We start from the raw sequence: 55,290 nt of genomic DNA on the forward strand, positions 1-55,290 counted from the left end.
GGCGAACAGATCCAGCGCCGGAACCCCGGAGTCGATGCGCTCTGGCCAGGCCAGGGCATTGGCGATCGGCGTGCGCATGTCGGGATTGCCCAGCTGGGCCAGGACCGAACCGTCGACATAATCGACCAGGGAGTGAATCACACTTTGCGGATGCACCACCACCTCGACCCGCGATGGTGGCGCATCGAACAGCCAGCACGCCTCGATCAGCTCGAGGCCCTTGTTCATCATGCTCGCGGAATCGACCGAGATCTTGCGACCCATGGACCAGTTGGGATGGGCACAGGCCTGCTCAGGGGTGACACGCTCGAGTTCAGCGGACGGCGTCTGACGGAACGGACCGCCGGACGCGGTCAGCAGGATCCGTCGCACCCCGACCCGGTCAAGGCCGCGTGCATAGTCGCCAGGCAGGCACTGGAAGATGGCGTTGTGCTCGCTATCGATGGGCAGCAGTACCGCGTTGTTGCGCCGTACGGCCTGCATGAACAGGGCGCCGGACATCACCAGCGCCTCCTTGTTGGCCAGCAGGACCTTCTTGCCCGCCTCTACCGCCGCCAGGGTCGGGCGCAGGCCTGCCGCACCGACGATGGCCGCCATCACCGCATCGACCTGCGGGTCCGACGCCACGGCACACAGGCCACGTTCGCCGGTCAGGACTTCGGTACGCGAGCCCGCGGCATCGAGCCCTGCACGCAGGGTTGCAGCTGCGGCTTCATCCGGTACCACGGCGAACACCGGAGCGTGCTTCAGGCACAGCGCCAGCAACTCGTCCAGCCGCGAGTAGCCGCTCAGGGCAAAGGTTTCGTAGCGATCCGGATGCCGGGCAATGACATCCAGCGTGCTCAGGCCGATGGAGCCGGTAGCTCCCAGCACGGTAATGCGCTGCACGCGACTCACATCACGCCCCAGTCGGCAGCCCAAAGCAGCACGGCGAACAACGGGATGGCAGCGGTCAGGCTGTCGATGCGATCGAGGATGCCACCATGCCCCGGCAGCAGGTTGCTGCTGTCCTTGATACCGGAGCGGCGCTTGAACATGCTTTCGGTCAGATCGCCAACCACCGAGCCCATGACGATCAACGCAGCGCCGAACAGGCCCAGCAGCAGCTCGCCAACGCTCCAATGTCGCACCAGGCCGACGCCCAGGGTGATGGCCAGGCTCAAGGCCAGGCCACCATAGACGCCTTCCCAGCTCTTGCCGGGACTGACCTGCGGCGCCAGCTTGCGCTTGCCAAAGGCCCGACCGGAGAAGTAGGCACCGATGTCGGCTCCCCACACCATGACCATGACCGCAAGGATCAGCCAGTTGCCCATGGACCAGTGCTTCAGCAGCACCAGCCCCTGCCAGGCAGGCAGCAGGATAAGCGCGCCGATCAGCAGCCGGCAGGCCGCACTGGCCCACAGTTCGCTGCTGCGTGGATAGGTCATCACCAGCCAGGTCGCCAACCCCCACCACAACACCGAAGCGCCCAGCACCCAGGGCGCCAGGTCCGGCATCAGGTAGAGCAGCATCAGCAAGCCGGCGATCACCGCGGCATAGGCCACCCGCAGCACCTGTGCCTCAAGGCCGGCAAGCCGGGCCCACTCCCAGGCGCCCAGCGTGACCACCAGGCCGATGAACAGGGCGAAATCCGCCCCATCGAGCAGGAAGAAGCCACCGAGGGCGATCGGCAACAGGACAAGGGCAGTAATGATGCGTTGTTTGAGCATTAAGCACGGGCTCCGGCTTCGACCTGCTCGCTGGTTTTACCGAAGCGGCGCTGGCGCGAAGCGAAATCAGCCAATGCACTACGCATGGCCTCGTGTTTGAAGTCCGGCCAGAACAGGTCGGAGAAGTACAGCTCGGCGTACGCCAACTGCCATAGCAGGAAATTGCTGATGCGGTGCTCGCCGCCAGTGCGGATGCACAGGTCCGGCAGTGGCAGGTCACCGGTAGCCAGGCAGGTCTGCAACAGTTCGGGAGTGATGTCCTCCGGGCGCAGATGGCCAGCCTGGACTTCGCGCGCCAGACGCTGGGCGGCCTGGGCGATATCCCACTGACCGCCGTAGTTGGCGGCGATCTGCAGGATGAAGCGATTGTTGCCGGCAGTCAGCGCTTCGGCTTCGCGCATGGCTGCCTGCAACTCGGGATGGAAACGCGAACGATCGCCGATGATGCGCAAACTGATGTTGTTCTCGTTGAGGCGCCTGGCTTCCCGGCGCAAGGCCGAGAAGAACAGCTCCATCAACGCACCGACCTCATCGGCCGGGCGCTGCCAGTTTTCGCTGGAGAAGGCGAACAGGGTCAGCACCTCGACCCTGGCTTCGGCGCAGACCTCGATCACGGCCCGCACCGCATCCACGCCGGCCTTGTGCCCGGCGACGCCGGGCAGCAGGCGCTTCTTCGCCCAGCGATTGTTCCCGTCCATGATGATCGCGACATGGCGCGGCACCGAGGACGGCACACCTTGCTTGCTCTTTTCCATTGAAAAAACCCCGACCTTAGACGGCCATCAGGTCCTTTTCCTTGGCTTCCAGAGCCTTGTCGACTTCAGCGACGAACTTGTCGGTGAGCTTTTGCAGCTCGTCGGAGGCGCGACGCTCTTCGTCTTCGCTGATTTCCTTGTCCTTGGCCAGCTTCTTCAGGTCAGCCAGGGCATCGCGACGCACGTTGCGCACGGCAACCTTGGCTTCTTCGGCAACGCCACGGGCCTGCTTGGTGTAGCCCTTGCGGGTTTCCTCGGTCAGGGCCGGCATCGGCACGCGAATGGTGGTCCCGGCGCTGCTCGGGTTCAGCCCCAGGTCGGAGGTCAGGATGGCCTTCTCGATCGCGGCGCTCAGGTTCTTGTCGTGAGCGACGATCTTCAGGGTGCGGGCGTCCTCGACGGAAACCGCAGCGACCTGGTTCAGCGGCATCTCGCTGCCCCAGGCTGGCACCTTGACGCTGTCCAGGATGCTCGGGTGGGCGCGACCGGTACGGATCGCCGCCAGGTTGCGACCCAGGGCCTCGATGGACTTGCCCATGCGGTCCTGGGCATCTTTCTTGATATCGTTGATCATTGTTCGCCTTCCTCGATCAGAGTTCCTTCAGCGCCGCCCACTACGATGTTCAGCAAGGCGCCAGGCTTGTTCATGTTGAAAACCCGCAATGGCATCTTGTGGTCACGGCACAGGCAGATTGCGGTCAGGTCCATCACACCCAGTTTGCGGTCGAGTACTTCATCGTACGTCAGATGGTCGAACTTCTCGGCATGCGGATCCTTGAACGGATCGGCAGTGTACACGCCGTCGACCTTGGTTGCCTTCAGCACGACGTCGGCATCGATCTCGATCGCCCGCAGGCAGGCAGCGGAGTCGGTGGTGAAGAACGGGTTGCCGGTACCGGCGGAGAAGATCACCACATCACCGGAGTTCAGGTGGCGGATGCCCTTGCGGCGATCATAGTGATCGGTGACACCGACCATGGAAATGGCCGACATGACGATAGCGGGGATATTCGAGCGCTCCAGGGCATCGCGCATGGCCAGGGCGTTCATGACGGTGGCCAGCATGCCCATGTGGTCGCCGGTGACGCGATCCATGCCCGCTGCACTCAGGGCCGCACCCCGGAACAGGTTGCCGCCGCCGATCACCAGGCCGACCTGGACGCCGATACCGACCAACTGGCCGACTTCCAGGGCCATCCGGTCCAGCACCTTCGGGTCGATCCCGAAGTCTTCCGAGCCCATCAGGGCCTCGCCGCTAAGTTTGAGCAAAATGCGTTTATAGCGAGGTTGACGACCACTCACCTGCTGAGCCATTGCGAATCTCTCCTGCGGCGTTTGTATAAATTCCGGGCGGGCTGTTTTCAGCCTGCGCCAACTGTAGCTTGGCACCCACGGGGCGCCAGCGCGCTGGCGAATCTCGGCTTGTGGCTCGAAAAGCGCCTGCGCTTTGACAAAGAGGCTGCGCGCGTGAGCGGGCAGCCTCTTTGGGGCGACAGATGTGAATCCGTCTTATTGCTTCTGGGCAGCAGCCACTTGAGCGGCAACTTCGTCAGCGAAGTTGTCGACTGGCTTCTCGATGCCTTCACCTACCGCGAAGCGGGTGAACGAAACGATTTCAGCGCCGCCTTTCTTGGCCAGAGCACCAACGGTGATGTCCGGATCCTTGACGAAGGCTTGCTCGACCAGGCTGGCTTCCGACAGGAACTTGGTGATACGGCCGCTGATCATCTTCTCGACGATTTCAGCAGGCTTGCCTTTCATCTTGTCTTCGTTGAGGCTCAGGAACACGCCTTTCTCGCGCTCGATCGCTTCAGCGGAAACTTCCGATGGCAGCAGGAACTCAGGGTTGCTGGCAGCCACGTGCATGGCGATGTCCCTGGCCAGCTCGACGCTGCCGCCCTTCAGGGAAACAACGACACCGATCTTGTTGCCGTGCAGGTACGAACCCAGAACGTCGCCTTCAACACGCGCCAGACGGCGGATGTTGACGTTTTCGCCAGTCTTGGCAACCAGGGCGAGGCGAGCCTCTTCCTGAGCTTCGATCAGCGGAGCGACTTCGGTCAGCTTGTCGTTGAAGGCTTTTTCGACGCTGGCAGCAACGAATGCCTTGAAGTCGTCTTGCAGGGCCAGGAAGTCGGTCTGCGAGTTGACTTCGATCAGAACGGCGGTCTTGCCGTCGTCCTTGATGGCGATGGCGCCTTCGGCGGCAACGTTGCCAGCCTTTTTGGCAGCCTTGATGGCGCCCGAAGCGCGCATGTCGTCGATGGCTTTTTCGATGTCGCCGCCGGCCTTGGTGAGGGCTTTCTTGCAGTCCATCATGCCTTCGCCAGTACGCTCACGCAGTTCCTTGACCAACGCTGCAGTAATTTCTGCCATTTCAAAATCCTCTTGGATAGGTTTTCAACCATTCCACCCGCGATTAACGGGGGCTCAATTCTGGAAATCAACAACCTGTCTCAAAGGCGAAGCGTCGATGATGCGGACACTTGGCGACAGGAGGATTTCAAGGTGGCAAAAAGGGGGCCTAGCCCCCTTTTTGCGTGCCAAGTCGACGCGAGCGTCGCTTACTCGGCAGCTGGCGCTTCTTCAGCGTAAACTTCGGTGCCGCCGGCAACGTTGTTGCGACCACGGATGACGGCATCAGCCATCGAACCCATGTACAGCTGGATTGCGCGGATGGCGTCGTCGTTACCTGGGATAACGTAGTCAACGCCTTCCGGGCTGCTGTTGGTATCGACAACGCCGATGACCGGAATGCCCAGTTTGTTTGCTTCGGTGATGGCGATGCGTTCGTGCTCGACGTCGATCACGAACAGTGCGTCCGGCAGGCCGCCCATGTCCTTGATACCACCCAGGCTGCGATCCAGTTTTTCCAGATCACGGGAGCGCATCAGGGCTTCTTTCTTGGTCAGCTTGGCGAAGGTACCGTCTTCAGCCTGGGTTTCCAGCTCGCGCAGACGCTTGATCGAAGCGCGGATGGTCTTGTAGTTGGTCAGCATGCCGCCCAACCAGCGGTGATCGACGTACGGCGAACCGCAACGTGCTGCTTCTTCAGCAACGATCTTGCCAGCGGAACGCTTGGTGCCGACGAACAGGATCTTGTTCTTGCCCTGGGCCAGACGCTCTACGAAGGTCAGAGCCTCGTTGAACATTGGCAGGGTTTTTTCCAGGTTGATGATGTGGATCTTGTTGCGCGCGCCGAAAATGAACTTGCCCATTTTCGGGTTCCAGTAACGGGTCTGGTGGCCGAAGTGCACACCGGCCTTCAGCATATCGCGCATGTTGACTTGGGACATGATAGTTCCTTGATAAGTCGGGTTGGGCCTCCACGCATCCCAATGACCAACCCGCGGATCCAGAGGATCGGGGCACCCAGGTCACCGTGTCGATACGTGTGTGGGTTTATGCTTTGGGGGCCATCCCCACAAAGCGGCGCACTTTATACCACACTCGGATGACCAACGAAACCTGATTTGCCAATCGTGTTGCGGCCTGTGCATCACCCCGACTACCACACCAGAATGCCATCATCTATATAGGCAGCCATGCGCCGCACAACACCCAGAACGCCGGCGCGCTCTGTTAGAATCGCCACTTTCCTGTTCGCCCGCGCCACCAAGGCGCCGTAGAGAGCCTGCAATGACCGTCACCATCAAAACCGCCGAAGACATCGAAAAGATGCGCATCGCCGGCCGCCTTGCCGCCGAAGTCCTGGAAATGATCGAGGAACACGTCAAGCCCGGCGTGACCACCGAGGAACTGGACCGCATCTGCCACGACTATATCGTCAACGTCCAGCAGGCCATTCCCGCGCCGCTCAACTACAAGGGCTTCCCCAAGTCGATCTGCACCTCGATCAACCACGTGGTGTGCCACGGCATTCCCAACGAGAAGCCGCTCAAGGCCGGTGACACCCTGAACATCGACGTCACCGTGATCAAGGACGGCTACCACGGCGACACCAGCCGCATGTTCCACGTCGGCACCGTGCCGGTCTGGGCCGAGCGCCTGTCGAAGGTCACCCAGGAGTGCCTGTACAAGGCCATCGAGATCATCAAGCCGGGTACCCGCCTGGGCGATATCGGCGAAGTGATCCAGAAACACGCGGAAAAGAACGGTTTCTCGGTGGTTCGCGAATTCTGCGGCCACGGTATCGGCAAGGTCTTCCACGAGGAGCCGCAGATCCTCCACTACGGCCGCGCCGGCACCGGCATGGAGCTGCAGGAAGGCATGACCTTCACCATCGAGCCGATGATCAACCAGGGCAAGGCCGACACCAAGGTCCTGGGCGACGGCTGGACCGCCATCACCAAGGACCGCAAGCTTTCCGCCCAGTGGGAACACACCCTGGTGGTGACCGCCACCGGTTATGAAATCTTCACCTTGCGCAAAGACGACACCATTCCCCGTACTTCAGCCTGACCAGACAGGACGATTCGATGCCCCAGGTGGATCCCGAGCTGTTCGATCGCGGTCAGTTCCAGGCGGAACTGGCCCTCAAGTCAAGCCCCGTCGCGGCGTTCAAGAAAGCCATCCGCCGCGCCGGCGAGGTGCTTGACCAGCGTTTCCGCAAAGGCCGCGATATCCGCCGCCTGATCGAGGACCGCGCCTGGTTCGTCGATAACATCCTGCAACAGGCCTGGAACCACTTCGATTGGAGCGACGAAGCCGATATCGCCCTGGTCGCGGTGGGTGGCTACGGTCGTGGCGAGCTGCATCCGCATTCGGACATCGACCTGCTGATCCTGCTGGACCACGCCGACCATGAGATTTTTCGCGACTCGATCGAGCGTTTTCTTACGCTTTTGTGGGACATCGGCCTGGAAGTGGGCCAAAGCGTCCGTTCGGTGGAGGAATGCGCCGAACAGGCCCGCGCCGATCTCACGGTGATCACCAACCTGATGGAAAGCCGCACCATCGCCGGCCCCGAGCGCCTGCGCCAGCGCATGCTGGAGGTCACCAGCACCGCGCATATGTGGCCGAGCAAGGAGTTTTTCCTGGCCAAGCGCGCCGAGCAGAAGGCCCGCCACCACAAGTACAACGACACCGAATACAACCTGGAACCCAACGTAAAGGGTTCCCCTGGCGGCCTGCGCGACATCCAGACCGTGCTCTGGGTCGCCCGGCGCCAGTTCGGTACCCTCAACCTGCACGCCCTGGCGGGCGAAGGCTTCCTGCTGGAAGACGAGAACAAGCTGCTGGCGTCGTCCCAGGAATTCCTCTGGAAAGTCCGCTATGCCCTGCACATGCTAGCCGGGCGCGCCGAAGACCGCCTGCTGTTCGACCACCAGCGCAGCATCGCCGCCCTGCTCGGCTTCGTGGATGAAAACCCGAAGCGCGCCATCGAGCAGTTCATGCAGCAGTATTACCGGGTGGTCATGAGCATCGCCGAGCTCAGCGACCTGATCATCCAGCATTTCGAGGAAGTCATCCTCGCCGACGACAGCAGCGCCAGCACCCAGCCGTTGAATGCGCGCTTCCAGTTGCATGATGGCTATATCGAGGCGGTACGCCCGAACGTGTTCAAGCGCACACCGTTCGCCATGCTGGAGATCTTCGTGCTGATGGCCCAGCACCCGGAAATCAAGGGCGTGCGTGCCGACACCATCCGCCTGCTGCGGGAAAACCGTCACCTGATCGACGACAGGTTCCGCAACGACATCCGCAATACCAGCCTGTTCATCGAGCTGTTCAAGTGCGAGATCGGAATCCACCGCAACCTGCGAAGGATGAACCGCTACGGCATCCTCGGCCGCTACCTGCCGGAGTTCGGCCTGATCGTCGGGCAGATGCAGCATGACCTGTTCCACATCTATACGGTGGACGCCCACACCCTCAACCTGATCAAGCACCTGCGCAAGCTGCAGTACACGCCGGTGTCGGAAAAATTCCCGCTGGCCAGCAAGCTCATGGGCCGCCTGCCCAAGCCGGAGCTGATCTACATGGCCGGGCTCTACCATGACATCGGCAAGGGCCGCCAGGGCGACCACTCCGATCTGGGCGCGGTGGACGCCCGGGCCTTCTGCGAGCGCCATCAATTGCCGGCGTGGGACAGCCGCCTGATCGTCTGGCTGGTGCAAAACCACCTGGTGATGTCGACCACCGCCCAGCGCAAGGACCTTTCCGACCCGCAGGTGATCCACGACTTCGCCCAGCATGTCGGCAACCAGGTCAATCTCGACTACCTCTATGTGCTGACCGTCGCCGATATCAATGCGACCAACCCCAGCCTGTGGAACTCCTGGCGCGCCAGCCTGCTGCGCCAGCTCTACACCGAGACCAAGCGCGCCCTGCGCCGCGGCCTGGAAAACCCGCTGGACCGCGAGGAGCAGATCCGCCAGACGCAAAGCGCGGCGCTGGACATCCTGGTTCGCGAAGGCAACGACCAGGACGACGTCGAACAACTCTGGTCGCAACTGGGCGACGACTATTTCCTGCGTCACACCGCCGCCGACGTGGCCTGGCACTCCGACGCGATTCTCCAGCAGCCGGCCGACAGCGGCCCGCTGGTGCTGATCAAGGAAACCACCCAACGCGAGTTCGAGGGCGGTACGCAGATCTTCATCTACGCCCCGGACCAGCACGACTTCTTCGCCGTGACCGTGGCCGCCATGGACCAGTTGAACCTCAACATCCACGATGCGCGGATCATCACCTCGAGCAGCCAGTTCACCCTCGACACCTATATCGTGCTGGACAACGACGGCGGCTCGATCGGCAACAACCCGCAGCGGGTCAAGCAGATCCGCGACGGCTTGAGCGATGCCCTGCGCAACCCGGACGACTACCCGAGCATCATCCATCGCCGGGTACCACGCCAGCTCAAGCACTTCGCCTTCCCGCCGCAGGTCACCATCCTCAACGACGCCCAGCGCCCGGTGACCATCCTCGAACTGATCGCTCCCGACCGCCCGGGCCTGCTGGCGCGTATCGGCAAGATCTTCCTGGACTTCGACCTGTCGCTGCAGAACGCCAAGATCGCCACCCTCGGCGAGCGCGTGGAAGACGTGTTCTTCATTACCGATGCCGACAACCAGCCACTTTCCGACCCACAACTGTGCAGCCGCCTGCAGGACGCCATCGTCGAGCAGTTGCGGGTCGACCAGGCCAGCGGAACCGAATCCTTTCGCCTGACCATTTGATGCCTTGACGAGACCTTGCGCCGATGAACAACGCTTTGAACCAGCTTCAGCCCTACCCGTTCGAGAAGCTCCGCGCCCTGCTGGGCGGCGTTACCCCTGCGGCGGACAAGCGCGCCATCGCCCTGTCGATCGGCGAGCCGAAGCACACCTCGCCGGCCTTCGTGGCCAAGGCGCTGGCCGACAACCTCGACCAGATGGCCGTCTACCCGACCACCCTCGGCCTGCCGGCCCTGCGCGAGTCCATCGCCCACTGGTGCGAACGGCGTTTCGGCGTGCCGGCCGGCTGGCTGGACGCCGCGCGCCATGTGCTGCCGGTCAACGGCACCCGCGAGGCGTTGTTCTCCTTCACCCAGGCAGTGGTCAACCGCAGCGATGACGGCCTGATCATCAGCCCGAACCCGTTCTACCAGATCTACGAAGGCGCGGCGCTGCTGGCCGGGGCCAAGCCGCATTACCTGGCCTGCCTCGACCGCAACGGCTTCAACCCGGACTTCGACGCGGTGCCGGCGGACGTCTGGCAGCGCTGCCAGATCCTCTTCCTGTGCTCGCCGGGCAACCCGACCGGCGCACTTGTGCCACTGGAAACCCTGAAGAAGCTGATCGCCCTGGCCGACCAGTACGACTTCGTCATCGCTGCCGACGAATGCTACAGCGAACTGTACTTCGACGAACAAAGCCCGCCACCAGGCCTGCTTACCGCCTGCGCCGAACTGGGCCGCAGCGACTTCAAGCGCTGCGTGGTGTTCCACAGCCTGTCCAAGCGCTCCAACCTGCCAGGCCTGCGCTCCGGCTTCGTCGCCGGCGACGCCGAGATCCTCAAGGGTTTCCTGCTGTACCGCACCTACCACGGCTGCGCGATGCCGGTGCAGACCCAACTGGCGAGCATCGCCGCCTGGAACGACGAAGCCCACGTGCGCGACAACCGCGACCTATACCGCGAGAAGTTCGACGCCGTGCTGGAAATCCTCGGCCCGGTGCTGGACGTGCAAAAGCCGGACGGCGGCTTCTATTTGTGGGCCAAGGTTCCGGGCAACGACGACGCGGCGTTCTGCCGTGGCCTGTTCGAGCAACAGCATGTAACCGTGGTGCCGGGTTCCTACCTGTCCCGTGAAGTCGACGGCGTCAATCCGGGCGCTGGCCGGGTGCGCATGGCGCTCGTTGCCCCGCTGGCCGAGTGCGTCGAGGCAGCCAAACGGATTCGGGCGTTTATCGAAGGCTGATCGCTTTTTCGCAACCGCTGCGGTTCGGCAGCCCGACAAGCCAGCTCTCACAGGGTTTTGCAGTGACCCGGTCCCTGTGGGAGCTGGCTTGCCAGCGATGAGGCCTTCAGCAACAACGAAGATCTCACTTCACCTGCCCAAGATTGGCCTCGCTCATATCCAGCTCGCCCAGCACCTTGCGCACCACGTCATCGCCGACCTCGTGATGCCGGTGCATGCGGTACAGCTCAAGCCGCTGCGCCCGCAGCGCGCGCAGGCGCAGGCGGCGTTCGAGCTGGTCCATCTGCTCGGCCAGGGACCGTGCCTCGGCGCTGTCGTTGTAGGCGTCCAGTTGCTGGCGGTATTCGGCCATCAGGCGGGCCTTGAGCTCTGCCGCCAATGCCGCCTGCGAGGCATCCTGGGCGGCGCCCGGTTCGGCGGTTTCCTCCGCTTCGAGCGCGTGGATCGCGGCAACCGCGGTTCGCCGCCAGGTTTCGTCGGCCTCCTGTTGCAAGGCGTCGTCCGGACTTTTCTCGACGCCGCGAAGCAACAACGGCAGCGCAATGCAGGCGGCAACCAGCGACAGCAGGATCACCCCGGCCGCAATGAAGATCAGCAGATCCCGTTCCGGGAAGCCGGTGCCAGCACTGATCAGCAAAGGCACCGACATGACGCCCGCCAGGGTCACCGCCCCCCTCACACCGCCGATGGTCAGCAACCAGCAGGAGCGCGCGTCCGGCAGCAGCACCAGCTCCGATTTGCCACGCCAGCGCCGCACCACGCCAATCAGGCGCCAGATGCTCTGCACCCAGACGAAACGCAGGACCACCAGCACGGCGAAGATCGCCACCACATCCAGGCAGCGCCAGGCCAGGGTCGGCCACAACGAAGCCTCGTGACTGGTCACCGCCTTGATGATGTCCGGCAGTTGCAGGCCCAGCAGCAGGAAGATCAGACCGTTGAAAGCGAACTCCAGCAACGACCAGACACTGCGGTTGAGCAGGCGCGTGCTGGTCTGGCGCGGCAGCAGGTCGAGCCAGCTCTGCATCATCCCTGCCGCCACCGCCGAGAGGATCCCGGAAGCGCCAAGACGTTCGGCCAGCACATAGGCGGCGAACGGCAGCAACAGCATGAACACCACATGGGTGGCCGGATCATCCCAGCTGCGGGCGATCATCCAGGCGCGCAGGCGCCCTACCAGCCAGCTCAGGGCCACGCCGATGGCCAGGCCGCCGAGGGCGACAAGGACGAAGGTCAGGCTGGCTTCGGTGAGGGAGAATACCCCGGTGATCGCAGCGGCCAGGGCGAACTTGAAGGTCACCAGGCCAGAGGCGTCGTTCATCAGGGCCTCGCCCTGGAGCATATGCATCAACGGCGTGGGCAGGCGGTCCTGGGCGATCGCCGACACCGCCACCGCGTCGGTCGGCGAGAGCACGGCGGCCAGGGCGAACGCCACCGGCAGCGGGATGCTCGGGATGATCCAATGAATGAAGTAGCCGGCCCCGACCACGGTGAACAGCACCAGGCCCACCGCCAGGGTCAGGATCGGTCCGCGCAAGCGCCAGAGCTCGCGCTTGGGCATGCGCCAGCCGTCGGAGAACAAGAGCGGCGGCAGGAACAGGAAAAGAAACAGTTCCGGATCCAGCGCCACGTGCAGGCCGAGCGTCGGCCAGGCCAGCAACGCCCCCGCCCCGATCTGTACCAGCGGCAGGGGCAACGGAATCATCCGTCCCACCAGCTTGGACACGCTGACCAGCATCAGCAGGATAAGGACGGTATAGGCTGACTGCATGTAACGCGTTTCCTGTTCGATTCAAAAGCTTGCTTGCCCGGGCTGGACAGGCGCCGGGCATTGGACACATATAGTAACGAGCCGTGCCACCGACAAGCCGCTGAACCTAAGTCGCAGGTCGCCGGGCAATATGTAACACCATGCTACACAACAGGAATATCCAGAACGCCCTGCCATGATCCGCAGCGTGATTACCAGGAAGGCCCCGATGAGCACAGCAACGAGCAACGATGCAGTAAAGACCGATAGCCCAGATCGCGCCCTGCTGGTGATCGATATCCAGAACGACTTCACACCCGGCGGCGCTCTCGAAGTGCCTCGTGGCGACGAGATCGTGCCGCTGGTCAACCAGATCGCCGCAGGTTTCCGCAATGTGGTCCAGGCACAGGACTGGCACCCGGCCGGACATGTGTCCTTCGCCTCCAGCCATCCAGGCAAGCAGCCCTTCGACATCATCGAGCTGCCCTATGGTCCACAGGTCCTGTGGCCGGACCACTGCATCCAGGGCAGCCACGGCGCCGAATTCCACCCCGGCGTGGACCTGCCCCACACCCAACTGATCGTGCGCAAGGGCGGCAATCCGCTGGTGGACAGCTACTCTGCCTTCTACGAAGCCGACCAGCAGACCACCACCGGCCTCGCCGGCTACCTGCGGGAAAAGGCGATCAAGTCCGTCTATGTCGTGGGCCTGGCCCTGGACTTCTGCGTGGCCTGGACCGCCCTCCACGCGCGCCGCGAAGGCTTCGCCACCTATGTAGTGCTCGATGCCTGCCGGGCCATCGACAACGACGGTTCGCTGGAAAACGCCATGAACGAGATGCACCAGGCCGGGGTGGTGTTCATCGAATCCCGACAGTTACTCGGCGATGCCTGAAACTCGTCGGTCAGAAGCCGGCGCCACAGCCGTGGCGCCGTGCCGTTCGATCCCGCATAATCCCGCCCACCCCACTTTTCGAGGAGTTGCGGGGTCGCCCCGGGCAAGCCCGGCGCCCCTTTGAGTTCAATGGCTTACATTCTCTACGGCATCAAGGCCTGTGACACGATGAAGAAGGCGCGTACCTGGCTCGAAGAAAAAGCCATCGGCTACGACTTCCACGACTACAAGACCCAGGGTATCGACCGCGACAGCCTGAACCGCTGGTGCGACGAGCACGGTTGGGAAAAGATCCTCAACCGCGCCGGCACCACCTTCCGCAAGCTCGATGACGCGCAGAAGGCCGACCTCGACCAGGCCAGGGCCGTCGAGCTGATGCTGGCCCAGCCGTCGATGATCAAGCGGCCGGTCCTCGACCTTGGCGGCAAGACCCTGGTGGGTTTCAAACCGGACCTGTACGCGGCCGCCCTGCCGTGAGCCGCCCGCTTTCAATCAATTTCAGTACGAGGTAACCGCATGTCCAATTCCCTGTTCAGCCTGGCCTTCGGTGTCGGCACCCAGAACCGCCAGGGCGCCTGGCTGGAAGTCTTCTACGCACTGCCCCTGCTCGATCCGTCCGCCGAACTGGTCGCTGCGGTCAGCCCGCTGCTGGGCTATGAAGGCGGCAACCAGGCGATCGCCTTCAGCCCGGCCCAGGCCGGTCAACTGGCCGACGCGGTGAAGTCGATCGACCCACTGCAGGCCGCCCTGCTGACCCGCCTGGCGGAAAGCAGCAAGCCGCTGGTCGCCACCCTGCTGGCCGAGGACGCCACCCTCAGCTCGACCCCGGAAGCCTACCTGAAGCTGCACCTGCTCTCGCACCGCCTGGTCAAGCCGCATGGCCTGAGCCTGGCCGGCATCTTCCCGCTGCTGCCGAACGTGGCCTGGACCAGCCAGGGCGCCATCGACCTGGCCGAACTGGCCGAAGCGCAACTGGAAGCACGCCTGAAGGGCGAGCTGCTGGAAGTGTTCTCCGTCGACAAGTTCCCGAAGATGACCGACTACGTGGTACCGAGCGGCGTGCGCATCGCCGACAGTGCCCGCGTACGCCTGGGCGCCTACATCGGCGAAGGCACCACGATCATGCACGAAGGCTTCGTCAACTTTAACGCCGGCACCGAAGGCCCGGGCATGATCGAAGGCCGCGTCTCCGCGGGCGTCTTCGTCGGCAAGGGCTCGGACCTGGGCGGCGGCTGCTCGACCATGGGCACCCTGTCCGGCGGCGGCAACATCATCATCAAGGTCGGCGAAGGCTGCCTGATCGGCGCCAACGCCGGTATCGGCATCCCGCTGGGCGACCGCAATACCGTGGAAGCCGGCCTCTACATCACCGCCGGCACCAAGGTGCAACTGCTCGACGAGCAGAACCAGCTGGTGAAAGTGGTCAAGGCCCGCGACCTGGCCGGCCAGACCGACCTGCTGTTCCGCCGCAACTCGGTGACCGGCGCAGTGGAATGCAAGGCCCACAAGTCGGCGATCGAGCTGAACGAAGCGCTGCACGCCCACAACTAAGTGGTACGATCGGGTCTGGCCATTCGCCAGACCCGATACCCAGGCCCTACGAACATGTTCCAACCCTCTTCCTGGCGCGCGGACTTTCCCGCCATCGCCAACCTGCAACGCCAGCACCAGACCTACCTGGACAGCGCGGCGACCACGCAGAAACCCCAGGCCCTGCTCGATGCCCTGAGCCATTACTACGTGCATGGCGCAGCCAACGTGCACCGCGCCCAGCATTTGCCCGGTGCATTGGCGACCCAGGCCTTCGAAGCCAGCCGCGACAAGGTCGGCGCCTGGTTGAATGCCGGGGCCGGCAGCCAGATCGTCTTCACTCACGGCGCCACTTCTGCGCTGAACCTGCTCGCCTATGGGCTGGAACACCGCTTCGAAGCGGGTGAAGAGATTGCCGTCAGCGCCCTCGAGCACCACGCCAACCTGCTGCCCTGGCAACAACTGGCCAGGCGTCGTGGCCTCAAGCTGGTAATCCTGCCCCTGGCGGACAACGGCCAGATCGACCTTGACGCCGCCTTGCAGTTGATAGGCCCCAGGACCCGGGTGCTGGCGGTCAGCCAGCTATCCAACGTGCTGGGCACATGGCAACCACTGCAACCCCTGCTCAACCACGCCCGCGCCCAAGGCGCGATTACCGTGGTCGATGGCGCCCAGGGCATCGTCCACGGTCGCCACGACGTCAGTCAGCTGGGCTGCGACTTCTACGTGTTTTCCAGCCACAAGCTCTACGGCCCGGATGGCCTGGGGGTTCTCTACGGGCGCAACGACGCCCTGGCGAAGCTGCGCCACTGGCAGTTCGGCGGCGAAATGGTGCAACTGGCCGGTTACCAGGACTCCAGCTTCCGCCCAGCCCCGCTGGGCTTCGAAGCCGGCACCCCGCCGATCGCCAGCGTGATAGGTCTGGGTGCGACCCTCGACTACCTGGCCAGCCTCGATGCCACTGCCGTGGCCGAGCATGAAGCGGCCCTGCACCGTCATCTGCTGCGCGGCCTCAACGACCGTGAAGGTGTGCGCATCCTCGGCGCCCCGCAAGCGGCCCTGGCCAGTTTCGTGGTGGAAGGCGTGCACAATGCCGACCTGTCCCACCTGCTGACCGAGCAGGGTATCGCCGTGCGCGCCGGTCATCACTGCGCCATGCCGCTGGTCAACAGCCTTGGCCTGGACGGCGCGATACGCGTGTCGCTGGCGCTGTACAACGATTCGGACGACCTGCAGCACTTCTTCAGCGCCCTGGACCAGGCGCTGGAGCTGCTGCGATGAGCTTGCCGCCGGATGCCCGGGAAGCCCTCGACAGCTTCGCTGCCGCCGCTGGCTGGGAACAGCGCGCCCGCTTGCTGATGCAGTGGGGCGAGCGCCTGGCACCGTTGACGGACGAAGAGAAATCGGACGACAACCGTGTCCATGGTTGCGAAAGCCAGGTCTGGCTGGTGGCCCGTCAGGACGACGGGCACTGGCGCTTCGCAGCGGCCAGCGACGCACGCCTGATTCGCGGCCTGCTGGCCTTGCTGCTGGTGCGGGTCGAGGGTCTGTCCAGCGCCGAGCTGCGGCAATTGGACCTGCCGGGCTGGTTCAGGCAACTGGGCCTCGACCGCCAGCTTTCCCCTTCGCGCAGCAACGGCCTGAACGCCGTGCTGCAACGCATGGCTCAGCTGGCTTCGGGCGCCTGAGCCGCCTTGCGCTCGGACGGCCGCCGTGCGCCGGCCACCAGCTTGTCCACCGCCTTGCTCGCCGCGACCATGCCAAAGGTCGCGGTAACCATCATCACCGCGCCAAAGCCTCCGGCGCAGTCCAGCCGGGTGCCTTCGCCCACGAAACCCTTGTCCAGGCACACGCTGCCATCTGGCTGCGGGTAGCGCAGTTGCTCGGTGGAGAACACCACCGGCACGCCGTAGCTGCGGCTCTGGTTGCGCGAGAAGTTGTAGTCGCGACGCAGGGTCGAGCGCACCCGTGAGGCCAGCGGATCGTTGTAGGTGCGGTTGAGGTCGGCAACCTGGACCTGCGTCGGGTCGATCTGTCCGCCAGCGCCACCGGTGCTGATGATGGTGATCTTGCGCCGCTTGCACCAGGCGATCAGCGCCGCCTTGGACATCACGCTGTCGATGCAGTCGATGACGCAATCGATCCCTTCGGTGATGTATTCGGCCATGGTCTCGCGGGTGACGAAGTCGCTCACTGCATGCACCCGGCAGGCCGGGTTGATGGCGCGCAGGCGCTCGGCGGTGACCTCTACCTTGGCCTTGCCCACGTTGCCTTCCAGGGCATGGGCCTGGCGGTTGGTATTGCTGACGCAGACATCGTCCAGGTCGAACAGGGAGATCTCGCCCACCCCGCTGCGCGCCAGGGCTTCGGCCGCCCACGAGCCGACGCCGCCGATGCCGACCACCGCCACATGGGCATCGCGCAAGCGTTGCAGGCCATCGAGGCCGTACAGCCGGGCGATGCCGGCGAACCGTGGATCTTCGTTGCTCATGAGGCACACCCCGCAAAAAACCGGCGCGCATTATAGGCCCCTGCGATGGCAATGACAGCGCCTTCGGACAGCCCGTGCATTGGCATGAGGGAGGGCAATGCTGCTTTAATGTCCGCCGGAATGTCCTACGCTGCAAAAAGTCTTGGACGACACTAACGGGCTTGAGAACTTAGCCTTCTGAAGAAAATCCAATGGCTGCCCGGTCGAAATTCCCACAAGAACTGACCCGACGCTGCCCTGGATCCGCGCTTCCCGCGCCGGCCCGTTCCACTCTCCGGAACCAGAACTACTTATGTCATCGCGTAAATTTGGTATCAACCTGGTGATCGTCATGGCGATCGCCGCGCTATTCACCGGGTTCTGGGCGTTGATCAACCGCCCGGTATCCGCGCCGAACTGGCCGGAACAGATCTCCGGTTTCTCCTATTCGCCGTTCCGTCTTGGTGAAAGCCCGCAAAAGGGCCAATACCCCACCGAGGCGGAGATGCGCGAAGACCTCGAGCAAATGAGCAAGCTGACCGACAGCATCCGGATCTACACCGTCGAAGGCACCCAGGCGGAGATTCCGCGCCTGGCCGAGGAATTCGGCCTGCGGGTGACGCTGGGCGTGTGGATCAGCCCCGACCAGGAGCGCAACGAGCGGGAAATCCAGAAGGCCATCGAACTGGCCAATACCACCCGCAGCGTGGTGCGGGTGATGGTGGGCAACGAAGCGCTGTTCCGCGAGGAGATCACGCCCGAGGAACTGATCAAGTACCTGGACCGGGTGCGCGCTGCGGTGAAGGTGCCGGTGACCACCTCCGAGCAGTGGCACATCTGGAAGGAGCACCCGGAGCTGGCCAAGCACGTGGACCTGATCGCCGCGCACATCCTGCCGTACTGGGAATTCATCCCGATGAAGGACGCCGGGCAGTTCGTCCTCGACCGCGCCCGCGACCTGAAACATCTGTTCCCGCGCAAGCCGCTGCTGCTGTCCGAGGTCGGCTGGCCGAGCAACGGGCGCATGCGCGGCGGCGCCGACGCGACCCAGGCAGACCAGGCCATCTACCTGCGTACCCTGGTCAACAAGCTCAACCGCCAGGGCTACAACTACTTCGTCATCGAAGCCTACGACCAGCCGTGGAAAGCCAGTGACGAAGGCTCGGTGGGCGCCTACTGGGGCGTGTTCAACGCCGCCCGCCAGCAGAAATTCAACTTCGAAGGGCCGGTGGTGGCGATCCCGCAATGGCGGGTGCTGGCGGTGGGCTCGGTGGTCCTTGCCCTGCTCTCCCTGACCCTGCTGCTGATCGACGGCTCGGCCCTGCGCCAGCGCGGCCGCACCTTCCTGACCTTCATCGCGTTCCTATGTGGATCGGTGCTGGTGTGGATCGGCTATGACTACAGCCAGCAATACAGCACCTGGTTCAGCCTGACCGTAGGCTTCCTCCTCGCCCTAGGAGCGCTGGGGGTCTTCATCGTCCTGCTGACCGAAGCCCACGAACTGGCCGAGGCGGTCTGGACCCACAAGCGCCGCCGCGAATTCCTCCCGGTGCATGCCGACGAAGCCTACAGGCCGAAGGTCTCGGTGCATGTGCCGTGCTACAACGAGCCGCCGGAGATGGTCAAGCAGACGCTGAATGCCCTGGCCGCGCTGGATTATCCGGACTACGAAGTCCTGATCATCGACAACAACACCAAGGATCCGGCCGTCTGGGAGCCGATCAAGGCCCACTGCGAGCTGCTCGGCGAACGCTTCAAGTTCTTCCACGTCTCGCCGCTGGCCGGTTTCAAGGGCGGTGCGCTGAATTACCTGATCCCGCATACCGCGCCGGACGCCGAGGTGATCGCGGTAATCGACTCGGACTACTGCGTCGACCGCAACTGGCTCAAGCACATGGTCCCGCACTTCGCCGATCCGAAGATCGCCGTGGTGCAATCGCCGCAGGACTATCGCGACCAGAACGAAAGTACCTTCAAGAAGCTCTGCTATTCGGAATACAAGGGCTTCTTCCATATCGGCATGGTCACCCGCAACGACCGCGACGCGATCATCCAGCACGGCACCATGACCATGACCCGCCGCTCGGTCCTGGAAGAACTGGGCTGGGCCGACTGGTGCATCTGCGAGGACGCCGAGCTGGGCCTGCGCGTGTTCGAAAAAGGTTATTCGGCCGCCTATGCCCACAACAGCTATGGCAAGGGACTGATGCCGGACACCTTCATCGACTTCAAGAAACAGCGGTTCCGCTGGGCCTATGGCGCCATCCAGATCATCAAGCGCCACGCCGCCGCGTTGCTGCGCGGCAAGGACACCGAGCTGACCCGCGGCCAGCGCTACCACTTCCTGGCCGGCTGGCTGCCCTGGATCGCCGACGGCATGAATATCTTCTTCACCATCGGCGCGCTGCTCTGGTCGGCGGCGATGATCATCGTCCCGCAACGGGTCGATCCGCCGCTGCTGATCTTCGCCATTCCGCCGCTGGCACTGTTCGTGTTCAAGGTGGGCAAGATCGTGTTCCTCTACCGCCGTGCGGTCGGGGTCAACCTCAAGGACGCCTTCGCCGCAGCGCTGGCCGGGCTGGCGTTGTCCCACACCATCGCCAAGGCGGTGCTGTACGGGTTCTTCACCAGCAGCATTCCGTTCTTCCGCACGCCGAAGAATGCCGACAGCCATGGTTTGCTGGTGGCCCTCTCCGAGGCGCGCGAAGAGCTGTTCATCATGCTCTTGCTATGGGGCGCGGCCGCCGGGATCTACCTGGTCCAGGGCCTGCCGAGCAATGACATGCGCTTCTGGGTGGCGATGCTGCTGGTGCAGTCGCTGCCGTATGTCGCGGCGCTGGTGATGGCAATGCTGTCATCACTGCCCAAGCCGGCCGAGGCCGTGGAGCCTGCACAAGCCTCCTGATTCACCCCCTTCCCCCTGTGGGAGCGGGTTCACCCGCGATTACGGTGTTGAATTCACCGACGCAATCGCGGGTAAACCCGCTCCCACAGGGTCAGCGGTGCTCCTGCCAGCGCGCTTTTGCTATAAGATAACGCCCCAAAATCGTACCCCTGCCTTGCACCCGGAGTCCTTCATGACGGCCCCCGCCGAACTCTCGCCTACCCTCGAACTGGCCTGCGACCTGATCCGCCGGCCCTCGGTGACCCCGCTCGACTTCGATTGCCAGAAACAGATGATGCAGCGCCTGGGCGACGCGGGTTTCACCCTCGAGCCGATGCGCATCGAGGACGTGGACAACTTCTGGGCCACCCACGGTACCCAGGAGGGCCCGGTGCTGTGCTTCGCCGGCCATACCGACGTGGTCCCCACCGGTCCGGTGCAGGCCTGGCAGAACGATCCGTTCGAGGCGCTGATCGATGCCGACGGCATGCTGTGCGGGCGCGGCGCCGCCGACATGAAGGGCAGCCTGGCCGCGATGATCGTCGCCACCGAGCGCTTCATCGCCGACTACCCGAACCACCGCGGCAAGGTTGCCTACCTGATCACCAGCGATGAAGAAGGCCCGGCCCATCATGGCACCAAGGCCGTGGTCGAGCGCCTGCGCGAGCGTGGCGAGCGCCTGGACTGGTGCATCGTCGGCGAACCGTCGAGCACCACCCTGGTCGGCGACGTGGTCAAGAACGGCCGTCGCGGCTCCCTTGGCGCCAAGCTCACCGTGCGCGGCAAGCAAGGCCATGTGGCCTATCCGCACCTGGCCCGCAACCCGATCCACCTGGCCGCCCCGGCCCTGGCGGAACTCGCCGCCGAGCATTGGGACGAAGGCAACGCGTTCTTCCCGCCGACCAGCTTCCAGATCTCCAACCTGAACTCCGGAACCGGCGCCACCAACGTGGTCCCGGGCGAACTGACCGCGCTGTTCAACTTCCGCTTCTCCACGGAATCGACCGTCGAAGGGCTGCAGCAGCGCGTCTCGGCGATCCTCGACAAGCACCAGCTGGACTGGGACGTGGAATGGGCGCTGTCCGGCCTGCCGTTCCTCACCGAGCCGGGCGACCTGCTCGACGCCGTGTCGGCCAGCATCAAGGCGGTCACCGGGCGCGAAACCGAGGCCTCCACCAGCGGCGGAACCTCGGACGGACGCTTCATCGCCACCCTGGGAACCCAGGTGGTCGAGCTGGGTCCGGTCAACGCCACCATCCACCAGGTCAACGAGCGCATCCTCGCCAGTGATCTCGACGTACTGACCGAGATCTACTACCAGACCCTGGTCCGGTTGCTCGCCTGATGCTGACCTGTCCCCTCTGCCGCGAGCCATTGCGCGACCTCGACAACGGTGTCGGCTGCCCTGCCGGCCACCGTTTCGACCGGGCCCGCCAGGGCTACCTGAACCTGCTGCCGGTGCAGCACAAGAACAGCCGCGATCCCGGTGACAACCAGGCCATGGTCCAGGCCAGGCGCGATTTTCTCGACGCAGGCCATTACGCGCCGGTAGCCAGGCGCCTGGCCGAGCTGGCAGCCGAGCGCAATCCGGGGCGCTGGGTGGACATCGGTTGCGGCGAGGGTTACTACACCGCGCAGCTCGCCGAAGCCCTGCCGACCTCGGAAGGCTACGCGCTGGACATTTCCCGCGAGGCCGTCAAGCGAGCCTGCAAACGCAGCCCGCGCGTGACCTGGCTGGTAGCGAGCATGGCACGGGTTCCGCTGGCCGACGCCAGTTGCCAGTTCATCGCCAGCGTCTTCAGCCCGCTGGACTGGCAGGAGGCACGCCGCCTGCTCGGTCCCGGTGGCGGGCTGATGCGGGTCGGCCCGACCAGCGGCCATCTGATGGAACTGCGCCAGAAGCTTTACGACGAAGTTCGCGAATATGCCGACGACAAGCACCTGGCCCTGGTCCCGACGAATATGGCCCATGCCCACAGCGAAACCCTCGAATTCCGCCTGAGCCTGGCCAATCCCGCCGACCGCGCCAACCTGCTGGCAATGACGCCCCACGGCTGGCGCGCCAGCGCCGAGCGGCGCGCGGCGGTCATCGACCAGGCGGAGCCGTTCGACGTCACGGTGTCGATGCGTTACGACTATTTTGTCCTGCAGGACTGACCCCTTTCCGGAGAATCCCATGCGCCAACCCGATATCGAGATCTACCTGAAGGACGCCGACGTCGACCACAAGCAGATCACTGCCTGGCTGACCGAGGCCGTTGGTCCGTGCAGCGAATGGAAGCAAAAAGGCCAGACCTTCAAATGCACTGCCGGTGACATTCCTGTTACCTGGCTGCCCAAGGCCGTAGGAAAATGGAACAGTCTTTACCTGGAAAGTGACAACACACCGTGGGAAGACGACATAGCCTGTGCTCGCGCTGCCTTCGCCGCATTGAACGTCGAAGTACGCTGCGCACCTGGAAGCTGGGTCGAGGAAGAAGGCGAGGACGACGCCGATCGCTGGATCCGCATCAGTGCCGATGGAGAAGAGGAAATCACCTGGCGCACCAGTTGAGGGACTGCAAGCTGCAAGCCTGGCGCGGTCAGCTTGCAGCTTGTGGCTGAAACCTTACAGTCCGACCACATCCTCGGCCTGAAGGCCTTTCTGGCCTTGGGTCAGGCTGTACTCGACCTGCTGCCCTTCGAGCAGCGTGCGATGCCCTTCACCCCGAATCGCACGGTAGTGAACGAAAACGTCCGCCCCGCCTTCACGTTGAATGAAGCCATAGCCCTTGGCGTCATTGAACCACTTCACACTTCCAGTCTCACGAGACGACATCAGTAACACTCCGGATTTTTATTTTGGACTCGCCTTGTCGACGGGGGTGGGAACCCCTGCCTACGCCGCTTGCCGAATATTCCTGCAAACAGCGGACCGAGTATAAGACAGCGATAAATTATTTTTCATGACCAGGGCGGTTTTTGCTCAACTTGCGCGGATACGTCACACTTGCCCGCCTGTCTGCACGACCGTTCCATTTTCCAGAGCACACTCCACATGATCCATTCCCCCCTGCGCCGCCTGATCTTCGGCGCACTGCGCCGACTGTTGTACCTGTGGGTTCGCTCCGAGACCATCAACCAGTCCGCTTTCACCCTCAACCTGGACCGTAGCCGTCCGGTGTTCTATGCCATCCAGTCGCCGTCGCTGACCGACCTGGCCGTACTGGACAAGGAATGCACCAAAGCAGGGCTGCCGCGCCCGGTATTGCCCGTGGCCGTCGGCAGCCTGATGGAGCCCGCCGCGTTCTTCTACCTGACCCCGGAGCCGGACTGGCTCGGCCGCCAGTACAAGCGCGGTGCCCCGCCGACCCTCGGCCGGCTGGTCAGTGCGGTCAGCCAGCAGCCCGAGCAGGATGCGCAGATCATTCCGGTCAGCGTGTTCTGGGGCCAGACCCCGGCCAGCGAATCGAGCCCGTGGAAACTGCTGTTCGCCGATAGCTGGGCCGTCACCGGACGCCTGCGCCGGCTGCTGACCGTGCTGATCCTCGGGCGCAAGACCCGCGTGCAGTTCTCCGCGCCGATCCACCTGCGCGAGCTGGTCGATCACAACAAGGGCCACGAACGCACCGTACGCATGGCCCAGCGCCTGCTGCGGGTGCACTTCCGCAACCTGAAGACGGCCGTGATCGGCCCGGACATCTCCCACCGGCGCAACCTGGTCAAGGGCCTGATCCATGACCCGCTGGTGCGCCAGGCGATCCTCGACGAAGCCGAGCGCGAGAAGATCCCGGTGGCCAGGGCCGAAGCCACGGCGCTGAAGTACGGCAACGAAATCGCCTCGGATTACACCTACACCGCAATCCGCTTCCTCGAGGTGGTGCTGAGCTGGTTCTGGAACAAGATCTACGACGGTATCAAGGTCAACCATATCGAGCAGGTGCAGGGCATCGCCCCGGGTCACGAGGTGATCTACGTGCCGTGCCACCGCAGCCATATCGACTACCTGCTGCTGTCCTACCTGCTGTTCCGCAACGGCCTGACCCCGCCGCACATCGCTGCCGGGATCAACCTGAACATGCCGGTGATCGGCGGCCTGCTGCGCCGCGGCGGGGCCTTCTTCATGCGTCGCACCTTCAAGGGCAACCCGTTGTACACCGCCGTGTTCAACGAGTACCTGCACACCCTGTTCACCAAGGGCTTCCCGGTGGAGTACTTCGTCGAGGGTGGCCGTTCCCGCACAGGACGCATGCTGCAACCCAAGACCGGCATGCTGGCCATTACCCTGCGCAGCTTCCTGCGTTCGTCGCGCACGCCGATCGTCTTCGTACCGGTGTACATCGGCTACGAGCGGGTGCTGGAAGGCCGCACCTACCTTGGCGAACTGCGCGGGGCGAGCAAGAAGAAGGAATCGATCTTCGACATCTTCAAGGTACTTGGCGCGCTCAAGCAGCGGTTCGGCCAGGTCTCGGTGAACTTCGGCGAACCGATCCGCCTCAACCAGTTCCTCGACCAGCAGCAGCCCGGTTGGCGCGAACAGCAACTGGCGCCGCAATTCCGTCCGGCCTGGCTGAACGAAACCACCTCGCGCCTGGGCGAGAAAGTGGCCCGTCACCTGAACGAAGCGGCGGCGATCAACCCGGTCAACCTGGTGGCCCTGGCCCTGCTCTCTACCAGCCGCCTGGCCCTGGACGAACGGGCCCTGACCCGGGTGCTCGATCTTTACCTGGCGTTGCTGCGCCAGGTGCCCTATTCGCCCCACACCACCCTGCCGGAAGGCGACGGCCTGGCGCTGATCGGCCATGTCCGCGGCATGGACCTGCTGGCCGAACAGCGCGACGCCCTGGGCAGGATCCTCTACCTGGACGAGCAGAACGCCGTCCTGATGACCTACTACCGCAACAATGTCCTGCACATCTTCGCCCTGCCGGCGCTGCTGGCGAGCTTCTTCCAGATCAGCTCGCGGATGAGCCGCGAGCTGATCCTGCAATACGTTCGCGCGCTGTATCCGTATCTGCAATCGGAACTGTTCATCCGTTGGGAGCTGGATGAACTGGACGACGTGGTCGACCAGTGGCTGGCAGCCTTCATCGAGCAGGGCCTGCTGCGCAAGGAGAACGACGTTTACCTGCGTCCGCCACCGAGCTCGCGACAATTCGTCCTGCTGACGCTGCTGGCACGGGCCATCACCCAGACCCTGCAGCGCTTCTACATGGCCACCGCGCTGCTGCTCAACAGCGGCCAGCACAGCCTCAGCGCCGAGGAGCTGGAGGACCTGTGCGTGGTCATGGCCCAGCGCCTGTCGATCCTGCACGGCCTGAACGCCCCGGAGTTCTTCGACAAGAGCCTGTTCCGCCACTTTATCCAGACCCTGGTCGAGCAGGGCGTGCTGCGCCCGGACGAAGCCGGCAAGCTGGGCTTCCACGACAAGCTCGGCGAACTGGCCGAAGGCGCGGCCAAGCGCGTGCTGTCGGCTGAGGTGCGCCTGTCGATCCGCCAGGTGGCCCTGCACCGCGATGAAGCCAGCAGCGGCGAATAATCCCATGGCATCGCGGGAAGTCGACTACCGAAAAATCCGCTAAAGTCCTGGGTGCCGGCCGCAAGCCGGTATCCAGGATCGGAGACCCCATGAAAAAACTCTTTCTGCTGTGCTGCGCCTCGCTGGTCGCGGCCTGCTCCAGCCACGCCCCTGTCGAAAAGGCTTCGCTGCATGGCGAAGTGTTCTACCTGCAACGCATTGCCCTGCCACCGACGGCCACCCTTAATGTAGCCTTGCAGGACGTTTCCCTGGCCGACGCCCCGGCGGTCACCCTCGCCAGCCAGAACGGCCCGGTCAAGGGCCAGGTGCCACTGCCCTTCCAACTGTCCTACGACAAGGCCCAGCTCAAGCCCGGCCATCGCTACGCGGTCAGTGCGCGTATCGAGCTGGACGGCAAGCTGCTGTTCATCAACACCGAGCAGCACAGCGTCAAGCTCGACGGCAGTGATCCGCAGCCGCTGCGGATCAAGGTCGATGCGGTCCGCTGATATTCCGTATTCCCCGCTTTCTCCAATAAGGATGTCGTCATGATTCGCCGTACCCTCACCTTTACCGGCCTGTGCGCCGGCCTGTTGCTGTCCGCCAGCGCCATGGCCCTCTCCTTGAACGACCTGTCGCAGAAAGACGCCTCCGGGGGCCTCAAGGACGCCCTGAGCCAGGGCGCGCAGATTGCCGTCAAGCAACTGGGTAAGCCGGGCGGTTTCAGCAACAACCCGGACGTGCGCATCGAGTTGCCGGGCAACCTCGGCAAGGCAGCGAAAAAGCTCAAGCAGTTCGGCATGGGCGCGCAGGTCGACGAGCTGGAAACCAGCATGAACAAGGCCGCCGAAGCAGCGGTTCCGCAGGCCCAGGCACTGTTGCTGGATGCCGTGAAGAAGATGACCGTGGACGATGCCAAAGCCATTCTCGGCGGTGGTGACAATGCCGCCACCCAATACCTGAGCAAGACCAGCCGCGAGCAGATCCGCGAGAAATTCCTGCCGATCGTGAAAAGCGCGACCGACAAGGTCGGCGTGGCGCAGAAGTACAACCAGTTCGCCGGCCAGGCCGCAGCCTTTGGCGTGGTGGACGCCAAGAGCGCGAACCTGGAAGGTTATGTCACCGAGCAGGCACTCAACGGCCTGTTCGAGATGATCGGCAAACAGGAAGCCAGCATCCGCGAGAACCCGGCGGCAGCGGCAACCAGCCTGGCGAAGAAGGTCTTCGGGGCTCTGTGATCCGGGCCTGCTTTGCAGGCCATCGCCGGCAACGCCGGCTCCCACAGGATTAGCGGTGCACACGGCCTCTGTGGGAGCTGGCGTTGCCAGCGATGAGGCCGGCACTGACACAGAAAATGCCAGTGCCGGTCAGATACCTCACTCCTCTCTCTTGACCCTGAACCACGCCGCATACAACGCCGGCAGGAACAGCAGGGTCAAGGCCGTCGCCACGATCAGCCCGCCCATGATGGCCACCGCCATCGGCCCGAAGAACACGCTGCGCGACAGCGGGATCATCGCCAGCACTGCCGCCAGCGCGGTCAGCACGATGGGCCGGAAACGCCGCACCGTGGCTTCGATGATCGCTTGCCAGCGTCCCAGCCCCGCCGCGATGTCCTGCTCGATCTGGTCCACGAGGATCACCGAGTTGCGCATGATCATCCCCGACAGGGCGATGGTCCCGAGCATCGCCACGAAGCCGAACGGCTGGCGGAACACCATCAGGAACAGCACCACGCCGATCAGCCCCAGCGGCGCGGTGAGGAAGACCATGGCGGTGCGCGAGAAGCTGCGCAGTTGCAGCATCAGCAGGGTCAGCACCACCACGACGAACAGCGGCACCCCGGCGTTCACCGAGTTCTGCCCGCGGGTCGAATCCTCCACCGTGCCGCCGACCTCCAGCAGGTAACCGTCGGGCAATTCGGCCCGCACCGGCTCCAGTGTCGGCAGGATCTGCTTGACCAGGGTCGCCGGCTGGTCCTTGCCGTAGATATCGGCGCGCACGGTCACTGTCGGCAGACGGTTGCGGTGCCAGATGATGCCCTCCTCGAAGCCGTACTCCAGGGTCGCCACCTGGGACAAGGCGATGCTGCGGCCATTGTCGGTGGGTACCGACAGGCTCGACAGATGCTCCAGTTGGGTACGCTCTTCCTGGGTCCCGCGCAGGAGGATCTCGATCAGCTCGTTGTCCTCGCGGTACTGGCTGACGCTGCTGCCGGTCAGGGAGCTCTGCAGGAAGCGCGACAGCGCGGCGGTACTGACGCCCAGGGCCCGGGCGCGGTCCTGGTCGATATTCAGGTAGACCACCTTGCTCGGCTCTTCCCAGTCCAGATGGACGTTGGCCACGTGCGGGTTCTCGCGCACCCTGGCCGCCACCTTGCGGGCCAGGGCGCGGACTTCCTCGATATGCTCGCCGGTCACCCGGAACTGCACCGGGTAGCCCACCGGCGGGCCGTTTTCCAGGCGGGTGACCCGCGAACGCAGGTCGGGGAACTGTTCGTTGAGGGTTTCGATCAGCCAGGTGCGCAGGGCCTCGCGGTCCTCGATGGTTTTCGCCAGCACTACGAACTGGGCGAAGCTGGCAGCCGGCAATTGCTGGTCCAGCGGCAGGTAGAAGCGCGGCGAACCGGTGCCGACATAGGCCACGTAGCTATCGATGCCTTCGCGCTTCTTGAGCATGGCCTCCAGGCGCTTGACCTGCTCGGCGGTATTGCTCAGGGAAGCCCCCTCGGCCAGCTTCAGATCGACCATCAGCTCCAGGCGCCCGGAGGCCGGGAAGAACTGCTGCTCGACGAAACGGAAGCTCATCACGCTACCGACGAACAAGGCAATGGTCAGCACGATCACCGTCTTGCGCCTGCTCACGCACCAGCTCACCACCCGGCGCACACGCTGGTAGAACGGCGTGCCGTAAGGGTCGGTCTCGCCGTTGGTGGTGCCATGTTTCTTCGCATGCAGCCTGGCCAGGTCCGGCAGCAGGCGCTCGCCCAGGTAGGGCACGAACACGACCGCCGCGATCCACGAGGCCAGCAAGGCGATGGTCACCACCTGGAAGATCGAGCGGGTGTATTCGCCCGTGCCGGACTGCGCCGTCGCGATAGGCAGAAAACCCGCCGCCGTGATCAGGGTACCGGTGAGCATCGGGAACGCCGTGCTGGTCCAGGCGTAGCTGGCCGCCTTGAGCCGGTCGAAGCCCTGCTCCATCTTGATCGCCATCATCTCCACGGCGATGATCGCGTCGTCCACCAGCAGGCCGAGGGCCAGCACCAGGGCGCCGAGGGATATCTTGTGCAGGCCGATGCCCAGGTAATACATGGTGGCGAAGGTCATCGCCAGCACCAGCGGAATGGCCAGGGCCACCACCAGCCCGGTACGCATGCCAAGGGAGAAGAAGCTCACCAGCAGGACGATCGCCAGCGCCTCCACCAGCACCTGGACGAACTCGCCCACGCCGGTCTTCACCGCCGCCGGCTGATCGGACACCTTGCGCAACTCCATGCCGGCCGGGAGGTTGGTGGAAATCCGGGCGAATTCCGCCTCCAGGGCCTTGCCCAGCACGAGGATGTCGCCGCCGGGCTTCATCGAAACCGCCAGGCCGATGGCATCCTCGCCCATGAAGCGCATGCGCGGCGCAGGCGGATCGTTGAAGCCGCGATGGACCTGGGCCACATCGCCGATGCGGAAGGTGCGCTCACCCACGCGGATCGGGAACTGCTCGATCTGCTCGACGCTGTCGAAACGCCCGGTCACCCGCAATTGCAGGCGCTCGCTCGGGGTCTCGAAGAAGCCGGCGGTGCTCACCGCGTTCTGCTCTTCCAGCGCTTGCTGCACCGCAGCCAGCGGCAGGCCAAGGGTGGACAGCTTGGTGTTGGACAGCTCGATCCAGATTTTCTCGTCCTGCAGGCCGAGCAACTCGACCTTGCCCACGTCCTTGACCCGTTGCAGCTGGATCTGCACGCGGTCGGCGTAATCCTTGAGCACGGCGTAGTCGAATCCCTGGCCGGTCAGCGCGTAGATATTGCCGAAGGTGGTGCCGAACTCGTCGTTGAAGAACGGGCCCTGGATGCCTGGAGGCAAGGTGTGGCGGATATCCGCGACCTTCTTGCGGATCTGGTACCAGAGCTCGGGAATATCCGCCGAATGCATGGAATCCCGCGCCATGAAGGTCACCTGGGATTCGCCGGGCCGCGAGAACGACACGATCTTTTCGTACTCGCCGGTTTCCATCAGCTTCTTTTCGATGCGTTCGGTGACCTGGCGCGAGACTTCCTCGGCGCTGGCACCGGGCCACAGGGTGCGGATGACCATCGCCTTGAACGTGAAGGGGGGGTCCTCGCTCTGTCCGAGCTTGGTATAGGACAGCGCCCCGACAAGGGCGAGAAGAATCATCAGGAACAGTACGATCTGCCGATTGCGCAGGGCCCAGGCGGAAAGGTTGAAACCCATCGGGACTTACTCCTTGGCCGCCAGATTCACCGTACGATTGGACCGGTCCACCGGTCGTATCCGCTCGCCCTCATGCAGCACATGGCCACCGGCAGCCACTACCCAGTCGCTGGCGCTGAGGCCTTCGAGCACCGGAACGCTGTCCTGGCCGTAGGCGCCGACCCGCACCGGCACGCGCTGCAAGGTACTGTTGGTATCGACACGCCAGACGTAGGTCTGGCCATTCTCCGCGCTCAGCGCCGACAACGGCACCGCCAGCGGAATCTGCTCGGCATGCTGGATGAACACCCGGGCGCTCTGGCCCAGCTCGGCGGGAACCTTGCCGGTATTGAAGGCGATGCGCGCGGCGAAGGTACGCGAACGCGGATCGGCGGCCGGCGACAGCTCGCGGATACGGCCGTCGAAGCGCTGCCCAGGTTGCGACCAGAGCTCCACGGTCACCGGCTGGCCCACGCTGAAACGGCCGAAGTTCTGCTCCGGCAGGCTGATCAGCACTTCGCGCTCGCCATCGGCGGCGAGGGTGAACACGGTCTGCCCGGCGGCCACCACCTGACCGACTTCCACCTGGCGCTTGGACACGACCCCGTCCTGGGACGCGCGCAGCACCGAATAGCCGGCCTGGTTGCCGGCCACATCGAACTCGGCGCGCACCTGCTTCACCCGGGCAAGGCCGGCGCGATAGAGGTTTTCCGCGTTGTCGTACTGCGACTGGCTGACCATCTGCCGCTCCAGCAGCCTCTTGTAGCGATCGCGCTCGGCCTGCACCAGGTTCAGGTTGGCCTCGGCCGCGGCGACCTGGGCGCGGGTCGCTTCCAGTTGCAGGCGCACATCCTGCGGATCCAGTTCGGCCAGCGGCTGATCCGCCTTGACCCGCTGCCCCTCCTCCACCAGGCGCTTGCTCACCTTGCCGCCGATCCGGAACGCCAGCTCCGGCTCGAAGCGCGCGCGCACCTCGCCGGGGTAGCTGTCCACCGCGGCCGAAGCCGGCTGCGGCTGCACCACCATGGCGGGACGGATAACGGTGGGTGCCGCGGCTTCCTGCCCGCAAGCGGACAGCAGCGCGGCCAGGATGGCAGGCAGAGCGAGGGGCAAGGCATGACGCAACATGAGTGATGACCTTTCGCGAAGGGGGTGCTTCGAATATTTATACTGGCGGGTATATTAAATCAGTGGATTACAGTGGGGAAGGTGGATTTTTCGCCTTGAACAGATCAACAAATGCGCATTGTTTTACGTATTACATTGCATATACTCCACTCCATGCGTCGTGCATTCAGTGCGACCACCCTCTGTAAACATATTGAGGCAAATGCCATGAGTGCACTTCTTGACCGGGCTGAGCAGGCGGTGTCTGCTACCGCGATGGTTCGAAGCTTCAGCGCGAAATTGAAGGAAGTTACCAGCGGGAAGCACTCTCATCTGGTGATCTTCAAGGACAACGAGCCTGCCGCCGTATTGATTGGAGTGAAGTCCTATCAAGCGCTGCAGGATGAACTCGAAGACCTTCGCGCCGAACGGCTCGCCATCGATCGCCTGTCCACCCTGGACGAAGAGAAAACGGTGAGCCTCGAGGACATGGAGGCTCGCTTCAAATAGGCAGCGACCCATGAAGTGGCGTGTACGGTTTCACCCTGAAGTGGAACGGGATCTCAAGCAGTTGGGAAAGGTCGAGGCCCAGAGGGTATTGGTGGTGATCCGCGAGCGCATTGCCGAGGGAGAGCCAGACAAGATTGGCAAGCCGCTGCGCGGCGCGCTTGCCGGTTATCGACGGATCAGGACCGGGGATGTCAGGTTCGTCTACAGGATCAATGGCACCGAGATCGTGCTGGTCCTGTGCGTCGGGGCCCGCCGCGATGATGAGGTCTATAACAGCGCCACTTGGCGTATCTGATCCCGCCGCGCTCGGGCAGAAGTCCAGACTGCGCTTTGGCAGGCATCTGAGGTCGTAAAGCCAGGTTGCTATGGCAGCTGTGCGTGTGGGCGCATTCTTGCGCGCCGGGGTGCCTATGACTCGGTCTGTCAACCCACGTACAGTTGCCACCCTATTGTTTGACAGCAGGCAGGTGGTGATCCCGAGAATCATAGGAGTCACACCATGAAAAAACTCGTCCCCGATCCACCTCCCGTCCTCTGCATCCGCGCCGGGATCTCTCACGAAAAATCCATCCATCTGGCGCAGCAGCACATCGACAGCGCCATGAACATCGCCCACGAAATCGCCGCACATGCCTGCACTGACCAACAGGAGCGGATCAACGCGGCCATCCTGCAGATGCAGATCACCCGTGCCTTGCTGAAGGTCTCGGCGGCAACGCTGGAGGTGGTGGTGTAACCGCCAATCGCGACGGTTCGGCAGCCTCGCGGCCGTCGCGATTGCAGCATTTCGACAACCTGACCTGACCCCGCCTCGCCCGCGTTGTACTATTCCTCGCTTCAATCCCTGCAAAAGTGACCCATGTCCCAAGATCCCACCGTATCCAGCGGCCCAGGACGGCCCAAGGATCTGGCCAAGCGCCAGGCCATCCTCGAGGCCGCCAAGGACCTGTTCCTCGCCAATGGTTATGCCAGCACCAGCATGGATGCGGTCGCGACAGCGGCAGGTGTGTCGAAACTCACGGTCTACAGCCACTTCAATGACAAGGAAAACCTGTTCGCCGAGGCCATCATCGCCACCTGCCAGGCGCAGTTGCCGGGGCTGATCTTCGAGCTGCCCGAAGGCGTACCGCTGGAGCAGGTACTGATGAAGATCGGCCGCGGGTTCCAGGTGCTGATCAACAGCGATCATTCAGTGAAGCTGCATCGCCTGATCATCACCCAGGGGCCACAGGATCCGAAGCTGGGGCAGATGTTCTTCGAGGCGGGACCGGCACGGGTGCTGCGCGAAACCGAGGCACTGCTGAGGCTGGCGGACGAACGTGGCATGCTGCGAATTGCCAATCCGGCTTCGGCGGCAGAGCATTTTTTCTGCCTGCTCAAGGGTGGGGCGAATTTCAGGCTGCTGCTCGGGTGTGCCGGGCCGTTGGAGGCTGAAGAGGCCGAGGCCCATGTGCGGGAGGTGGTGGAGCTGTTTCTGCGGGCTTATCGCGTCTAGCCCAGGCACCGCACCCCCCTGTGGGAGCTGGCTTGCCAGCTCCCACAGGGATTTGTGGGGTCTGCCAAATCGAGTCAGATCAGGGCTTGAGCGCCTTCTTCGGATAGATGTCATAGCGGCTGGATTTCCCCTCCAGGCTATGGCTCGGCTTGGCGCCCTCGATGATCGGCGCTTTGCGCGGGCGCTTGACCACTACCCGGTGGGTCGCCAGGGCCAACGCCGCTTCGAGCAGGGCCGGGGCGTCCAGGTCGTCCCCTACCAGCGGCCGGAACACGCGCATTTCCTTTTTCACCAATGCGCTCTTGTCGCGATGGGGGAACATCGGGTCGAGGTAGATCACCTGCGGCGGCTCGCCTTGCCAGTTGCGCATGCGCTCGATGGAGTTACCATGCAGCAGTTCCATGCGTGCCACGATCGGGCCGACCTCTTCATCCCCGGCAGCCCGCGCCAGACCATCCTCGAGCAGTGCCGCCACCAGCGGCTGGCGCTCGATCAGTTGCATCCGGCAGCCGAGGGTGGCGAGCACGAACGCGTCCTTGCCAAGCCCGGCCGTGGCGTCCAGCACATGGGGGCGCACGCCCTGGGCGATACCGACCGCCTTGGCGATCATCTGCCCCGCACCGCCGCCATACAGGCGCCGATGGGCCGCACCGCCCTCGAGAAAGTCGACCCGCACCGGCCCCGGTGACTGCGGCCCGAGCTGCTGGATCTGCAGGCCGTCCACGCCCACCTGCACGGCGAACGCCGCCTCGGCATCGTCCAATGGCAGCCCCAGGCGCGCCGCCCATTGCTCGGCCTGCGCCTGATACCCGGCGTCCAGTGCCTCGACCCGGATCCCGCCTTCGACCTGCTGCTCCACGCTCACCTTCCTGCCCAAAAAAAGTTAAAGATCGGCGCCTGCGGCCGATACACAAAGTACGCGCCATTTTGCCAGAGCTCTTCGACAACCATGTCAGAGATTCTTCAACTTCCCTCAGGCTACCTGTCACCCGTCGGTGACTACAGCCGCCACAACACCCAGGCCCTGGGCGGCGTCAGCCACCTGTGGTCGGACTTCTTCGCCCGCGCCCTGGCTGCGCAGCAGGAAGAAGGCGTGGTGCGCGAGGCGCTGCCGATCGAAGAAGTGGACGTGCAGACCGGCGAACCGATCAGCGGCAGCCAGACCCTGGCGCAGATCCACAGCCAGCGCCTGTGCGAAGTAACCGACACCGAGATTGCCCCGCCGGAGCCGCTGTTCCTGCCGATCGCCGAATTCGAGCTGGACCTGCTGGACAAACCCGCCCCGCCCTTCAGCGCTGCCGAACTGATCGAGCAACAACGCCAACTGGACATCAGCAACAACTGGGTGCGCCCGGTGGTCATGAGCCAGGGCCATCCGCTTCCCGAACCGGGCCCGGCACCGGCGCCTTATCCGTTGCACCTGCCGATCGCCGAACTGGAGCGCAAGCTGCTGGACCCGGCGCCGGAACCTTTCGACGAGGCCACCCTGGCCAAGCAGCAGCACGACCTGGAGTTCGATATCCACTGGGCTCGCCCCGTCGTGCTCAACAACGTGCGCATCGCCGCCTAACGGCAGACCCGCCAACGCCCCATGTCCAGATGAAAGTGGTTGTGATGGGCGCTGTTGTAGTCCGGCCCGAGTACCGTGTTGAAGCTCTCGCAGGCAGCATCCCGCGCTTCGCGCAGAAAGCGGGCCTTGGGCCCGTCGCCGCCCCAGTCCTTTTGCAGTTCGATGCGCCGGCCGTCCTTCAGGCGAAACCCGGAGATATCCAGGGCATTCGCCGTAGCATGCTGGCTGAGCCGGCCTTCGGCGCGGTTGTAGACGTTGCGACAGGCATAGCTGCCCAGATGATCGACCTGGGTCACCGGCTGCCCGAAAACCCGTTGCGCCGCCGGTTGCAGGCCATGCCGCTCGAACAGGGCGAAGGCTACGGCTACCGGGCAGGTAGCAAGGAAGCTGCTGCTCAGTTTCACGTCTGCGCCCTGGACGCGGACCACGTTGGTCAGCGGGCAATGGCCGCCAGTGGTATCCGCCTGCGGGCTGTAACGCAGGCCGGACGTGGCCAGCACCTCGGCGCACAGCCGCGGATCATCGCGCAGGCGGCCCAGTTTCCATGAAGTCAGGAGGTTGGGCGGCTCGCGCACATCCAGCGGCGCCCAGGGGTTCCATTGCCCGGGCAGGCGCCAGCCCTGTCGCCAGCCGAACAGCGCCACGCCGGCCAGCACCGCCAACAGCACCAGTGCGCCATGGCGCATGGTCACCTCAGCGCCGGAACAGGTCGTTGAGCCGGGCGAAGGTCATGGCTTTGTCGCCATGGTCAAAACGCCCTTCCCCGCGAATCCGCGTCGCCGCCTCGAAGAATGCACCGTAGGCGACCCGGGCCAGGGACGAACCCACGCTGATGCGCTTCACGCCCAGCGCCTTGAGGTCCTCGAAGCCCAGGTCCATGCCTGCAAGCCCCATCAACACATTGACGGGTTTCGGTGCCACCGCCTTGACCACCCGCTGGATGTCCTCGGCAGTGCGCAGTCCCGGCGCATAGAGCACATCGGCCCCAGCCTCGGCGAAGGCCTGCAGGCGGGCGATCGTGTCGTCGAGATCATTGCGCCCGTGCAGCAGGTTTTCCGCACGGGCGCAGAGCATGAAGGGAAAGTCCAGGCTGCGGGCGGCCGCAACCGCGGCCTCGACCCGCTCCACGGCGCGATGGAAGTTGTAGATGGGCTCATCCTCGCGACCGCTGGCGTCCTCGATGGAGCCGCCTACCAGGCCCATCTTCGCTGCCTGCAGGATGGTGTCGGCGCAACCGCCCGGCTCATCGCTGTAGCCGTTCTCCAGGTCCGCCGCCACCGGCAGGGCCGTGGCATCGACGATGGACTGGGCATTGGCCAGGGTCTCGTCGCGACTCACCGCACCTTCGGCATCCGGCCGCCCAAGGGCAAAAGCCAGGCCGGCGCTGCTGGTAGCCAGGGCCTCGAAGCCGAGGCTGGCGAGCAGCTTGGCCGAACCGGCATCCCACGGATTGGGAATGACGAAGGTTCCGGGGCGTTCGTGCAGCGCCTTGAAGGCTTCGGCACGCAGGGTTTGCACATCCATGGTGGAACTCCCAGGCAGACGACGGGAAATCACAACAGTCCGAGTTGTTCGACCTGCGGCCCCCGATCAGGTTCATGCAACGGCGCAAGCCCCGGCAGGCGTTCCATCAAGCCTTGATGGAAACGCCGGGCCAGGGCTGCGGCCAGGCGGTTGTCAGCGGTATGCAGGAAAACGTAGGGGCTGCGCCCTTCCTCGATCCAGGCGGCGACCTTGTCCAGCCACGGCACCAGGAACGGCTCGTTCGCCGCCAATTCCGGATGGCCGATGAAACGCACCTGCGGTTGCAGGCTGAAGGCAGCGGGACGCGGCGGCACCCGTGGCTTTTTCGATTGGGCGTGGAGCACGCTCGGGTCGCGGGAGGTGCAACTGAACAGTGCCCGCGGGTCGAGACAGATGCGCTCGATGCCTCGCTCGTTGAGCAGCCGGTTCAGCAGGCGCTCGTCCTCGCCCTTGGCGAAGAAAGCGTCGTTGCGCACCTCGACGGCCAGCGGCACGGCTAGTTCGTCGATGAACTGCATGAGTTCGCCAAGCCGCGCCGGCCCGAAGCTCGCCGGCAACTGCAACCAGTACGGCGATACACGGGCGCCCAGGGGCTGGAGCAACTGCACGAAGGTGCGCGCGGCCTCCAGCTGCGCATACAGGTCGCCGCTGTGGCTGATATCACCGGGAAACTTGGCAGTGAAGCGAAAGTGCGCGGGCATGACCTGGGCCCAGCGCTCGATGGTGGCTGGCGCAGGCCGGGCATAAAAGGTGGTATTGCCCTCGACGGCATTGAAGACCTGGCAGTAGAGGCCAAGAAAATCGCTGCTTTTCGCGTCGCTGGGGTACAGATAGTCGCGCCAGGCGTTTTCACTCCAGGACGGACAACCGAGGAAATAAGGTAAGGATGCTGAGCTCATTGGCTCAAATGTACAGATCCAGCCCCAGCACTTCCATCTCCCAATCGACGAACCCGGCCGTGGTCAGGTAGCTGGCCAGGGCGCCGGCGGTGCGCCGGTCGCGGGCCCGGGGGAAGATCATGTCCTGCGGACGGGCCGGCAGGTTGGGGAGGGCGCGCTGCGAAGTGCCGGCGTTTTCGGCGGCTTGCGCCTCGACTTCGAACTCGCCGGCGATGTCTTCCTGCGACTCCTCCACCCGCACCGGCCCTTTGCGCTGAGGGCGCTTGAGCGGGTAACTCGATGAGGAAAAGCCGTCGATACGCATGGCAATGAACTCGGGGTCGATGATGGCAATTTAGCGGCACCTGACACCTTGCGCAAATGCCCTACTGATAACTGGACCACATATACACAAATTGGTTTACCGCCTTTGGCGATAACCGACCGGAGGTCGTCAGCCTTTCTTCGGCGTGGCAACCTTGTCACGCAGGTACACCGGCTGGGCCTGCTCGGCCGGCACGCTCTCGCCGCGCGCCCAAGCGAATCCGGCCAGGGTCAGCAGGTCGAGCGCGTGGGGCAGTATGGCCTGGTCCTGCGCGGCGACCTTGACCGCCAGGCGTTCGGCATAGCCCCAGCCGGTACCGGCACCGAACCAGGAATCGCCGTTAGCGTCGGGAAGCGCCACCTGCCCGGGCGGCAGCACGGCCTCGCTCCCCTGCAATTGCATTTCGCCCTTCACCTCTTGATAGCAGCCCCAGTAGACCTCGTCCATGCGCGCATCGATGGCCGCCGCGACCCGGGTGGCGCCGTGTTCGCGCAAGGCGCGCTGGGCCAGCACCGCCAGGTTGGACACCGGCAGCACCGGGCGCTCCAGGGCGAAGGCCAGGCCCTGGACCACGCCGATGGCGATACGCACCCCGGTGAAGGCTCCCGGGCCGCGGCCGAAGGCGATCGCATCCACCGCCGAAAGCGCCACACCGGCATCGGCCAGCAGGGCCTGGATCATCGGCAACAGCTTTTGCGCGTGCAGGCGCGGAATCACCTCGTAATGGCTCGTGATCTTGCCCTCGTGCAGCAGGGCGACGGAGCAGGCTTCAGTGGCGGTATCCAGGGCCAGCAAGGTGGTCATCGGGGTGTTCCAGGCGAGAAAAAAGAGCGGCAGTATAAACGACAACGGCCCGCAAGCGGGCCGTTGGCGGTACAACGAAAGGGATCAGCTCAGGGCTGCCAGGACCTTGGCGGTGATCGCCTCGACCGAACCGACGCCAGGAATGTGGCTGACCTTCGGCTTGCCATTGGCGGCTTCGAGCTTCTGGTAGAAGTCCACCAGCGGCTTGGTCTGCTCGTGGTAGACCTTCAGGCGGCCACGCACGGTTTCTTCGTTGTCGTCCGGGCGCTGGATCAGGTCCTCGCCGGTGACGTCGTCCTTGCCTTCCACCTTCGGCGGGTTGTACACGACGTGGTAGACACGACCGGAGTCCAGGTGAACGCGGCGGCCGGCGATGCGCTGGACGATTTCTTCATCATCGACAGCGATCTCGACTACCGCATCCAGGGACACGCCAGCGGCAACCATGGCTTCGGCTTGAGGGATGGTGCGCGGGAAACCGTCGAACAGGAAACCGTTGGCGCAGTCAGGCTGGGCGATACGGTCCTTGACCAGGTTGATGATCAGGTCGTCGGAAACCAGCTTGCCGGCATCCATCACGGCCTTGGCTTCCAGGCCCAGCGGAGTGCCGGCCTTGACCGCGGCACGCAACATGTCGCCGGTGGAGATCTGCGGAATACCGAATTTTTCGGTGATGAACTTTGCCTGAGTACCTTTACCGGCCCCGGGAGCTCCCAGCAGAATTACGCGCATCTTGTGCTCCTCATTTTTTATAAGCAAATCAATGGATTCGCGAGCGTTGGCGAATCGCAGGAAATCGGGCGATGACCATAAATCGGTCAAAAGGCTGCCCAAGATACACAGCGCATGGGGACCATACAAGCGGTCGAAAGTCGGAAAAACCTGCGACAGGACGCCACGGTGTATACAGGTTGCGCCCGGCGCAACCTGCCCTTTACACGGTCATTTCCTACGCGCCTGGGAACACATTCCGACGCCTGACAGCCATCCAGCCGACACTCAACCCGTGTTGCGCAACCCTGCGGCGATGCCTGCCACCGTCACCAGCAAGGCCTGCTCCAACGGGCTGTCCAGAGCGGCTTCGCGCTCTCGCGAGCGGGCCAGCAACTCGGCCTGGAGCAAGTGCAACGGATCCAGGTAGGTATTGCGCAGGCGGATGAACTCCAGGGTCTCCGGGCTGTGCGCCAGTAGCACCGGCTGCCCGGTCAGGCCCAGCACCACCTGGCATGCCTGCGACAATAGGTCGCGCAAATGCTCACCCAAAGGTCGCAGGTGCGGTTGCACCAGACGTTCGTCGTAGGACGCGGCGATTTCCGCGTCGGCCTTGGCCAGCACCATCTCCAGCATGTCGATGCGGGTGCGGAAGAACGGCCACTGCTCGCGCATCTGCGCCAGCAGCGGCCCCTGGCCACGAGCCAGGGCGTTGTTCAGCGCGGCTTCCCAGCCGAGCCAGGCTGGCAGCATCAGGCGGGTCTGGGTCCAGCCGAAGATCCACGGGATGGCCCGCAGGCTTTCGATGCCACCGGCGCGACGCTTGGCCGGGCGGCTGCCCAAGGGCAGGCGGCCAAGCTCCTGCTCCGGCGTGGATTGGCGGAAATACTCGACGAAATCAGGGGTTTCCCGCACCACGCCACGGTAGGTCTTCACCCCGTCGGCGGCCAACTGGTCCATCACCTCGCGCCAGGCCGGCTGAGGGGGCGGCGGCGGCAGCAAGGTGGCTTCCAGCACGGCGGCCAGGTACAGGTTGAGGTTCTGCTCGGCGATATCGGCCAGCCCGAACTTGAAGCGGATCATCTCGCCCTGCTCGGTAGCGCGGAAACGCCCGGCCACCGACCCCGGCGGCTGCGACAGGATCGCCGCGTGGGCCGGCGCGCCGCCGCGCCCGACGGTGCCGCCGCGGCCATGGAACAGCAGCAGCTCGACTTCCTGCTCCCGGCAGATCTGCACTAGGGTCTCCTGGGCGCGGTACTGCGCCCAGGCTGCAGCGGTGGTGCCGGCGTCCTTGGCCGAGTCGGAATAGCCGATCATCACTTCCTGCGGGCCGTGCAGCCCTGCGCGATAGCCCGGCAGGGACAACAGGCGCTGCATCACCGGCCCGGCGTTATCCAGGTCGGCCAGGGTTTCGAACAGCGGCACCACGCGCATCGGCCGTTGCAGGCCGGCCTCCTTGAGCAGCAGTTGCACCGCCAGCACGTCGGACGCCGCGCCGGCCATGGAGATGACGTAGGACCCGAGGGACGCGGCGGGCGCCGCAGCGATCTCGCGGCAGGTGGCAAGCACCTCGGCGGTGTCGGCCTGGGGCTGGTAATGCGCCGGCAAGAGCGGGCGGCGGCTGGCCAGCTCGCGCTGGAGGAAGTCGATCCGCGCTTCCTCGTTCCACTCGGCATAGCTGCCCAGGCCAAGGTATTCGGTGATTTCGCTAAGGGCGGCGGCGTGGCGGGTGGAGTCCTGGCGCACATCGAGGCGCACCAGGAACAGGCCGAACGTCACGGCGCGGCGCAGGCAGTCCAGCAGCGGACCGTCGGCGATCACCCCCATGCCACATTCATGCAGGGACTCGAAGCACAGGTGCAGGGGCTCGAAAAGTTCGCGGTTGTCCTGCAACACCAGCGGGCCCGGTGCCTGTGCCGTGGTCAGGGCCGACTGGGCCCAGGCACGGGTTTCCCGTAGCCGCTCGCGCAGCGGCTTGAGCAGCGCACGATAGGGTTCGGCGCAATCACCGACCCTGGCGCGCAGGGCCGGGCTGGCCTGCTGCATGGACAGCTCGGCGGCGAGGGAATGCACGTCGCGCAGGAACAGGTCGGCAGCCATCCAGCGCGCCAGCAACAGCACTTCGCGGGTGACGGCTGCGGTGACATTGGGGTTGCCGTCACGGTCACCGCCCATCCACGAGGCGAAGCGAATCGGCGCAGCCTCCAGCGGCAGGTGCAGGCCGGTGGCGGCGTGCAGGGCCTTGTCGGCCTTGCGCATGTGGTTGGGAATGGCGTGCCAGAGTGAGTGCTCGATCACCGCGAAGCCCCACTTGGCCTCGTCCACCGGAGTCGGTCGGGTGCGGCGGATTTCCTCGGTGTGCCAGGCCTCGGCGATCAGCCGTTGCAGGCGCTCGCGGACCTGCTCGCGTTCGGCAGGGGTCAGGTCGCGGTGATCCTGGACGGCAAGCTGCGCGGCGATGGCGTCGTACTTCTGGATCAGCGTGCGCCGCGCCACCTCGGTGGGGTGGGCGGTCAGCACCAGTTCGATGTTCAGCTTGCCGAGCTGGCGGGCCAGGGCGTCGTCGCTATGGCCGGCGGCCTTGAGGCGGGCCAGCAGCTCGGGCAGCACCCGGGCCTCGAACGGCTCCGGCTGGTCGGCGTCGCGACGGCGGATCAACTGGTACTGCTCGGCGATATTGGCCAGGTTGAGGAACTGGTTGAAGGCCCGGGCCACCGGCAGCAGCTCATCGTCGGCGAGGTCGGCGAGGGTCGAACTGAGCTGCTCTTCGCCGCCGCTACGGTCGGCCTTGGCGCTGTGGCGGATCGCCTCGATCTTCTGCAGGAACGCCTCGCCATGTTGTTCGCGTACCGTATGGCCCAGCAGCTCGCCCAACAGATGTACATCTTCCCGCAAACGCACATCGATATCGGTCATCAACCTTCTCCACCCTGGAAATACTGCGTCGTTGCAGAGTGCCCCACTACCGGTCGTGCTTTCAAGGCACGGGCGCGGGCGAACTGGCTACGCTGTAACCAGTCGCCATGGTTTTACGGAGGGCATCATGAAGATTCGCGAACTTGCACAGTACTGGGAACAGCACGCCAAAGGACGTCTGAGCCCGACCGGTCATGTCCTGCACCTGGACGTCGAGGCCTCGGCGCGCCTGGCGGCGCTGGCCGAGATGTACCCCAAGCGCACCCCGGAAGAATTGCTCGGCGAACTGCTGGGTGCGGCACTGGAAGAGCTGGAAGCGAGTTTTCCGTACGTCCAGGGGCAGCAGGTGATCGCCACCGATGAAGAGGGCGATCCGCTGTACGAGGATGTCGGGCCGACGCCGCGCTTCCTGGCGTTGTCGCGCCAGCACCTGCATGCGCTGAACAGTGGCGAAGATGGTTCTACCCAATGACGCATTGGTCCTCTGTGGGAGCGGGTTCACCCGCGATTGCGTCGTTGAATTCACTACCGTAATCGCGGGTGAACTCGCTCCCACAGGGTTTGGTACGCGCAGGAAAATTCCTCGATACCCCTCCATCCCCGCAAAAGTTCCCGCCCCTCCCCGCTGACCGATCAGTCAGAAAAACTCGCCCATCAAGCGGCACTTTTTGTGAACTTTTCAAAAAACCGGCGACTCCGAGCCAATAGCCACTACGGCAAAATTCCTCCCGGCTCCCTCCGGAGAGGTGTGTCGATGGACTGTTACGGATGTTCATCAGGAGTGATCCAATGGAGTTGACCACCATGAAGACCCGCATCGAGAAATCCCCGTTCCAACTGCGCGGGATCAAGCTGGCCGCCCTGGCCCTGGGCAGCAGCCTGGTTCTGGCCGGCTGTGCTGGCAAGCCACCCACCGAGCAGTACGCCGTGACCCAGTCGGCCGTTAACTCTGCGGTGAGCGCCGGTGGCACCGAGTTCGCCGCCGTCGAGATGAAGGCCGCGCAGGACAAGTTCAAGCAAGCCGAAATCGCCATGCACGACAAGAAGTATGACGAAGCGAAGATTCTCGCCGAACAGGCCGAATGGGATGCCCGTGTTGCCGAACGCAAGGCCCAGGCCATGAAAGCCCAGAAAGCCGTGCAGGATGCCCGCCAGGGCGTCCAGGACGTACGCGAGGAAGGCATGCGTGCCGCTGACCCGCTGCAGCCGCAGCAGTAAGCGCCGCCGCGCTCCGTGCATTCGAAATCGATCAAAGGACGAACACTATGCGTAACCACGTGATGATTCCCGCCCTCCTGGCCGTGAGCATGGGCCTGGTCGCCTGCGCCCACCAGCCGAACCCCAACCTGGAGTCGGCCCGGACCAACTTCTCCGCCCTGCAAAGCGACCCGCAGGCGAGCAAGGTCGCCGCCCTCGAAACCAAGGACGCCCAGGACTGGCTGAACAAGGCCGACAAGGCCTACATGGACAAGGAAGACGACAAGAAGGTCGACCAACTGGCCTACCTGACCAACCAGCGCGTCGAGGTGGCCAAGCAGACCATCGCCCTGCGCACCGCCGAAGCCGAGCTGAAAAACGCCGCCGCCCAGCGCGCCCAGGCCCGCCTGGACGCTCGCGACGCGCAGATCAAGAAGCTCCAGGAAAGCCTCAACGCCAAGCAGACCGAGCGCGGCACCCTGGTGACCTTCGGTGACGTGCTGTTCGACTTCAACAAGGCCGAGCTGAAGAGCAGCGCCTACCCGAACATCACCAAGCTGGCCCAGTTCCTCCAGGAAAACCCGGACCGCAAGGTGATCGTCGAAGGCTACACCGACAGCGTCGGCAGCGCCGGCTACAACCAGTCCCTGTCCGAGCGCCGCGCCAACTCGGTGCGCATGGCGCTGGTACGTGCCGGCGTGGACCCGGCCCGTATCGTCGCCCAGGGTTATGGCAAGGAGTATCCGGTAGCGGACAACTCCAGCAACTCTGGTCGCGCGCAGAACCGTCGGGTGGAAGTGACCATTTCCAACGACAACCAGCCGGTGGCACCGCGCAGCAGTGTGAGCAGCGCGCAGTAACCTGCTGGCTGTGACGAAAAATCCCGCCGGTTGGCGGGATTTTTTTTACCCACCAAAAAGCAAAAGCACCTATAAAAGCACCTTTAAAGACACCCATTAAAGAGCTACCATTCCGGCCACGCAGTATCGGCTTCGATCAGGATCTGAAATACGGATTCGGACTACCGATCCCGGAGCTATCTCCCGACAGCAGAACTCGACAGGAAGTGTTGCCATGGTAATGACATTCGCGGTGTTGGCCGATGTAGCGGCATCGGTCACCGACCTTAAAAAAGATCCAATGGGCACTTTGCGCGAAGGCAAAGGCGAAACCGTGGTCATCCTCAACAGAAACGCACCGGCCTTCTATGCAGTTCCACCGGACCGCTATGAGGCAATGATGGATCTGATCGACGATGTCCAGTTGGCAGAGCTTGTACGCCAGCGGCGTGGCGAGCCCATTGTCAAGGTAGATATCGATGAGCTCATCGCAGACGCCAAAGGAAGCGGCAACTGACTACGCGCTGGAATTCAATCTGAGGGCCAAAAAGGAGTTCGACAGGCTGGACGCAGCGATCCGCCTGCAACTGGCCAAAAGCTGAAATCCAGGCTGGCTGAACCGAGGGTGGACGCCGACAAGCTTTCAGGGATGCCGAACTGCTACAAGATCAAGTTGCGCAGTTCTGGTTATCGGCTGGTGTATCAGGTTTTCGATAAGCGATTGGCGGTGCTGGTAATTGCAGTGGGCAAGCGGGAGAACAACCAGGCTTACGGCGCGGCCTTATCACGGTTCACACACTGATAGCGCTTGCACCACCGCTATCGCCGGCAACGCCAGCTCCCACAGGGTCTGCGGTGCACGCACCCCTTGTGAGGTTGGCGTTGCCAGCGATATGACAGGGAAGACACAACAAACCTACTGGACCGCCTGCGGCGTCTCCTGCCCCATGCAGCGCACCGCCTGCTTCTTGCTGTCCACGAGCACGCCGGTCAAGCCCTTCTGCTGCATGTCGAACAGCACCAGCACGCCGTCGATGCACTGGGCCATCTGCGGTGCCGGGTTGATCGATAGCTTGTAGTCCTCGCCCGGCACCGTCTTGAGCATGGTGAATTCCGACAGCAACAAGGCGTCCTCCGGCTTGGCGAAATGCAGGTAGCCGTAGTACCACAGGGCGCAGACCGTGCCGACGATGCTGCAGACCCCGGTGATGATCAGGGGGATGGCGTTGCGTTCTTCACTCATTGCGACTTCTCGTCAGGGTAGTTGGGGACTTCGGCCAGGCGGCGCAGGCCGTTGAAATGTTCGGGGTCGTCGAGGAAGCGCAGCATGACCTGGCGCCAGGTCGGGTCGCCGAAGGTCTGCACGTGCCCGCCGCGGACCAATTGCAATACCCGCGGCGGCGGCGCGGCCTGGTACAGGCGGATACCGTTGTCCATGGGCACCAGCGCATCGTCGATGCTGTGGAAGAACAGCTTGGGCGGGCTGTCCAGGCGCGCGATTGAACGGATCGCACTGTCTCCATCGGGCACCAGCCACGACAGCGGCACCTGCATCGGCCAGGTCAGCCATGAGGTCCCCAGGGCGAAACGTCCGACATCGCGGTAACTGGCCGGGACGCCGTCGAACACCAGGGCCTTGAAGCGCGCAGCCTGCTCGGGATGCTGCGCCAGGTAGTGAATGGCCATCGCCCCGCCCAGGCTTTGCCCAAGCAGGACCCGCGGCTTGCCCTGGACGTCCGGGGCCTTGTCCAGCCAGTCGAAGGCGGCGGCGAGGTCCTGGTAGACCTCGGGCAGCCTCGGCTTGCCTGCCGACAGCCCATAACCGCGGTAGTCGATCATCAGCACCTGGTAGCCCTGTTCCGGCAGCCAGTAGCTCGCCCCCAGATGCCAGGCCAGGTTGCCGCCATTGCCGTGCAGGTGCAGCACCGTGCCCTTCACCTCGACGCCTTCCTTGGCCGGCAGCCACCAGCCATGCAGGCGCGTGCCATCGGCGGCGGTGAGGGTCACGTCGCGCCAGGCGATCTTGGCTTTTTCTGGCGTGAACGGCTGCCCGGGCTCGGGATAGAACAGCAGCGAACTGCACCCGGACAACCCCGGCAGCAACAGGCACGAGAGCACTATCGCGCGCCAGCGCTCAGAGAATGTTCGAATAGTCGGCTTCAATGCGATCCAGGCTCAGGTGATTGAGGAAGTTGGAGAAGCACATCCATGCCGACAGGGCATTGAGGTCGCGGAACTGCTCCGGCAGGTACTTGGGCGGTTCCACCAGCCCTTCGTCGACCAGCTGGCGCAGGGTGCGCATGTCTTCCAGGGTGGTCTTGCCGCAGAACAACAGCGGGATCTGCTCGAGCTTGCCCTTCCTCACGGCCAACTGAATGTAGTTGTAAACCATGATGAAACCCTTGAGGTAGGACAAGTCCTTGGTAAATGGCAGGCCGTTCGGCACCGAACCCCGGAACACCCGGCTGGCATTGCCATAGCTCTCCGCCATTTCGAAGCCCTGGTCGCGGAAGAACTGGTAGATCTGCAGGAAGTCGGCGCCCTCCTCCACCATATGGATGGCGCGGGTGCGGTTGGTCAGCTTGCGCAGGCGGGTCGGGTAGGAGGCGAAGGCGATCACTTCCATGAGGATCGCCAGGCCTTCCTGGGTGACGGTGGATGACGGCGGGCCCTTGGCGAGGAAGGTGCAGATCGGCTGGTTGAGGCCGTTGAGGGTGGTGCCGACGTGGACCAGCCCTTCGTGGACCTCCAGCGCCCGCACATCACGGCTGTTGAACATGGCATCGGCGCGGATCTTGATGTAGTCGGCGCCCGCCGCCGCGTCGGCGACGATACCGTCGGACTCGAACACGCGAATGGTCCCCTCCGCCTCGCCGAATACGGTATTCAGGCGGCGCTGGAGGATTTCCACGGCTTCCTTGGCGGTGAGGTTCTTCGGCTCGTCCTTGAGGTCGCCACGGCCGTCGATATTGTTCAGGTAGTCGGAGAGCATCAGGCCGAGATCGGCAAGGGTCGGATCACCCGCATGGAACGCGTCGGACGCGGCGCCGTAGAGCTCCTGGGAGATCAAGCCGAAATCCTCGGTGCCACGCGCCTCGAGCATGCGCACCACCATGCGGTACTCCTTGCACATGCGCCGCATGATCTGCCCGACCGGGTTGAACTGGCCGAGCTGACGGGTGATATCGCGCTCGATGTTCTGGAATTCCAGCTTCAGCGCAGCGGAATCGAAGGACAGTGGCCGGTTCTGGTAGTACTCGCGGCTGATCGCCGGTGGCTCCTTGCCCTTGGCCTTGAAGAAGCCCTGGCGGATGCTGTCGTCCCACTTCACCGCATCCAGCACGCGTATCGGCGTCTGCGCCTGGACGATACGGTCGGAAAGGGTGCGAATCGTCTGCTGGTACTCGTCCACGCTCATGCCTCGCTGTTCCTTTTGTTTCGGCTTACTTCCCCGCCCGCTGGAAGCGCGCCACTTCCACGAACAGGTCGGAGTTGGCGGGATCGTCCAGATAGGCCAGGACCCGCTCGGCCGGGCTGTCGATCAGCACACCCTGGCCGTTGTCCTCGGGGACTTCGATGCTGCGTCCGCTCAGTTCCTTGTTGTCCAGGGCCTGGGTGACCTGCTCGACGTCGAGGTTGTAGACCACCAGTTCGTTGTTATCGATCACTTCGAAGCCGCCGATCAGGAAGTTGCCGCCCAGCTTCTTCGGCACCCCGGCCGACAGGTACCAGCGGTTGCCGTGGCGGGACACGGTGAAGGCGTACTCCTCGCGCGGCTTGCCCTTGGCACTGGCCACGGCCTTGTAGGCATTGCCGCCGGACCGGCTGATCTGCAGGGTCAGCGGCTCGCCCCAGGCGTCCTTGCTCGACCACTTGCCGAGCAACGCCCTAGGCGCCGCCTGGTTGGCCGGGATCGGCTCGTTGAAGGTCACCAGGCAGCCATTCAACAGCAGGAAAGACAGGGCCAGCAGCACACGCCAGGCTTTCATCGAAATCTCCTTGAAAGGCGCTCGCGGCTCACTCCGCCGCCAGCACCAGGTGCAGGTATCGGACAAGAATAGCGAGCATCTGCCCTTCAGCCTGCGGTTTTGCGGCTTCGAGCAGGCCCTGATACTCCATCTGCTCGATGATTGCCGTCAATACAATGGCGTCCTGTTGCGGCTGGCGCGAGCCCACCACCTGCAAAAGCTGGCAGGCGCCACGCAGGAGGATCTGCTCGTGCGACTTCACCAGCTCGGCCAGGCGCGGGCTCAGCAGCGCTTCCTGGCGGAAGGCCTGCTCGGCCATGAGGAAGTCGCGGCGATTGTGCAATTGGCGCTGGACATACTCGCAGGTCATCTTCGCCACCTCGTCGGCCAGCCGCGCGCGGGAAGCCGGGCTGCCATCACCCTGGGCCAGCAACTGGCGCAGGACCACCTCGGTGCTTTCCCACAGCTTGGCCATGTAGGCGGCACTGCGTTCGACGTACTGGGCGAAGGTATCGCTGAGCAGGTCCTGGATATCGTCGAAGTAGTAGGTGGTGGCCGACAGCGGCACGCCCGCCTCTGCCGCCACCGCGCGGTGGCGCACGCCGCGCACGCCGTCACGGACGACAATGCGCATGGCCGCGTCGAGGATCTGCTGACGGCGCTGCTCGCTGCCCTGGCGGCTGGCCTTGCGGCCCTGGTACTGGACGCTTTCGGCGACGGCGGAGGCAACGCCGGCGGCGCCTTGTTGGGGCTGGGAGGGAGTCACGGCGGTTACCTCGAAATCGGGATTTTCGGGCATGAAAAAGCCGCTCTTGGCGGCTGATTCATAGTGTCCTTCAGGGCCTCATCGCTGGCAAGCCAGCTCCCACAGGTGCGGCGCGGCTTGCCAGCGATGGGGACCTCAAACCTGATGCAATCAGGCCTGCGGACGCATGTGCGGGAACAGGATCACATCACGGATCGACGGCGAGTTGGTCAGCAGCATCACCAGGCGGTCGATACCGATGCCTTCACCGGCAGTCGGCGGCATGCCGTATTCCAGGGCGCGGACGAAGTCGGCGTCGTAGTGCATGGCTTCGTCGTCACCGGCGTCCTTCTCGGCCACCTGGGCGAGGAAACGCTCGGCCTGGTCTTCGGCATCGTTGAGCTCGGAGTAGGCGTTGGCGATCTCGCGGCCACCGATGAACAGCTCGAAGCGGTCGGTAACGTTCGGGTTGGCGTCGTTGCGGCGCGCCAGCGGCGAGACTTCGAACGGGTACTCGGTGATGAAGTGCGGCTGCTCCAGCTTGCTCTCCACCAGTTCCTCGAAAATCATCACCTGCAGCTTGCCCAGGCCTTCGTGACCGAGGACCTTGGCGCCGGCCTTCCTGGCGATTTCGCGCGCCTTGTCGACGTCCAGCAGGTCAGCCTCGGTCAGTTCCGGGTTGTACTTGAGGATCGAGTCGAATACCGACATCCGCGCGAACGGTTCGCCGAAGTGGAACACCTTGTCGCCGTACGGCACGTCGGTAGTACCAAGCACCAGTTGCGCCAGCTCGCGGAACAGTTCCTCGGTGAGGTCCATGTTGTCGGTGTAGTCGGCGTAGGCCTGGTAGAACTCCAGCATGGTGAACTCGGGGTTGTGCCGGGTCGAGACGCCTTCGTTGCGGAAGTTGCGGTTGATCTCGAAGACCTTCTCGAAGCCACCGACCACCAGGCGCTTGAGGTACAGCTCCGGCGCGATGCGCAGGAACATCGGCATGTCCAGGGCGTTGTGGTGGGTTTCGAACGGCTTGGCCGCAGCGCCGCCCGGAATGGTCTGCAGCATCGGCGTCTCGACTTCGAGGAAGTCGCGCTTGGCCAGGAAGCTGCGGATATGCGAGATCACCAGGGAACGCACACGGAAGGTTTCACGGGTGTCTTCGTTGACGATCAGGTCGACGTAGCGCTGGCGATAGCGCTGCTCGGTGTCGGTCAGGCCGTGGTGCTTGTTCGGCAGCGGGCGCAGCGACTTGGTCAGCAGGCGCACGCGGGTCATCTCGACGTACAGGTCGCCCTTGCCGGAACGGGCCAGGGTGCCTTCGGCGGCGATGATGTCGCCCAAGTCCCAGGTTTTCACCTCGGCCAGGGTTTCTTCGGGCAGGGTCTTGCGGTTGACGTAGACCTGGATGCGCCCGGTCATGTCCTGGATCACCATGAACGAACCGCGGTTGAGCATGATGCGCCCGGCAACCTTGACCGGGATCGCAGCCGCTTCCAGCTCTTCCTTGGTCTTGTCGACATACTGCTTCTGCAGGTCGTTGCAGTAGCTGTCGCGGCGGAAGTCGTTGGGGAAGGCCTGGCCCTTGGCGCGCGCTGCGGCAAGTTTTTCCTTGCGCAGGGCGATCAGGGCGTTTTCTTCCTGTTGCAGGTCTTGCGATTCGGTCTTGAGGTCGCTCATGTCGTCATTCTTTCCATCAGGTATTCGTTGCCCGTTCCGGGCAGGGCACGCGCCCCAGGCGCTTGGCCTGGGAGCGCGGCAGTGGTGTACGGCTTACAGCCCCTGCTTGAGGCTCGCTTCCAGGTACTGGTCGAGGTCGCCGTCCAGGACCTTCTGGCAGTCGCTGCGCTCGACGCCGGTACGCAGGTCCTTGATACGCGAGTCGTCCAGCACGTAGGAGCGGATCTGGTGACCCCAGCCGATGTCCGACTTGCTGTCTTCCAGGGCCTGGGAGGCGGCATTGCGCTTCTGCATTTCCAGTTCGTACAACTTGGCCCGCAGCATCTTCATGGCGGTGTCCTTGTTGGCGTGCTGGGAGCGTTCGTTCTGGCAGGCCACCACGGTGTTGGTCGGCACGTGGGTGATACGCACCGCCGAGTCGGTGGTGTTGACGTGCTGGCCACCGGCGCCGGAGGAGCGGTAGGTGTCGATGCGCAGGTCGGACGGGTTGATCTCGATCTCGACCTTGTCGTCGATCTCGGGCGAGACGAATACCGCCGAGAACGACGTGTGGCGACGGGCGCCGGAGTCGAACGGGCTCTTGCGCACCAGGCGGTGCACGCCGATCTCGGTACGCAGCCAGCCGAAGGCGTACTCGCCCTTGATATGCACGGTCGCGCCCTTGATGCCGGCGACCTCGCCCTCGGACAGTTCGATGATGGTCGCGTCGAAGCCGCGCTTGTCGGCCCAGCGCAGGTACATGCGCAGCAGGATGTTGGCCCAGTCCTGCGCTTCGGTACCGCCGGAGCCGGCCTGGATGTCCAGGTAGGCGTTGTTCATGTCCATCTCGCCGCTGAACATGCGCCGGAATTCCAGCTTGGCCAGGTGTTCCTCGAGTTGCTGCAACTCGGCCACGACGTCTTCGACGGCGCTCTCGTCGTTCTCCTCGACGGCCATGTCGAGCAGGTCCTTGCAGTCGGCGAGGCCGCCGGAGAGCTTGTCCAGGGTGTCCACGACCTGCGCCAGCATGGCGCGCTCGCGGCCAAGGCCCTGGGCGTATTCGGGCTTGTTCCAGACGTTCGGGTCTTCGAGCTCGCGGTTGACTTCGATCAGGCGGTCATGCTTGTGATCGTAGTCAAAGATACCCCCGAATGGACTCGGAACGCTCGGTGAGGTCCTTGATGGTATTCAGGATCGGATTGATTTCCATGGGCGGGCTGCTCTCGTGCGTAATTCGGTGAAAAGCCGGGGAGTATAGCGCAGGGGGGGTGGCGGGGGACAAGCTGGAAGCTACGGGCGGCAGGCTGATTTACAGGGGAATATCGGAAATGGCTTTGCTTTTGCCGGCCCTATCGCTGGCAAGCCAGCTCCCACAGGTGCATGCAGTCCCTGTGGGAGTCAGCCCAGCCTTTCAGGCTGCGCTGTCGCGCAGAGAACAGTTTTCAAAGCACGACGCGTACCCTGTGGGAGCGGGTTCACCCGCGATTGCGGTAGTGAGTTCACCATAGCAATCGCGGGTAAACCCGCTCCTACAAAGTCCCTGCAAATCAAAGAGTTATGTTTTGTTCTATGAGAGCTGGCTTGCCAGCGATAGGGCCCTCAAGCCACGGCTACACGGTTGCGGCCGCCGTTCTTGGCCTGGTACAGGGCATTGTCCGCCGCCGAGATCAGTTGCCGGCAGTGGCTGCCGATCCCCGGGGTCTGGGTGGCCAGGCCGATGCTGACGCTGAGCACCGAGTCCTGCTGCGGCATGATATGGGCGATGCGCGCGGCCTCCACGGTCTGGCGCAGTTTCTCGGCCAGCAGGCGGGCGCCACCCGGCGAGGTATTGGGCAGCACCAGGGCGAACTCCTCGCCGCCATAGCGCGCCGGCAGATCGCTTGGCCGTGCGCAGCACGAGCGAATGGCCTCGGCCACCTGGCGCAACGCCTCGTCGCCGGCCAGGTGGCCGAAGGTGTCGTTGAACGACTTGAAGTAATCCACGTCCACCATCAGCAACGACAACTGCGACTGGTCGCGCATGGCCCGGCGCCATTCCAGCTCCAGGTACTCGTCGAAGTGGCGACGGTTGGACAACCCGGTCAGGCCGTCGGAGTTCATCAACCGCTGCAGCACCAGGTTGGTATCGAGCAACTGCTGCTGGCTGACCCGCAGCGCACGATAGGCCTCGTCGCGCTGCAACAGGGTCATGTAGGACCGCGAGTGATAGCGGATCCGCGCCACCAGCTCGATGTTGTCGGGCAGCTTGACCAGGTAGTCGTTGGCCCCGGCGGCGAAGGCCGCGCTTTTCACCAGCGGGTCTTCCTTGGTCGAGAGGACGATGATGGGGATGTCCTGGGTCGCCGGATTGGCGCGGTACTCGCGCACCAGGGTCAGGCCGTCGAGGCCCGGCATGATCAGGTCCTGGAGGATCACCGTCGGCTTGATCCGCACCGCCTGGGCCACCGCGTCGTGCGGATCGGCGCAGAAGTGGAAGTCGATGTTGTCTTCCTGGGCCAGGCCCCGGCGCACGGCTTCGCCGATCATCGCCTGGTCATCGACCAGCAGCACCATCGCCGAATTCTCGTCAGAGGTTGAAAAGCCGTCGATCGGTAGATCATTCATGCGCTGTCACCTGGGCACTGCCGGCTCCGCCGGCGTGACTCAATACATATCGTCATTTCGGGAAAATTTCCATTAGTCGTGGGGCTATCCGCTCCAGCGGACGCACTTCCACGGCCGCGTCGATGGCGACGGCGGCCTTGGGCATGCCGTACACCGCACTGCTCTGCTGGTCCTGGGCGATGGTCAGGAAGCCCTGCTCGCGCATGAGCTTGAGCCCCTGCGCGCCATCGCGGCCCATGCCGGTAAGCAGCACGCCCACCGCATCGCCACGCCAGAACCGCGCCACGCTCTCGAAGAACACGTCGATCGAGGGGCGGTAGATTTCGTTCACCGGCTCCGCCGTATAGGCCAGGGTGCCATCCCTGAGCAGGCGGATATGGTGGTTGGTCCCGGCCAGCAGCACATGCCCGGGTTGCGGCGGTTCGCCCTCGCGGGCCAAGCGCACGTTCTGCCCGGAACTGCTGGCCAGCCACTCGGCCATGCCGCCGGCGAATACCTGGTCGACATGCTGGACCAGCACGATCGAAGCCGGAAAAGTCCTGGGCAAGCCCTTGAGCAGCACTTCCAGCGCGGCCGGCCCGCCCGCGGAAGAACCGATGGCAACCAGGCCCTGGCGTTGCACCGCCTGGCGCACCGGGGCCGCCACCGGGCGTACGCTGCTGCCGCGTTGCTGGCCGATGAGCCAGGAGATATTGAGGATCTTGCGCAACAAAGGGGCTGCGGCTTCCTTCGGATCGCCGCTGCCCAGCGCCGGCGTATCGACCACGTCCAGCGCGCCATGCCCCATGGCCTCGAATACCCGGTGCACGTTCTGTTGCCGATCGACGGTAACGATAACGATGGCGCACGGCGACTCGGCCATGATCCGCCGGGTCGCTTCCACACCGTCCATCAGCGGCATGATCAGGTCCATCAGCAGCAGGTCCGGGGTCTGCTCGGCGCAGCGCTGTACCGCCTCCACGCCGTTGCTGGCGACCCAGATCACCTCGTGCGCCGGCTCGAAGGCCAGCGCCCGGCGCAGGGCCTCCACGGCAAGGGGCATATCATTGACGATGGCGATCTTCATCCCTGGGCACTCCCGATCAGCTCGACTACGGCATCCAGCAAGGCGTCGTCATGGAAACTCGCCTTGGCCAAATAATAGTCAGCCCCGGCATCCAGCCCGCGCCGTCGGTCTTCTTCCCGGTCCTTGTAGGACACCACCATGACCGGCAACGATTGCAGGCGGCTGTCGCGGCGCACCAGCGTCACCAGCTCGATACCGTCCATGCGCGGCATGTCGATATCGGTGATGAGCAGGTCGAAATCCTCGCTGCGCAGGGCGTTCCAGCCGTCCATGCCGTCCACCGCCACCGCCACCTGGTAGCCGCGGTTGCTCAGCAGCTTGCGTTGCAGCTCGCGCACGGTAAGCGAGTCGTCCACCACCAGTACGCGCTTGCGCGCCGCTTCACGGGCACTGCCGCGGCGTTCGATACGCTCCAGGCGGCCGGTACCGAGCAGTTTTTCCACCGAACGCAGCAGGTCCTCGACATCGACGATCAACACCACCGATCCGTCGTCCAGCAAGGCTCCGGCAGAAATGTCCTGGACCTTGCCCAGGCGCGAATCCAGCGGCATGACCACCAGCACGCGCTCGCCGACCAGGCGGTCGACGGCCACGCCATACAGCGTCTCGCGCTCGCGGATCACCACCACCTTGATGCTCTGCTCGCCGTTCTGGCCGACCGGTCGATTGAGCAACTGGCTGGCCGACACCAGCCCCACGGCCCGGCCCTCGTGCCAGAACTGCTGGCGCCCCTCGATCTGCACGATCGCCTCGGCGGACAGTTCCAGGGTGCGTTCGATATGGGCCAGGGGGAAGGCGTAGGCTTCGCCGCTCACCTGCACCACCAGGCTGCGCACCACCGACAGGGTCAGCGGGACTTCCAGATGGAAGCGACTGCCGCTGCCGTCGCCCTGGGTCATCCCGACCTGGCCGCGCAACTGGCGGACCATGTGCTGCACCGCGTCCAGGCCGACACCGCGCCCGGACACCTCGGTAACCTTGTCGCGCAGGCTGAAGCCGGGCAGGAAGAGGAAGGTCAGCAGCTCGGCCTCGCTCATCTGCGCCACGGTCTCGGCCGGTGACAGATTGCGCTCGACGATGCTGCGACGCAGGCGCTGCAGAT

54 protein-coding genes and 1 pseudogene (2 of these 55 running past the window's edge) are annotated in these 55,290 nt (G+C 64.2%); 25 read left to right on the forward strand and 30 right to left on the reverse strand.

The window, feature by feature from the left end; genetic code table 11:
• The 7 genes from ispC to rpsB all read right to left on the reverse strand — a co-directional run.
• Positions 1-897: the 5' portion of a 1-deoxy-D-xylulose-5-phosphate reductoisomerase gene (gene ispC / locus ACPFMA_RS22640; protein ID WP_064303313.1), read on the reverse strand. 294 nt of this gene lie to the left of the window's left edge; the window shows 897 of its 1,191 coding nt (coding positions 1-897); its start codon is at positions 895-897; the stop codon falls past the left edge of the window.
• A complete protein-coding gene (locus tag ACPFMA_RS22645) occupies positions 894-1,709 on the reverse strand; it encodes a phosphatidate cytidylyltransferase (protein WP_425928784.1) in 816 nt (271 codons plus the stop codon). Before ACPFMA_RS22645 ends, ispC begins: the two co-directional genes overlap by 4 nt.
• A complete protein-coding gene (uppS, locus tag ACPFMA_RS22650; protein WP_064303314.1) occupies positions 1,709-2,464 on the reverse strand; it encodes a polyprenyl diphosphate synthase in 756 nt (251 codons plus the stop codon). Before uppS ends, ACPFMA_RS22645 begins: the two co-directional genes overlap by 1 nt.
• Before the next feature lie 16 nt (positions 2,465-2,480).
• On the reverse strand, positions 2,481-3,038 hold the full coding sequence (gene frr / locus ACPFMA_RS22655) for a ribosome recycling factor (protein WP_009395264.1): 558 nt from the start codon (positions 3,036-3,038) through the stop codon (positions 2,481-2,483).
• Entirely contained in the window at positions 3,035-3,778 is a 744-nt protein-coding gene (pyrH, locus tag ACPFMA_RS22660; protein ID WP_009395265.1) for a UMP kinase, read from the reverse strand. The genes frr and pyrH overlap by 4 nt, the downstream gene beginning before the upstream one ends.
• A gap of 195 nt (positions 3,779-3,973) precedes the next feature.
• Positions 3,974-4,840 (reverse strand): translation elongation factor Ts, encoded by an 867-nt coding sequence (gene tsf / locus ACPFMA_RS22665; protein ID WP_009395266.1) that lies wholly within the window; start codon positions 4,838-4,840, stop codon positions 3,974-3,976.
• A gap of 188 nt (positions 4,841-5,028) precedes the next feature.
• Positions 5,029-5,760, reverse strand: coding sequence for a 30S ribosomal protein S2 (gene rpsB / locus ACPFMA_RS22670; protein ID WP_009395267.1), 732 nt, complete (start codon positions 5,758-5,760; stop codon positions 5,029-5,031).
• A 343-nt stretch (positions 5,761-6,103) separates the two neighbouring features.
• Here rpsB and map point away from each other — a divergent pair, with 343 nt between their 5' ends.
• Genes map through dapC form a run of 3 tightly spaced genes read left to right on the forward strand, consistent with a single transcriptional unit; the run spans position 6,104 to position 10,826 of the window.
• A complete protein-coding gene (map, locus tag ACPFMA_RS22675; RefSeq protein ID WP_009395272.1) occupies positions 6,104-6,886 on the forward strand; it encodes a type I methionyl aminopeptidase in 783 nt (260 codons plus the stop codon).
• 17 nt (positions 6,887-6,903) lie between these two features.
• A complete protein-coding gene (locus ACPFMA_RS22680) occupies positions 6,904-9,606 on the forward strand; it encodes a [protein-PII] uridylyltransferase (protein WP_425928785.1) in 2,703 nt (900 codons plus the stop codon).
• A 23-nt stretch (positions 9,607-9,629) separates the two neighbouring features.
• Positions 9,630-10,826 carry a succinyldiaminopimelate transaminase gene (dapC, locus tag ACPFMA_RS22685; protein ID WP_064303315.1) on the forward strand — a complete coding sequence of 399 codons (1,197 nt, stop codon included), beginning with the start codon at positions 9,630-9,632 and terminating at the stop codon, positions 10,824-10,826.
• Positions 10,827-10,950: 124 nt separating this feature from the next.
• Here dapC and ACPFMA_RS22690 read toward each other — a convergent pair whose 3' ends face one another.
• Entirely contained in the window at positions 10,951-12,597 is a 1,647-nt protein-coding gene (locus ACPFMA_RS22690; protein ID WP_425928786.1) for a Na+/H+ antiporter, read from the reverse strand.
• 208 nt (positions 12,598-12,805) lie between these two features.
• On the opposite strand from ACPFMA_RS22690, the gene pncA reads away from it, so the two are divergent.
• The 5 genes from pncA (at position 12,806) to ACPFMA_RS22715 (ending at position 16,689) form a co-directional block, all read left to right on the forward strand.
• Positions 12,806-13,471 carry a bifunctional nicotinamidase/pyrazinamidase gene (pncA, locus tag ACPFMA_RS22695; RefSeq protein WP_425928787.1) on the forward strand — a complete coding sequence of 222 codons (666 nt, stop codon included), beginning with the start codon at positions 12,806-12,808 and terminating at the stop codon, positions 13,469-13,471.
• Between the two features lie 129 nt (positions 13,472-13,600).
• Positions 13,601-13,948, forward strand: a complete 348-nt coding sequence (locus ACPFMA_RS22700; RefSeq protein ID WP_064303318.1) for an ArsC family reductase — start codon at positions 13,601-13,603, stop codon at positions 13,946-13,948.
• Between the two features lie 39 nt (positions 13,949-13,987).
• Positions 13,988-15,022, forward strand: a complete 1,035-nt coding sequence (gene dapD, locus ACPFMA_RS22705; RefSeq protein ID WP_009395279.1) for a 2,3,4,5-tetrahydropyridine-2,6-dicarboxylate N-succinyltransferase — start codon at positions 13,988-13,990, stop codon at positions 15,020-15,022.
• Between the two features lie 54 nt (positions 15,023-15,076).
• Complete coding sequence (locus ACPFMA_RS22710; protein WP_425928788.1) at positions 15,077-16,282, forward strand: aminotransferase class V-fold PLP-dependent enzyme; 1,206 nt, start codon at positions 15,077-15,079, stop codon at positions 16,280-16,282.
• A complete protein-coding gene (locus tag ACPFMA_RS22715; protein WP_009395282.1) occupies positions 16,279-16,689 on the forward strand; it encodes a SufE family protein in 411 nt (136 codons plus the stop codon). The genes ACPFMA_RS22710 and ACPFMA_RS22715 overlap by 4 nt, the downstream gene beginning before the upstream one ends.
• Here ACPFMA_RS22715 and tcdA read toward each other — a convergent pair.
• Positions 16,668-17,492, reverse strand: coding sequence for a tRNA cyclic N6-threonylcarbamoyladenosine(37) synthase TcdA (gene tcdA, locus ACPFMA_RS22720; RefSeq protein ID WP_420057901.1), 825 nt, complete (start codon positions 17,490-17,492; stop codon positions 16,668-16,670). The genes ACPFMA_RS22715 and tcdA overlap by 22 nt on opposite strands.
• A 292-nt stretch (positions 17,493-17,784) precedes the next feature.
• On the opposite strand from tcdA, the gene ACPFMA_RS22725 reads away from it, so the two are divergent.
• The 4 genes from ACPFMA_RS22725 (at position 17,785) to ACPFMA_RS22740 (ending at position 22,909) form a co-directional block, all read left to right on the forward strand.
• Positions 17,785-20,376: a glycosyltransferase gene (locus tag ACPFMA_RS22725; protein ID WP_064303322.1), complete on the forward strand. Its 2,592-nt coding sequence runs from the start codon at positions 17,785-17,787 to the stop codon at positions 20,374-20,376.
• A 172-nt stretch (positions 20,377-20,548) separates the two neighbouring features.
• On the forward strand, positions 20,549-21,700 hold the full coding sequence (dapE, locus tag ACPFMA_RS22730; protein ID WP_425928789.1) for a succinyl-diaminopimelate desuccinylase: 1,152 nt from the start codon (positions 20,549-20,551) through the stop codon (positions 21,698-21,700).
• Complete coding sequence (locus tag ACPFMA_RS22735) at positions 21,700-22,512, forward strand: putative RNA methyltransferase (RefSeq protein ID WP_064303324.1); 813 nt, start codon at positions 21,700-21,702, stop codon at positions 22,510-22,512. The genes dapE and ACPFMA_RS22735 overlap by 1 nt, the downstream gene beginning before the upstream one ends.
• A 19-nt stretch (positions 22,513-22,531) precedes the next feature.
• Entirely contained in the window at positions 22,532-22,909 is a 378-nt protein-coding gene (locus tag ACPFMA_RS22740) for a hypothetical protein (RefSeq protein ID WP_009395289.1), read from the forward strand.
• A gap of 54 nt (positions 22,910-22,963) precedes the next feature.
• Here ACPFMA_RS22740 and ACPFMA_RS22745 read toward each other — a convergent pair whose 3' ends face one another.
• Positions 22,964-23,173 (reverse strand): cold-shock protein, encoded by a 210-nt coding sequence (locus ACPFMA_RS22745; protein ID WP_009395290.1) that lies wholly within the window; start codon positions 23,171-23,173, stop codon positions 22,964-22,966.
• Between the two features lie 219 nt (positions 23,174-23,392).
• Here ACPFMA_RS22745 and plsB point away from each other — a divergent pair, with 219 nt between their 5' ends.
• The 3 genes from plsB (at position 23,393) to ACPFMA_RS22760 (ending at position 27,090) form a co-directional block, all read left to right on the forward strand.
• Complete coding sequence (gene plsB, locus ACPFMA_RS22750; RefSeq protein WP_064303325.1) at positions 23,393-25,873, forward strand: glycerol-3-phosphate 1-O-acyltransferase PlsB; 2,481 nt, start codon at positions 23,393-23,395, stop codon at positions 25,871-25,873.
• An 89-nt stretch (positions 25,874-25,962) separates the two neighbouring features.
• A complete protein-coding gene (locus ACPFMA_RS22755; protein ID WP_064303326.1) occupies positions 25,963-26,361 on the forward strand; it encodes a YbaY family lipoprotein in 399 nt (132 codons plus the stop codon).
• 39 nt (positions 26,362-26,400) lie between these two features.
• Positions 26,401-27,090: a DUF4197 domain-containing protein gene (locus ACPFMA_RS22760; protein ID WP_420057897.1), complete on the forward strand. Its 690-nt coding sequence runs from the start codon at positions 26,401-26,403 to the stop codon at positions 27,088-27,090.
• A gap of 138 nt (positions 27,091-27,228) precedes the next feature.
• Here ACPFMA_RS22760 and ACPFMA_RS22765 read toward each other — a convergent pair whose 3' ends face one another.
• Both ACPFMA_RS22765 and ACPFMA_RS22770 read right to left on the reverse strand, forming a co-directional pair.
• Positions 27,229-30,297, reverse strand: coding sequence for an efflux RND transporter permease subunit (locus ACPFMA_RS22765; RefSeq protein WP_064303328.1), 3,069 nt, complete (start codon positions 30,295-30,297; stop codon positions 27,229-27,231).
• A 6-nt stretch (positions 30,298-30,303) separates the two neighbouring features.
• Positions 30,304-31,404 carry an efflux RND transporter periplasmic adaptor subunit gene (locus tag ACPFMA_RS22770; RefSeq protein ID WP_425928790.1) on the reverse strand — a complete coding sequence of 367 codons (1,101 nt, stop codon included), beginning with the start codon at positions 31,402-31,404 and terminating at the stop codon, positions 30,304-30,306.
• Between the two features lie 255 nt (positions 31,405-31,659).
• Here ACPFMA_RS22770 and ACPFMA_RS22775 point away from each other — a divergent pair, with 255 nt between their 5' ends.
• From ACPFMA_RS22775 to ACPFMA_RS22790, 4 genes are all read left to right on the forward strand, one after another.
• Positions 31,660-31,893, forward strand: coding sequence for a type II toxin-antitoxin system Phd/YefM family antitoxin (locus ACPFMA_RS22775; protein ID WP_425930625.1), 234 nt, complete (start codon positions 31,660-31,662; stop codon positions 31,891-31,893).
• Positions 31,894-31,903: 10 nt separating this feature from the next.
• Positions 31,904-32,188, forward strand: coding sequence for a type II toxin-antitoxin system RelE family toxin (locus ACPFMA_RS22780; protein ID WP_425928791.1), 285 nt, complete (start codon positions 31,904-31,906; stop codon positions 32,186-32,188).
• 204 nt (positions 32,189-32,392) lie between these two features.
• Entirely contained in the window at positions 32,393-32,629 is a 237-nt protein-coding gene (locus tag ACPFMA_RS22785) for a hypothetical protein (protein WP_064303330.1), read from the forward strand.
• A 123-nt stretch (positions 32,630-32,752) separates the two neighbouring features.
• Positions 32,753-33,388, forward strand: a complete 636-nt coding sequence (locus ACPFMA_RS22790) for a TetR/AcrR family transcriptional regulator (protein WP_009403255.1) — start codon at positions 32,753-32,755, stop codon at positions 33,386-33,388.
• 79 nt (positions 33,389-33,467) lie between these two features.
• Here ACPFMA_RS22790 and ACPFMA_RS22795 read toward each other — a convergent pair whose 3' ends face one another.
• Complete coding sequence (locus tag ACPFMA_RS22795; protein WP_425928792.1) at positions 33,468-34,247, reverse strand: class I SAM-dependent methyltransferase; 780 nt, start codon at positions 34,245-34,247, stop codon at positions 33,468-33,470.
• Between the two features lie 90 nt (positions 34,248-34,337).
• Between ACPFMA_RS22795 and ACPFMA_RS22800 the strand changes: the two genes are divergently transcribed.
• A complete protein-coding gene (locus ACPFMA_RS22800; protein ID WP_425928793.1) occupies positions 34,338-34,958 on the forward strand; it encodes an energy transducer TonB in 621 nt (206 codons plus the stop codon).
• Here ACPFMA_RS22800 and ACPFMA_RS22805 read toward each other — a convergent pair.
• The 7 genes from ACPFMA_RS22805 to ppc form a co-directional block, all read right to left on the reverse strand.
• Entirely contained in the window at positions 34,955-35,644 is a 690-nt protein-coding gene (locus tag ACPFMA_RS22805; RefSeq protein WP_425928794.1) for an extensin family protein, read from the reverse strand. The two genes, ACPFMA_RS22800 and ACPFMA_RS22805, sit on opposite strands and share 4 nt — an antisense overlap.
• A gap of 7 nt (positions 35,645-35,651) precedes the next feature.
• Complete coding sequence (locus tag ACPFMA_RS22810; protein ID WP_420057892.1) at positions 35,652-36,482, reverse strand: isocitrate lyase/PEP mutase family protein; 831 nt, start codon at positions 36,480-36,482, stop codon at positions 35,652-35,654.
• Between the two features lie 29 nt (positions 36,483-36,511).
• On the reverse strand, positions 36,512-37,381 hold the full coding sequence (locus tag ACPFMA_RS22815; RefSeq protein ID WP_425928795.1) for a DUF72 domain-containing protein: 870 nt from the start codon (positions 37,379-37,381) through the stop codon (positions 36,512-36,514).
• A 4-nt stretch (positions 37,382-37,385) separates the two neighbouring features.
• The gene (locus tag ACPFMA_RS22820; protein ID WP_425928796.1) at positions 37,386-37,685 is read right to left on the reverse strand and encodes a hypothetical protein; all 300 of its coding nucleotides are present in this window, start codon (positions 37,683-37,685) and stop codon (positions 37,386-37,388) included.
• Between the two features lie 129 nt (positions 37,686-37,814).
• Positions 37,815-38,489 carry a tRNA (adenosine(37)-N6)-threonylcarbamoyltransferase complex dimerization subunit type 1 TsaB gene (gene tsaB / locus ACPFMA_RS22825; protein ID WP_425928797.1) on the reverse strand — a complete coding sequence of 225 codons (675 nt, stop codon included), beginning with the start codon at positions 38,487-38,489 and terminating at the stop codon, positions 37,815-37,817.
• 84 nt (positions 38,490-38,573) lie between these two features.
• The gene (adk, locus tag ACPFMA_RS22830; protein WP_009403268.1) at positions 38,574-39,221 is read right to left on the reverse strand and encodes an adenylate kinase; all 648 of its coding nucleotides are present in this window, start codon (positions 39,219-39,221) and stop codon (positions 38,574-38,576) included.
• Positions 39,222-39,488: 267 nt separating this feature from the next.
• Positions 39,489-42,116 carry a phosphoenolpyruvate carboxylase gene (gene ppc, locus ACPFMA_RS22835; RefSeq protein WP_425928798.1) on the reverse strand — a complete coding sequence of 876 codons (2,628 nt, stop codon included), beginning with the start codon at positions 42,114-42,116 and terminating at the stop codon, positions 39,489-39,491.
• Positions 42,117-42,243: 127 nt separating this feature from the next.
• Here ppc and ACPFMA_RS22840 point away from each other — a divergent pair, with 127 nt between their 5' ends.
• The 5 genes and pseudogenes from ACPFMA_RS22840 (at position 42,244) to ACPFMA_RS22860 (ending at position 44,954) form a co-directional block, all read left to right on the forward strand.
• Positions 42,244-42,588 (forward strand): pilin assembly protein, encoded by a 345-nt coding sequence (locus ACPFMA_RS22840; RefSeq protein ID WP_425928799.1) that lies wholly within the window; start codon positions 42,244-42,246, stop codon positions 42,586-42,588.
• A 317-nt stretch (positions 42,589-42,905) separates the two neighbouring features.
• Positions 42,906-43,334: a DUF4398 domain-containing protein gene (locus ACPFMA_RS22845; RefSeq protein WP_009403273.1), complete on the forward strand. Its 429-nt coding sequence runs from the start codon at positions 42,906-42,908 to the stop codon at positions 43,332-43,334.
• 47 nt (positions 43,335-43,381) lie between these two features.
• Positions 43,382-44,173, forward strand: coding sequence for an OmpA family protein (locus ACPFMA_RS22850; RefSeq protein WP_009403275.1), 792 nt, complete (start codon positions 43,382-43,384; stop codon positions 44,171-44,173).
• Positions 44,174-44,393: 220 nt separating this feature from the next.
• Positions 44,394-44,669, forward strand: a complete 276-nt coding sequence (locus ACPFMA_RS22855; RefSeq protein ID WP_425930626.1) for a type II toxin-antitoxin system Phd/YefM family antitoxin — start codon at positions 44,394-44,396, stop codon at positions 44,667-44,669.
• Positions 44,632-44,954: pseudogene (locus ACPFMA_RS22860) on the forward strand (type II toxin-antitoxin system RelE family toxin). The gene ACPFMA_RS22855 and the pseudogene ACPFMA_RS22860 overlap by 38 nt, the downstream one beginning before the upstream one ends.
• A gap of 114 nt (positions 44,955-45,068) precedes the next feature.
• Here ACPFMA_RS22860 and ACPFMA_RS22865 read toward each other — a convergent pair.
• The 10 genes from ACPFMA_RS22865 to ACPFMA_RS22910 form a co-directional block, all read right to left on the reverse strand.
• On the reverse strand, positions 45,069-45,395 hold the full coding sequence (locus tag ACPFMA_RS22865; RefSeq protein WP_009403285.1) for a hypothetical protein: 327 nt from the start codon (positions 45,393-45,395) through the stop codon (positions 45,069-45,071).
• Complete coding sequence (locus tag ACPFMA_RS22870) at positions 45,392-46,315, reverse strand: alpha/beta hydrolase (RefSeq protein ID WP_425928800.1); 924 nt, start codon at positions 46,313-46,315, stop codon at positions 45,392-45,394. The genes ACPFMA_RS22865 and ACPFMA_RS22870 overlap by 4 nt, the downstream gene beginning before the upstream one ends.
• Entirely contained in the window at positions 46,287-47,570 is a 1,284-nt protein-coding gene (locus tag ACPFMA_RS22875; protein ID WP_170394947.1) for a flavohemoglobin expression-modulating QEGLA motif protein, read from the reverse strand. The genes ACPFMA_RS22870 and ACPFMA_RS22875 overlap by 29 nt, the downstream gene beginning before the upstream one ends.
• Positions 47,571-47,595: 25 nt before the next feature.
• Positions 47,596-48,141, reverse strand: coding sequence for a hypothetical protein (locus ACPFMA_RS22880; RefSeq protein ID WP_009403292.1), 546 nt, complete (start codon positions 48,139-48,141; stop codon positions 47,596-47,598).
• 28 nt (positions 48,142-48,169) lie between these two features.
• A complete protein-coding gene (locus tag ACPFMA_RS22885; RefSeq protein ID WP_064303341.1) occupies positions 48,170-48,919 on the reverse strand; it encodes a TetR/AcrR family transcriptional regulator in 750 nt (249 codons plus the stop codon).
• 117 nt (positions 48,920-49,036) lie between these two features.
• Positions 49,037-50,539, reverse strand: coding sequence for a lysine--tRNA ligase (lysS, locus tag ACPFMA_RS22890; RefSeq protein WP_425928801.1), 1,503 nt, complete (start codon positions 50,537-50,539; stop codon positions 49,037-49,039).
• 93 nt (positions 50,540-50,632) lie between these two features.
• Positions 50,633-51,728, reverse strand: a protein-coding gene (prfB, locus tag ACPFMA_RS22895; protein ID WP_158467776.1) for a peptide chain release factor 2 whose coding sequence is annotated in 2 segments (ribosomal slippage) — positions 50,633-51,655 and positions 51,657-51,728 — 1,095 coding nt in all. Because the reading frame shifts where the segments join, the coding sequence is not laid out codon by codon here.
• 389 nt (positions 51,729-52,117) lie between these two features.
• Positions 52,118-53,122 (reverse strand): response regulator, encoded by a 1,005-nt coding sequence (locus tag ACPFMA_RS22900; protein WP_064301739.1) that lies wholly within the window; start codon positions 53,120-53,122, stop codon positions 52,118-52,120.
• A 52-nt stretch (positions 53,123-53,174) separates the two neighbouring features.
• Positions 53,175-54,188 (reverse strand): chemotaxis response regulator protein-glutamate methylesterase, encoded by a 1,014-nt coding sequence (locus ACPFMA_RS22905; protein WP_064301738.1) that lies wholly within the window; start codon positions 54,186-54,188, stop codon positions 53,175-53,177.
• Positions 54,185-55,290: the final stretch of a hybrid sensor histidine kinase/response regulator gene (locus tag ACPFMA_RS22910; RefSeq protein ID WP_425928802.1), read on the reverse strand. Its footprint extends 1,159 nt past the window's final position; 1,106 of the gene's 2,265 nt are visible here — the last part of the coding sequence; the start codon falls outside the window, past its right edge; it ends in the stop codon at positions 54,185-54,187. The genes ACPFMA_RS22905 and ACPFMA_RS22910 overlap by 4 nt, the downstream gene beginning before the upstream one ends.

Source organism: Pseudomonas sp. NyZ201, from assembly GCF_049860765.1.
Classification (GTDB): Bacteria; Pseudomonadota; Gammaproteobacteria; order Pseudomonadales; family Pseudomonadaceae; genus Aquipseudomonas; species Aquipseudomonas bharatica.

Excerpts from the sequence above, each read along its gene's own strand:
- ACPFMA_RS22645 (WP_425928784.1), bottom strand. The coding sequence starts at position 1,709 with ATGCTCAAACAACGCATCATTACTGCCCTTGTCCTGTTGCCGATCGCC.
- uppS (WP_064303314.1), bottom strand. The coding sequence starts at position 2,464 with ATGGAAAAGAGCAAGCAAGGTGTGCCGTCCTCGGTGCCGCGCCATGTC.
- frr (WP_009395264.1), bottom strand. The coding sequence starts at position 3,038 with ATGATCAACGATATCAAGAAAGATGCCCAGGACCGCATGGGCAAGTCC.
- pyrH (WP_009395265.1), bottom strand. The coding sequence starts at position 3,778 with ATGGCTCAGCAGGTGAGTGGTCGTCAACCTCGCTATAAACGCATTTTG.
- tsf (WP_009395266.1), bottom strand. The coding sequence starts at position 4,840 with ATGGCAGAAATTACTGCAGCGTTGGTCAAGGAACTGCGTGAGCGTACT.
- rpsB (WP_009395267.1), bottom strand. The coding sequence starts at position 5,760 with ATGTCCCAAGTCAACATGCGCGATATGCTGAAGGCCGGTGTGCACTTC.
- map (WP_009395272.1), top strand. The coding sequence starts at position 6,104 with ATGACCGTCACCATCAAAACCGCCGAAGACATCGAAAAGATGCGCATC.
- ACPFMA_RS22680 (WP_425928785.1), top strand. The coding sequence starts at position 6,904 with ATGCCCCAGGTGGATCCCGAGCTGTTCGATCGCGGTCAGTTCCAGGCG.
- dapC (WP_064303315.1), top strand. The coding sequence starts at position 9,630 with ATGAACAACGCTTTGAACCAGCTTCAGCCCTACCCGTTCGAGAAGCTC.
- ACPFMA_RS22690 (WP_425928786.1), bottom strand. The coding sequence starts at position 12,597 with ATGCAGTCAGCCTATACCGTCCTTATCCTGCTGATGCTGGTCAGCGTG.
- pncA (WP_425928787.1), top strand. The coding sequence starts at position 12,806 with ATGAGCACAGCAACGAGCAACGATGCAGTAAAGACCGATAGCCCAGAT.
- ACPFMA_RS22700 (WP_064303318.1), top strand. The coding sequence starts at position 13,601 with ATGGCTTACATTCTCTACGGCATCAAGGCCTGTGACACGATGAAGAAG.
- dapD (WP_009395279.1), top strand. The coding sequence starts at position 13,988 with ATGTCCAATTCCCTGTTCAGCCTGGCCTTCGGTGTCGGCACCCAGAAC.
- ACPFMA_RS22710 (WP_425928788.1), top strand. The coding sequence starts at position 15,077 with ATGTTCCAACCCTCTTCCTGGCGCGCGGACTTTCCCGCCATCGCCAAC.
- ACPFMA_RS22715 (WP_009395282.1), top strand. The coding sequence starts at position 16,279 with ATGAGCTTGCCGCCGGATGCCCGGGAAGCCCTCGACAGCTTCGCTGCC.
- tcdA (WP_420057901.1), bottom strand. The coding sequence starts at position 17,492 with ATGAGCAACGAAGATCCACGGTTCGCCGGCATCGCCCGGCTGTACGGC.
- ACPFMA_RS22725 (WP_064303322.1), top strand. The coding sequence starts at position 17,785 with ATGTCATCGCGTAAATTTGGTATCAACCTGGTGATCGTCATGGCGATC.
- dapE (WP_425928789.1), top strand. The coding sequence starts at position 20,549 with ATGACGGCCCCCGCCGAACTCTCGCCTACCCTCGAACTGGCCTGCGAC.
- ACPFMA_RS22735 (WP_064303324.1), top strand. The coding sequence starts at position 21,700 with ATGCTGACCTGTCCCCTCTGCCGCGAGCCATTGCGCGACCTCGACAAC.
- ACPFMA_RS22740 (WP_009395289.1), top strand. The coding sequence starts at position 22,532 with ATGCGCCAACCCGATATCGAGATCTACCTGAAGGACGCCGACGTCGAC.
- ACPFMA_RS22745 (WP_009395290.1), bottom strand. The coding sequence starts at position 23,173 with ATGTCGTCTCGTGAGACTGGAAGTGTGAAGTGGTTCAATGACGCCAAG.
- plsB (WP_064303325.1), top strand. The coding sequence starts at position 23,393 with ATGATCCATTCCCCCCTGCGCCGCCTGATCTTCGGCGCACTGCGCCGA.
- ACPFMA_RS22755 (WP_064303326.1), top strand. The coding sequence starts at position 25,963 with ATGAAAAAACTCTTTCTGCTGTGCTGCGCCTCGCTGGTCGCGGCCTGC.
- ACPFMA_RS22760 (WP_420057897.1), top strand. The coding sequence starts at position 26,401 with ATGATTCGCCGTACCCTCACCTTTACCGGCCTGTGCGCCGGCCTGTTG.
- ACPFMA_RS22765 (WP_064303328.1), bottom strand. The coding sequence starts at position 30,297 with ATGGGTTTCAACCTTTCCGCCTGGGCCCTGCGCAATCGGCAGATCGTA.
- ACPFMA_RS22770 (WP_425928790.1), bottom strand. The coding sequence starts at position 31,404 with ATGTTGCGTCATGCCTTGCCCCTCGCTCTGCCTGCCATCCTGGCCGCG.
- ACPFMA_RS22775 (WP_425930625.1), top strand. The coding sequence starts at position 31,660 with ATGGTTCGAAGCTTCAGCGCGAAATTGAAGGAAGTTACCAGCGGGAAG.
- ACPFMA_RS22780 (WP_425928791.1), top strand. The coding sequence starts at position 31,904 with ATGAAGTGGCGTGTACGGTTTCACCCTGAAGTGGAACGGGATCTCAAG.
- ACPFMA_RS22785 (WP_064303330.1), top strand. The coding sequence starts at position 32,393 with ATGAAAAAACTCGTCCCCGATCCACCTCCCGTCCTCTGCATCCGCGCC.
- ACPFMA_RS22790 (WP_009403255.1), top strand. The coding sequence starts at position 32,753 with ATGTCCCAAGATCCCACCGTATCCAGCGGCCCAGGACGGCCCAAGGAT.
- ACPFMA_RS22800 (WP_425928793.1), top strand. The coding sequence starts at position 34,338 with ATGTCAGAGATTCTTCAACTTCCCTCAGGCTACCTGTCACCCGTCGGT.
- ACPFMA_RS22805 (WP_425928794.1), bottom strand. The coding sequence starts at position 35,644 with ATGCGCCATGGCGCACTGGTGCTGTTGGCGGTGCTGGCCGGCGTGGCG.
- ACPFMA_RS22810 (WP_420057892.1), bottom strand. The coding sequence starts at position 36,482 with ATGGATGTGCAAACCCTGCGTGCCGAAGCCTTCAAGGCGCTGCACGAA.
- ACPFMA_RS22815 (WP_425928795.1), bottom strand. The coding sequence starts at position 37,381 with ATGAGCTCAGCATCCTTACCTTATTTCCTCGGTTGTCCGTCCTGGAGT.
- ACPFMA_RS22820 (WP_425928796.1), bottom strand. The coding sequence starts at position 37,685 with ATGCGTATCGACGGCTTTTCCTCATCGAGTTACCCGCTCAAGCGCCCT.
- tsaB (WP_425928797.1), bottom strand. The coding sequence starts at position 38,489 with ATGACCACCTTGCTGGCCCTGGATACCGCCACTGAAGCCTGCTCCGTC.
- adk (WP_009403268.1), bottom strand. The coding sequence starts at position 39,221 with ATGCGCGTAATTCTGCTGGGAGCTCCCGGGGCCGGTAAAGGTACTCAG.
- ppc (WP_425928798.1), bottom strand. The coding sequence starts at position 42,116 with ATGACCGATATCGATGTGCGTTTGCGGGAAGATGTACATCTGTTGGGC.
- ACPFMA_RS22840 (WP_425928799.1), top strand. The coding sequence starts at position 42,244 with ATGAAGATTCGCGAACTTGCACAGTACTGGGAACAGCACGCCAAAGGA.
- ACPFMA_RS22845 (WP_009403273.1), top strand. The coding sequence starts at position 42,906 with ATGGAGTTGACCACCATGAAGACCCGCATCGAGAAATCCCCGTTCCAA.
- ACPFMA_RS22850 (WP_009403275.1), top strand. The coding sequence starts at position 43,382 with ATGCGTAACCACGTGATGATTCCCGCCCTCCTGGCCGTGAGCATGGGC.
- ACPFMA_RS22855 (WP_425930626.1), top strand. The coding sequence starts at position 44,394 with ATGACATTCGCGGTGTTGGCCGATGTAGCGGCATCGGTCACCGACCTT.
- ACPFMA_RS22865 (WP_009403285.1), bottom strand. The coding sequence starts at position 45,395 with ATGAGTGAAGAACGCAACGCCATCCCCCTGATCATCACCGGGGTCTGC.
- ACPFMA_RS22875 (WP_170394947.1), bottom strand. The coding sequence starts at position 47,570 with ATGAGCGTGGACGAGTACCAGCAGACGATTCGCACCCTTTCCGACCGT.
- ACPFMA_RS22880 (WP_009403292.1), bottom strand. The coding sequence starts at position 48,141 with ATGAAAGCCTGGCGTGTGCTGCTGGCCCTGTCTTTCCTGCTGTTGAAT.
- ACPFMA_RS22885 (WP_064303341.1), bottom strand. The coding sequence starts at position 48,919 with ATGCCCGAAAATCCCGATTTCGAGGTAACCGCCGTGACTCCCTCCCAG.
- lysS (WP_425928801.1), bottom strand. The coding sequence starts at position 50,539 with ATGAGCGACCTCAAGACCGAATCGCAAGACCTGCAACAGGAAGAAAAC.
- ACPFMA_RS22900 (WP_064301739.1), bottom strand. The coding sequence starts at position 53,122 with ATGAATGATCTACCGATCGACGGCTTTTCAACCTCTGACGAGAATTCG.
- ACPFMA_RS22905 (WP_064301738.1), bottom strand. The coding sequence starts at position 54,188 with ATGAAGATCGCCATCGTCAATGATATGCCCCTTGCCGTGGAGGCCCTG.